At 73.2% G+C, this 56435-nt stretch carries 46 protein-coding genes (1 of these 46 running past the window's edge); 32 read left to right on the top strand and 14 right to left on the bottom strand.

The genetic code is table 11. The features are described from left to right. A protein-coding gene (glyS, locus tag AAC134_RS13660) for a glycine--tRNA ligase subunit beta (RefSeq protein ID WP_339949653.1) crosses the window boundary here: on the top strand, window positions 1–2028 show its 3' portion. 72 nt of this gene lie to the left of the window's left edge; the window shows 2028 of its 2100 coding nt (coding positions 73–2100); the start codon falls outside the window, past its left edge; the stop codon is at window positions 2026–2028. A gap of 205 nt (window positions 2029–2233) precedes the next feature. Here glyS and AAC134_RS13655 read toward each other — a convergent pair whose 3' ends face one another. Then, window positions 2234–2950 carry an arylesterase gene (locus tag AAC134_RS13655; RefSeq protein ID WP_339949652.1) on the bottom strand — a complete coding sequence of 239 codons (717 nt, stop codon included), beginning with the start codon at window positions 2948–2950 and terminating at the stop codon, window positions 2234–2236. On the opposite strand from AAC134_RS13655, the gene AAC134_RS13650 reads away from it, so the two are divergent. The 3 genes from AAC134_RS13650 (at window position 2949) to AAC134_RS13640 (ending at window position 7305) form a co-directional block, all read left to right on the top strand. Continuing rightward, window positions 2949–3707 (top strand): ATP-binding cassette domain-containing protein, encoded by a 759-nt coding sequence (locus tag AAC134_RS13650; RefSeq protein ID WP_339949651.1) that lies wholly within the window; start codon window positions 2949–2951, stop codon window positions 3705–3707. The genes AAC134_RS13655 and AAC134_RS13650 overlap by 2 nt on opposite strands. After that, window positions 3704–6292 carry an FtsX-like permease family protein gene (locus AAC134_RS13645; RefSeq protein ID WP_339949650.1) on the top strand — a complete coding sequence of 863 codons (2589 nt, stop codon included), beginning with the start codon at window positions 3704–3706 and terminating at the stop codon, window positions 6290–6292. Before AAC134_RS13650 ends, AAC134_RS13645 begins: the two co-directional genes overlap by 4 nt. Before the next feature lie 248 nt (window positions 6293–6540). After that, window positions 6541–7305 carry a Bax inhibitor-1/YccA family protein gene (locus tag AAC134_RS13640; RefSeq protein ID WP_339949649.1) on the top strand — a complete coding sequence of 255 codons (765 nt, stop codon included), beginning with the start codon at window positions 6541–6543 and terminating at the stop codon, window positions 7303–7305. Window positions 7306–7712: 407 nt separating this feature from the next. Here AAC134_RS13640 and rpmG read toward each other — a convergent pair whose 3' ends face one another. From rpmG to AAC134_RS13625, 3 genes are all read right to left on the bottom strand, one after another. Beyond that, window positions 7713–7880: a 50S ribosomal protein L33 gene (gene rpmG / locus AAC134_RS13635; RefSeq protein ID WP_339949648.1), complete on the bottom strand. Its 168-nt coding sequence runs from the start codon at window positions 7878–7880 to the stop codon at window positions 7713–7715. A 138-nt stretch (window positions 7881–8018) separates the two neighbouring features. Then, window positions 8019–8792 carry a DNA mismatch repair protein MutT gene (locus AAC134_RS13630; RefSeq protein ID WP_339949647.1) on the bottom strand — a complete coding sequence of 258 codons (774 nt, stop codon included), beginning with the start codon at window positions 8790–8792 and terminating at the stop codon, window positions 8019–8021. 197 nt (window positions 8793–8989) lie between these two features. After that, window positions 8990–9451, bottom strand: a complete 462-nt coding sequence (locus AAC134_RS13625) for a DUF983 domain-containing protein (RefSeq protein WP_339949646.1) — start codon at window positions 9449–9451, stop codon at window positions 8990–8992. A gap of 326 nt (window positions 9452–9777) precedes the next feature. On the opposite strand from AAC134_RS13625, the gene AAC134_RS13620 reads away from it, so the two are divergent. The 4 genes from AAC134_RS13620 to AAC134_RS13605 all read left to right on the top strand — a co-directional run bounded on the left by AAC134_RS13620 (window position 9778) and on the right by AAC134_RS13605 (window position 12663). Next, the gene (locus AAC134_RS13620) at window positions 9778–10476 is read left to right on the top strand and encodes an EF-hand domain-containing protein (protein ID WP_339949645.1); all 699 of its coding nucleotides are present in this window, start codon (window positions 9778–9780) and stop codon (window positions 10474–10476) included. Window positions 10477–10488: 12 nt separating this feature from the next. Then, complete coding sequence (locus AAC134_RS13615; protein WP_339949644.1) at window positions 10489–11199, top strand: RNA polymerase sigma factor; 711 nt, start codon at window positions 10489–10491, stop codon at window positions 11197–11199. A 199-nt stretch (window positions 11200–11398) separates the two neighbouring features. Then, on the top strand, window positions 11399–12088 hold the full coding sequence (locus AAC134_RS13610; protein WP_339949643.1) for a hypothetical protein: 690 nt from the start codon (window positions 11399–11401) through the stop codon (window positions 12086–12088). Next, window positions 12085–12663 carry a periplasmic heavy metal sensor gene (locus tag AAC134_RS13605; RefSeq protein WP_339949642.1) on the top strand — a complete coding sequence of 193 codons (579 nt, stop codon included), beginning with the start codon at window positions 12085–12087 and terminating at the stop codon, window positions 12661–12663. The genes AAC134_RS13610 and AAC134_RS13605 overlap by 4 nt, the downstream gene beginning before the upstream one ends. 420 nt (window positions 12664–13083) lie before the next feature. Here the strand turns inward: AAC134_RS13605 and AAC134_RS13600 are convergent, their stop codons facing one another. Continuing rightward, window positions 13084–14694: a diguanylate cyclase gene (locus AAC134_RS13600; RefSeq protein WP_339949641.1), complete on the bottom strand. Its 1611-nt coding sequence runs from the start codon at window positions 14692–14694 to the stop codon at window positions 13084–13086. 176 nt (window positions 14695–14870) lie between these two features. On the opposite strand from AAC134_RS13600, the gene AAC134_RS13595 reads away from it, so the two are divergent. The 11 genes from AAC134_RS13595 (at window position 14871) to AAC134_RS13545 (ending at window position 27984) form a co-directional block, all read left to right on the top strand. Continuing rightward, window positions 14871–15149, top strand: coding sequence for a DUF3572 domain-containing protein (locus AAC134_RS13595; protein ID WP_339949640.1), 279 nt, complete (start codon window positions 14871–14873; stop codon window positions 15147–15149). A 145-nt stretch (window positions 15150–15294) separates the two neighbouring features. Further along, entirely contained in the window at window positions 15295–17550 is a 2256-nt protein-coding gene (gene dnaG, locus AAC134_RS13590; protein WP_339949639.1) for a DNA primase, read from the top strand. A gap of 116 nt (window positions 17551–17666) precedes the next feature. Further along, on the top strand, window positions 17667–19688 hold the full coding sequence (gene rpoD / locus AAC134_RS13585) for an RNA polymerase sigma factor RpoD (protein WP_339949638.1): 2022 nt from the start codon (window positions 17667–17669) through the stop codon (window positions 19686–19688). A gap of 354 nt (window positions 19689–20042) precedes the next feature. Continuing rightward, window positions 20043–21161 carry a hypothetical protein gene (locus AAC134_RS13580; protein ID WP_339949637.1) on the top strand — a complete coding sequence of 373 codons (1119 nt, stop codon included), beginning with the start codon at window positions 20043–20045 and terminating at the stop codon, window positions 21159–21161. Between the two features lie 271 nt (window positions 21162–21432). Beyond that, a complete protein-coding gene (locus AAC134_RS13575; RefSeq protein WP_339949636.1) occupies window positions 21433–22170 on the top strand; it encodes a hypothetical protein in 738 nt (245 codons plus the stop codon). 62 nt (window positions 22171–22232) lie between these two features. Continuing rightward, on the top strand, window positions 22233–23462 hold the full coding sequence (locus AAC134_RS13570) for a crosslink repair DNA glycosylase YcaQ family protein (protein ID WP_339949635.1): 1230 nt from the start codon (window positions 22233–22235) through the stop codon (window positions 23460–23462). A 128-nt stretch (window positions 23463–23590) separates the two neighbouring features. Beyond that, window positions 23591–23914 (top strand): TraR/DksA family transcriptional regulator, encoded by a 324-nt coding sequence (locus AAC134_RS13565; protein WP_339949634.1) that lies wholly within the window; start codon window positions 23591–23593, stop codon window positions 23912–23914. Between the two features lie 84 nt (window positions 23915–23998). Beyond that, window positions 23999–25135, top strand: a complete 1137-nt coding sequence (locus AAC134_RS13560; RefSeq protein WP_339949633.1) for a PA0069 family radical SAM protein — start codon at window positions 23999–24001, stop codon at window positions 25133–25135. Window positions 25136–25291: 156 nt separating this feature from the next. Further along, entirely contained in the window at window positions 25292–25936 is a 645-nt protein-coding gene (locus AAC134_RS13555; protein ID WP_339949632.1) for a ribonuclease HII, read from the top strand. An 80-nt stretch (window positions 25937–26016) separates the two neighbouring features. After that, on the top strand, window positions 26017–27204 hold the full coding sequence (locus AAC134_RS13550; protein WP_339949631.1) for a site-specific DNA-methyltransferase: 1188 nt from the start codon (window positions 26017–26019) through the stop codon (window positions 27202–27204). A 378-nt stretch (window positions 27205–27582) separates the two neighbouring features. Beyond that, window positions 27583–27984: a DUF805 domain-containing protein gene (locus tag AAC134_RS13545; protein ID WP_339949630.1), complete on the top strand. Its 402-nt coding sequence runs from the start codon at window positions 27583–27585 to the stop codon at window positions 27982–27984. A gap of 61 nt (window positions 27985–28045) precedes the next feature. On the opposite strand, the gene mutY is transcribed toward AAC134_RS13545, so the two are convergent. After that, window positions 28046–29119, bottom strand: coding sequence for an A/G-specific adenine glycosylase (gene mutY, locus AAC134_RS13540; protein WP_339949629.1), 1074 nt, complete (start codon window positions 29117–29119; stop codon window positions 28046–28048). 351 nt (window positions 29120–29470) lie between these two features. On the opposite strand from mutY, the gene AAC134_RS13535 reads away from it, so the two are divergent. The 6 genes from AAC134_RS13535 to pgeF all read left to right on the top strand — a co-directional run bounded on the left by AAC134_RS13535 (window position 29471) and on the right by pgeF (window position 37832). Next, window positions 29471–30178, top strand: a complete 708-nt coding sequence (locus AAC134_RS13535; protein WP_339949628.1) for a DUF721 domain-containing protein — start codon at window positions 29471–29473, stop codon at window positions 30176–30178. Between the two features lie 186 nt (window positions 30179–30364). Next, window positions 30365–30982, top strand: coding sequence for a DsbA family protein (locus AAC134_RS13530; RefSeq protein WP_339949627.1), 618 nt, complete (start codon window positions 30365–30367; stop codon window positions 30980–30982). A gap of 245 nt (window positions 30983–31227) precedes the next feature. Beyond that, a complete protein-coding gene (locus tag AAC134_RS13525) occupies window positions 31228–34686 on the top strand; it encodes an AAA family ATPase (RefSeq protein ID WP_339949626.1) in 3459 nt (1152 codons plus the stop codon). 185 nt (window positions 34687–34871) lie between these two features. Further along, window positions 34872–35744, top strand: coding sequence for a prolipoprotein diacylglyceryl transferase (gene lgt / locus AAC134_RS13520; RefSeq protein WP_339949625.1), 873 nt, complete (start codon window positions 34872–34874; stop codon window positions 35742–35744). A gap of 56 nt (window positions 35745–35800) precedes the next feature. Then, the gene (locus AAC134_RS13515) at window positions 35801–36886 is read left to right on the top strand and encodes an SAM-dependent methyltransferase (RefSeq protein WP_339949656.1); all 1086 of its coding nucleotides are present in this window, start codon (window positions 35801–35803) and stop codon (window positions 36884–36886) included. 160 nt (window positions 36887–37046) lie between these two features. Next, window positions 37047–37832: a peptidoglycan editing factor PgeF gene (gene pgeF / locus AAC134_RS13510; protein ID WP_339949624.1), complete on the top strand. Its 786-nt coding sequence runs from the start codon at window positions 37047–37049 to the stop codon at window positions 37830–37832. On the opposite strand, the gene AAC134_RS13505 is transcribed toward pgeF, so the two are convergent. Together AAC134_RS13505 and AAC134_RS13500 are read right to left on the bottom strand one after the other, a co-directional pair. After that, a complete protein-coding gene (locus AAC134_RS13505) occupies window positions 37813–38595 on the bottom strand; it encodes a metallophosphoesterase family protein (protein WP_339949623.1) in 783 nt (260 codons plus the stop codon). The two genes, pgeF and AAC134_RS13505, sit on opposite strands and share 20 nt — an antisense overlap. Window positions 38596–38656: 61 nt before the next feature. After that, on the bottom strand, window positions 38657–39151 hold the full coding sequence (locus AAC134_RS13500; RefSeq protein WP_339949622.1) for an Lrp/AsnC family transcriptional regulator: 495 nt from the start codon (window positions 39149–39151) through the stop codon (window positions 38657–38659). Window positions 39152–39332: 181 nt separating this feature from the next. On the opposite strand from AAC134_RS13500, the gene AAC134_RS13495 reads away from it, so the two are divergent. After that, a complete protein-coding gene (locus AAC134_RS13495; protein WP_339949621.1) occupies window positions 39333–40319 on the top strand; it encodes a mitochondrial fission ELM1 family protein in 987 nt (328 codons plus the stop codon). A 128-nt stretch (window positions 40320–40447) separates the two neighbouring features. Beyond that, the gene (gene trxB, locus AAC134_RS13490) at window positions 40448–41410 is read left to right on the top strand and encodes a thioredoxin-disulfide reductase (protein ID WP_339949620.1); all 963 of its coding nucleotides are present in this window, start codon (window positions 40448–40450) and stop codon (window positions 41408–41410) included. Between the two features lie 78 nt (window positions 41411–41488). Here trxB and phaC read toward each other — a convergent pair whose 3' ends face one another. Continuing rightward, window positions 41489–43306, bottom strand: coding sequence for a class I poly(R)-hydroxyalkanoic acid synthase (gene phaC, locus AAC134_RS13485; protein ID WP_339949619.1), 1818 nt, complete (start codon window positions 43304–43306; stop codon window positions 41489–41491). A gap of 185 nt (window positions 43307–43491) precedes the next feature. Between phaC and AAC134_RS13480 the strand changes: the two genes are divergently transcribed. After that, on the top strand, window positions 43492–43803 hold the full coding sequence (locus AAC134_RS13480) for a hypothetical protein (protein WP_339949618.1): 312 nt from the start codon (window positions 43492–43494) through the stop codon (window positions 43801–43803). 87 nt (window positions 43804–43890) lie between these two features. Here the strand turns inward: AAC134_RS13480 and AAC134_RS13475 are convergent, their stop codons facing one another. Together AAC134_RS13475 and AAC134_RS13470 are read right to left on the bottom strand one after the other, a co-directional pair. After that, window positions 43891–45312 (bottom strand): MATE family efflux transporter, encoded by a 1422-nt coding sequence (locus AAC134_RS13475; protein ID WP_339949617.1) that lies wholly within the window; start codon window positions 45310–45312, stop codon window positions 43891–43893. A gap of 1 nt (window position 45313) precedes the next feature. After that, window positions 45314–45844 carry a PaaI family thioesterase gene (locus tag AAC134_RS13470; RefSeq protein ID WP_339949616.1) on the bottom strand — a complete coding sequence of 177 codons (531 nt, stop codon included), beginning with the start codon at window positions 45842–45844 and terminating at the stop codon, window positions 45314–45316. Between the two features lie 155 nt (window positions 45845–45999). Here AAC134_RS13470 and AAC134_RS13465 point away from each other — a divergent pair, with 155 nt between their 5' ends. Next, window positions 46000–46419 (top strand): helix-turn-helix domain-containing protein, encoded by a 420-nt coding sequence (locus AAC134_RS13465; RefSeq protein WP_339949615.1) that lies wholly within the window; start codon window positions 46000–46002, stop codon window positions 46417–46419. A 7-nt stretch (window positions 46420–46426) separates the two neighbouring features. Here AAC134_RS13465 and AAC134_RS13460 read toward each other — a convergent pair whose 3' ends face one another. Beyond that, window positions 46427–47197 (bottom strand): GntR family transcriptional regulator, encoded by a 771-nt coding sequence (locus AAC134_RS13460; RefSeq protein WP_339949614.1) that lies wholly within the window; start codon window positions 47195–47197, stop codon window positions 46427–46429. Window positions 47198–47835: 638 nt separating this feature from the next. Then, window positions 47836–49419 carry a hypothetical protein gene (locus AAC134_RS13455; protein WP_339949613.1) on the bottom strand — a complete coding sequence of 528 codons (1584 nt, stop codon included), beginning with the start codon at window positions 49417–49419 and terminating at the stop codon, window positions 47836–47838. Window positions 49420–49636: 217 nt separating this feature from the next. On the opposite strand from AAC134_RS13455, the gene AAC134_RS13450 reads away from it, so the two are divergent. After that, entirely contained in the window at window positions 49637–50986 is a 1350-nt protein-coding gene (locus AAC134_RS13450) for a malonyl-CoA decarboxylase (RefSeq protein ID WP_339949612.1), read from the top strand. A gap of 157 nt (window positions 50987–51143) precedes the next feature. On the opposite strand, the gene AAC134_RS13445 is transcribed toward AAC134_RS13450, so the two are convergent. After that, entirely contained in the window at window positions 51144–51920 is a 777-nt protein-coding gene (locus AAC134_RS13445; RefSeq protein WP_339949611.1) for a DNA helicase, read from the bottom strand. Window positions 51921–52562: 642 nt separating this feature from the next. On the opposite strand from AAC134_RS13445, the gene AAC134_RS13440 reads away from it, so the two are divergent. Continuing rightward, window positions 52563–54173 carry an AMP-binding protein gene (locus AAC134_RS13440; RefSeq protein ID WP_339949610.1) on the top strand — a complete coding sequence of 537 codons (1611 nt, stop codon included), beginning with the start codon at window positions 52563–52565 and terminating at the stop codon, window positions 54171–54173. A gap of 459 nt (window positions 54174–54632) precedes the next feature. After that, window positions 54633–56348: an FMN-binding glutamate synthase family protein gene (locus AAC134_RS13435; RefSeq protein ID WP_339949609.1), complete on the top strand. Its 1716-nt coding sequence runs from the start codon at window positions 54633–54635 to the stop codon at window positions 56346–56348. Window positions 56349–56435: the final 87 nt, after the last annotated feature.

The raw sequence follows: 56435 nt of genomic DNA, 5'->3' as shown, positions 1-56435 counted from the left end.
CTGCGGCGCCTGATGACCGACGCGATGGTCGAGGCCGGCCTGACCTATGCGGCCGCCGCCGCCTTCGCGACGCCCCGCCGCCTGACGCTTGCCGTGCAGGACATCCCCAGGGCCACCCGCGCCACGCGGGAGGAGCGCAAGGGCCCCCGCGCCGACGCGCCCGAGAAGGCGGTCGAGGGCTTCCTGCGCTCGACCGGCCTGACCCGCGATCAGCTGGAGGTGCGCGCCGACAAGAAGGGCGAGGTCCTCTTCGCGGTGATCGAGAAGCCGGGCCGCGAGGCGGCCGAGGTGATCGCCGAGGCGCTCGAGACCGCGATCCGCAGTTTCCCCTGGCCCAAGTCGATGCGCTGGGGCGCGGGCAGCCTGCGCTGGGTGCGTCCGCTGCACTCGATCCTCGCGATCCTGCATGACGAGAGCGGCGCCTCGGTCGTGCCGCTCGAGGTCGAGGGCATCGTGGCCGGCGACCGCACGCGCGGCCACCGCTTCATGGCGCCGGGGTCCTTCGCGGTGACCTCGTTCGAGGACTACGCGGCCAGGCTGCTGGCCGCGAAAGTGGTGCTCGACCCCGCCGAGCGGGCCGAGCGGATCTGGCACGACGCCACCCAGATGGCCTTCGCCCAGGGGCTCGATGTGGTCGAGGACAAGGGCCTGCTGGCCGAAGTCGCGGGCCTGGTCGAGTGGCCGGTCGTGCTGATGGGCCCGATCGGCGAGAAGTTCCTGGCTCTGCCGCCCGAGGTTCTGCAGACCTCGATGAAGGCGCACCAGAAGTTCTTCTCGGTGCGCAATCCCGCCACCGGGCGGATCGAGAATTTCGTGACCGTGGCCAACCGCGAGACGGCCGATCACGGGGCCACGATCCTGGCGGGCAACGGCCGGGTGCTGGCCGCGCGCCTCTCGGACGCGCTGTTCTTCTGGGAGAACGACCTGCGGACGGTGAAAGCCGGGGGGATGGAGGCGATGGCGGGCCCGCTCGCCAACGTCACCTTCCACAACAAGCTCGGCTCCCAGGCCGAGCGGATCGGGCGCATCGCGAAGCTCGCCCGCGAGATCGCCCCTGACCTCGGCGCCGATCCCGGCCAGGCCGAGCAGGCGGCGCGCGTGGCCAAGGCCGACCTCGCCTCGGAAATGGTCTACGAGTTCCCCGAGCTTCAGGGGGTGATGGGCGCCTACTACGCCCGCGCCGCCGGCCTGCCCGAGCCGGTCGCCGCCGCCTGCAGGGCGCACTACGCGCCGCTGGGCCCCTCGGACGCCGTGCCGACCGAGCCGGTGGCCATCGCCGTGGCGCTGGCCGACAAGATCGACATGCTGACCGGCTTCTGGGCGATCGACGAGAAGCCCACCGGCTCCAAGGACCCGTTCGCGCTGCGCCGCGCCGCGCTGGGGGTGATCCGCATCGTGCTCGAGAACGGCCTGCGCCTGGCCCTGACCCGTCCCATCGCCGAGGGCGCCAAGGCCAACCATGTCGAGGCCGCAGACCACGCCGGCCCGATGGAACTGCTGGTCCCCGACCTGCTGGGCTTCCTCGCCGACCGCCTGAAGGTGCACCTGCGCGCCGAGGGCGTGCGTCACGACGTGATCGAGGGCTGCTTCGCCCTCGGCGGCCAGGACGACCTGGCGATGCTGGTCGCCCGCGTGCGCGCGCTGCAGGCGTTCGTGGACTCCGAGGACGGCGCGAACCTGCTGGCGGGCTACCGCCGCGCGGTCAATATCCTCGAGGCCGAGGAGAAGAAGGACGGGATCGAGTATTCCCTCGACCCCGACGTTCAGTTCGCCGAGGCGGATGCGGAAAAGGCGCTGTTCGCCGCGCTCGACGCCGCCGACCCCGCCATCGGCAAGGCGCTGGGGGCCGAGGATTTCTCGGCCGCGATGTCGGCGCTGGCGGGTCTGCGCGCGCCCATCGACGCCTTCTTCGAGGATGTGGTCGTGAACGCCCAGAACGCCATCATCCGCCGCAACCGGCTGTGCCTTTTGAACCGCATCCGCACGGTGATGCTGCGCGTGGCCGCCTTCGGCGCGCTCGAGGGCTGAGGCCCCGCGCGAGCGCAGCCGGGCGCCGCGACGCGGGTTCCGCCTGTCGCAGGCGCCTCGCCCGCGGCGCGTTTCCACCGCTCGCCGCCTGGCGGCGGTCGCACCCCGGCGCGCGGCTCGCCCGGCGCCGCGGGCGGACGCGGCGCGCCGGCGAGACCGTGGCGCGGCGCCTCCGGCCGCGGAGCCGGGCGTCGCGCCCGGCGCCTCAGTCCTGCGGCCGAGCCCTGGCGATCAGCTCCTCGACCTTCGGGCCGATGCCCTCGACCACCTTCTGCACGCCCTGCGCGTTGGGGTGGATGCCGTCGCTCTGCATCAGCGCGCGCCCGGCCTCGCGGTCCTCGAGCCCGCCGATCCCGGCCAGGAAGTTGGGGTAGAGCAGCGCGTCGTGCGTCTCGGCGAGGTCGGGATACATGGCGTCGAAGGCCTGCTGCCACTCTGCGCCGTAGTTGCCCGGCGCCGGCAGGCCGGTCAGCAGGGCGGGCAGCCCCTTCTCGTCGAGCGCCGTCAGGATGGCGTCGAGGTTGGCCTTGCTCGCGGCCGGGTCGATCCCGCGCAGCAGGTCGTTGCCCCCCAGCTCGACGATCACCGCGTCGACCTCGGGATTGAGCGACCACTCGAGCCGCGACAGGCCCCCGCGGGTGGTGTCGCCCGAGACGCCGGCGTTGATCACGTCCACGTCATGGCCGCGCGCCTGCAGCCAGGCCTCGAGCTGGGGAACGAAGCCCTCCTCCTGCGCCAGGCCGTAGCCGTGGGTCAGGCTGTCGCCCAGCGCCAGCAGCGTGATCTCGGCCGCCGCAACGGAACCAGCGGACGCGAACGTGAGACACAGGGCGGCCGCCGCCGCCTTGAGCCGCCGTCCGCGGGCCCCATATGCCCGGGGACCCGCATCCATGATGCGCCGCAGCAGGGGACCTGACCGCATGACCGAGACCGCCGGCGAGCCGCCCGTGATCGAACTGGACCGGGCGGAACTGACGCTCGTCTCCCGCGCGGGGCGGGTCGAGATCCTCAGGGGCGTCGACCTCTCGGTCGCGCGGGGGCAGACGGTGGGGATCGTCGGGCCTTCGGGCTCGGGCAAGTCGTCGCTCCTCATGCTGATGGGCGGGCTGGAACGGGCCACGGGCGGTCGGGTCGCGGCGCTTGGGCAGGACCTGACCCGGATGGACGAGGATGCGCTGGCGCGCTTCCGTCGGGACCATATGGGGGTGGTCTTCCAGTCCTTCCACCTGATTCCGACGATGACCGCGCTGGAGAACGTCGCCACCCCCCTCGAACTCGCCGGAAACCGCGACGCGTTCGAGCGGGCGGAGGAGGAGCTGACCAACGTCGGCCTCGGCAAGCGGCTCGACCACTACCCCGCCCAGCTTTCGGGGGGCGAGCAGCAGCGCGTGGCGCTGGCCCGCGCCGCCGCGCCGCGCCCCCAGATCCTGCTGGCCGACGAGCCGACTGGCAATCTCGACGGCGCCACCGGCGACGCGATCATGGACCTGCTGTTCGGCCTGCGCGACCGCCACGGCTCGACGCTGGTGATGGTCACCCATGCGCCGGAGCTCGCCGCCCGCTGCGACCGGGTGATCCGCGTCGCCGACGGGCTGATCGAGGGCGAGAGCCCGGGGGAGGCCGCCGCCTCCCCGCATGCCCCCGGCGCCGGCTCGCGCGCCTCGGAGGCGGCGGAATGAGCGCGGCGGAGGGTCCGTCCGTCCGCCGCCGCCGCGCCTCGTCCCTCGGTCCCGCCTTCGCCATCGCCCGACGCGAGCTGCGCGGCGGGCTGAAGGGGTTCGGCGTGTTCCTCGCCTGCCTCGCGCTCGGGGTCGCCGCGATCGCGGCCGTGGGCTCGGTCCGCTCGGCGATCTCCGAGGGGCTCTCGCGGGAGGGCAGGGCGATCCTGGGCGGCGACGCCGAGGTCGAATTCACCTACCGCTTCGCCAGCCCCGAAGAGCTCTCCTGGATGCAGGACCGCGCCGAGCAGGTCTCGGAGACCGTCGAGTTCCGCTCGATGGTGGCAGCCCCGGCCGAGGACGGCGAACTGGATCGCGCCCTGACCCAGGTGAAGGGCGTCGACGGGGCCTATCCGCTGTATGGGGAGGCGATCCTCTCCGACGGCCTGACGCTCGACGAGGCGCTGGAGAACCGCGACGGGACCTGGGGCGTGGTCATGGCCAGGGCGCTGGTCGACCGCCTGGCCCTGGCCCCCGGCGACACGGTGCGCCTCGGCTCGGCCGAATACCAGCTTCGCGCGGTGCTGGAGCGCGAGCCCGACGAGGCCGCCGCCGGCATGGCCCTGGGTCCCCGCACCCTGATGCGGGTCGCGGCGCTGGAGCCCTCGGGCCTGATCGCGCCCGGCACGCTCTACGAGACCGACTACCGGATGCGCCTCGCGCCCGAGACCGACCTCGAGGCGATGTCCACCGCGATGACCGCGGCTTTCCCGGAATCCGGTCTGCGCTGGCGCGACCGGCGCAACGGGGCGCCGGGCGTGCAGACCTTCGTGAACCGCATCGGCGCCTTCCTGGTGCTGGTGGGGCTGGCGGCGCTGGCGATGGGGGGGGTGGGCGTCTCGGCCGCCGTGCGCAGCTACATGGAGCGCAAGACCGACACCATCGCGACCCTCAAGACGCTGGGGGCCGAGGGCCGCACGATCTTCGTCATCTATCTCGCCCAGGTGGGCGCGCTGGCGGTGCTCGGGGTCGGCATCGGGCTGGCCGTGGGCGCGCTGATCCCGGCGCTCGCCGGCCCGCTGCTCGAGGACCGGCTGCCGGTCCCCGCGCTGTTCGCCGTCTACGCCCAGCCCTTGTGGGAGGCGGGGACCTACGGCCTGCTCGCGGCCCTGATCTTCGCGCTGTGGCCGCTGGCGCGCGCCCGCGACGTGCGCGCCGCCGCGCTCTATCGCGAGGCCGGCGAGGGCGCGCGCGCCTGGCCGCGGCCGGTCTATCTCGCCCTGATCGCCGCGCTGACCGCGCTGCTGGTGGGGGCGGCGGTGTTCTTTTCGGGCATCTGGCAGGTGGCGCTGGGCTTTGCGGGCGGCGTGGCCGGGGCGCTGGCCGCGCTGTGGCTGGCCGCGATGGGCGTGCAGGCGCTGGCGCGGCGGTTGGCGCGGGGCCGCGCCCTGCGCGGGCGCCCGGCCGCGCGGCTGGCGCTGGGCGCGGTCGGCGGCACGACGGGCGAGACGGCGGGCGTGATCCTGTCGCTGGGCCTGGGGCTGGCGGTGCTGGCCGCCGTCGGCCAGATCGACTGGAACCTGCGCCACGTGATCGACGCCGACCTGCCCGAGCGGGCGCCGGCCTATTTCTTCGTGGACGTGCAGAACGACCAGCTCGACGGCTTTCTCGAGCGCGCGCGGGCCTATCCCGGCGTCGAGGACATCGAGACCGCGCCGATGCTGCGCGGCATCATCACCCGCCTGAACGACACGCCCGCGCGTGAGGCGCGGGTCCCCGAGGACTACCAGTGGGTCCTGCGCGGCGACCGCGGCGTGACCTACTCGGCCGAGCAGCCGCAGGGGACCGAGATCACGGAAGGCGCGTGGTGGCCCGCCGACTATGTCGGCGAGCCGCTGGTCTCCTTCTCCGAGGAGCACGGCAAGGGCCTGGGGCTGAAGATCGGCGACACGGTCACCATCTCGATCCTGGGGCGCGAGATCACCGCGCGGGTGGCGAACTTCCGGGTGGTGAACTTCCGCGACATGGGCATCAACTTCCTGATGGCGATGAGCCCGGGCGTGCTGGCCGGCGCCCCTCACACCCATATCGCCACGGTCTACGCCGAGGAGGCGGCCGAGGCGGGGCTGCTGCGCGAGCTCGCCAACGCCTATCCCAACATCACCGCGATCCGGGTGCGCGACGCCATCGACCGGGTGTCGGAGGCGCTGGGGCAGCTTGCCGAGGCCACCCGCTGGGGCGCCTCGGTGACGCTGCTCACGGGGCTCGTGGTGCTGATCGGCGCGGCCGCGGCCGGAGAGCGGCGGCGCGTCTACGAGGCCGCCGTGCTCAAGACCGTGGGCGCGGCCCGCGGGCTGATCCTGCGCAGCTTCGCCCTGCGCTCGGCCCTGCTGGGGGCGGCGGCGGGCGGTGTGGCGCTGATTGCGGGCGTGGCGGCCGCCTGGGCGGTGATGGTCTTCGTGATGGACGCGCCCTACCGCTTCGAGCCGGTCTCGGCGCTGGTCATCGTGGTGGGCGGCGCGGCCGCGAGCCTGGTCGCGGGCCTCGCCTTCGCGGTGCGCCCGCTGGCCGCCCGCCCCGCCCAGGTGCTGCGCGCGCGGGAGTGAGCGCAGCCGCGCGAAACCTCTGCGCGGACGGCTGAAACAGGCCGCGCGGGGGGGCCTGCCGGAGGGGCGCGGGGCACGGATTTCGGGGGCCTCCGCGGCCGCGGCGAGACGCCCGCGCGGACGTGATCGTTTCGGCTCGAGAAAAGCTTGAACGTTGCTGCGTGAATCACGATATCCTGACGGAACTCGGCGACCTCCAATGGGGGTCGTCCTTGGGCACGAACGCAGAGTTGAACAGGGAAACGCACATGCAGCAGTACGACGCCGTTCGCCGGGCCGGCACACGCTCGGCCGCGATCGACGAAGGTCTGCGCGGGTATATGAACCGCGTCTATGGCCTGATGGCGGTCGCCATGGTCATTTCGGGCGTGGTCGCGTACGTCTTCGGCATGGATCTGAAGGCGATGGTGCAGGGTCAGCCGACCACCATCATCCCCGAGCAGGTTCTGGTCTCGATGTACTCGGGCCCGATCCGGTGGGTGATCATGCTCGCGCCGCTGGGCATGGTGTTCCTCTTCGGCGCCGCGATGCGCAAGATGTCCGACTCCGGCGCGCAGATGTTCTTCTGGGCCTTTGCGGCCCTGATGGGCCTGTCGATCGCCTCGATCTTCGCGGTCTACACCGGCATCTCGATCGCGCAGACCTTCTTTGCCACGGCCATCGCCTTCGGCGGCCTCAGCTTCTACGGCTACACCACCAAGAAGGACCTGTCCGGCATGGGCACGTTCCTGCTGATGGGCGTGATCGGGCTGGTGGTCGCGTCCGTGATCAACATCTTCATCGCCTCCTCGGCGCTGCAGTTCGCGATCTCGGTGGTGGGCGTGCTGGTGTTCGCGGGCCTCACCGCCTACGACACCCAGCAGATCAAGAACGAGTATCTGGACCTGCGCGCCATGGGCCCGCAGGGCGAGGCCTACGTGAGCAAGTCCGCCATCGGCGGGGCGCTGCGCCTGTACCTCGACTTCCTGAACATGTTCATGTTCCTGCTGCAGTTCATGGGCAACCGCGAGTAACCGCGCGCGCCACGGATTGCGAAAGGGCCGGGGATCTCCCCGGCCCTTTTTCGTGGCGCCTGGCGGCGGGCCGGGGAAGCGCCGCGACGGCGGTTGCGCCGGTGCGGGGGGCCCGCCCGCGGCGCGTTGCGGACCGGTCGCGGCGTGGCGCGGGCCGCCAGTTGCGATGTCGTGGGGACGCGCCGCGGGCGCGCAGGTGGCGACCGGCGAGGCGGCCGACGCGGCGCCTTGCCGGCCAGGCGCGGCCCGGCGCCGCCGCTCCTGGCGGCGGGATCGATCGAGGCTCTGCGCGCAAGCGAACGAGGCTCCCCGCGCAAGCGAAAAGGGCGGACCGGCGACGGTCCGCCCTTTCGGGTGCCTTGGATCCAGGCTCGATCAGCGCCGCGGCCCCGGGCGGGGCCGCCGGATCACTTGATCTTGCCTTCCTTGTACTCGACATGCTTGCGCACGACGGGATCGTACTTCTTGACCGCCATCTTGTCGGTCATCGTCCGGCTGTTCTTCTTCGTCACGTAGAAGTGCCCGGTGCCCGCGGTCGAGTTCAGGCGGATCTTAACGGTGGTCGGCTTGGCCATCTCGGACTCTCCGGTCGCCTATCGGCTCGGCTGCGCCCCGGCGTCCGGAGCGGCGTGGATTGAATTCTGAGCGCGCTGTCTACCGCACGCACCGCCCAAGTCAAGCCTTGCGGCAAGTCCCGGGCGCGCGGCCCGCGCTCAGAGCGCGTCGTAGAAGCTGCGCTCCTTCTCGTGGTGGAAGAACGGCGCGGGACGGTCCGCCGGCAGCTCGCCCACGGGGGTCTGGGCCAGGATCTCCTCGACCTCGGCCAGAACCACCTCGGTGATCAGCGGCAGGTCAAGATCGCGCGCCTCGCGGATGGTCAGCCAGGTGAGGTGGCTGAGCTCGCCCGAGGCGCGGCTCAGGTCCTCGGGGTCCGAGGCGAGCTGGTCGGCGTCCACCAGGAAGAAGCGCGCGTCGAATCGCTTCGGCCGGTAGGGCGGGGTGATGGCGCGGAAGATGAAGGTCAGCCGGTCGCAGGCGGGCATGTGCCCCGAGGCCAGGAAGTCCCGCCAGGAGGGATCGGTCATGGTCTCGGCGAGCTCGGCCGCGCGGGGGTCGGGACGGCCCAGGATCAGCCCGGTCTCCTCGAAGGTCTCGCGCACCGCGGCGCGCGACAGCGGGCCCGCCATGCCGGGGGCCGAGGCTTTCTCGAGCCGCGCCACGCAGGCGGGGCGCAGGGGAGAGGACTCGGGCGCGTCATGATCCTCGGGGTCCAGCGCCCCGCCGGGGAACACGAACTTCGAGGGCATGAAGCTCGCCCCCTTGCCGCGCTGACCCATCAGGATGCGCGGGTGGTCGCCGTCGCGTCGCGCGATCACGGCGGTGGCGGCGTCACGCGGAGGGGGACCGGGGGCCTTGGCGGCGGCGGGTTCCGTCTGGGAAGAGGGGGAGGCGGCGGCCGCCTCCGGCGTCTCGGGCATGGGGGACATTCGTGGCTCCTTCTGAAGGACAATCTGCCTGTCGCGAAATCCGCTGTCCAGCCGGCCGGTCGAATCGGCGGCAATCCGAAACGCCCGCGTCCCGACGCCCGGCACGGGCGCCGGGGTCCGGCGGAGACAGAAGCGAAGCGGGGCCGGCCCGTAGGCGGATCGGCGGCGGAGCCCGTGGGGGGGACCCGCGCCCGAGTTCAGCGCCGGGGCGCGAAGCCGGCCATGCGCTTGGCCCATTGCAGGCCCACGACCAGGCCCTTGAATCGCGGCAGCAGCACCAGCGACAGCAGCAGCGCCGCCGGCGGCCACAGCACCCAGTGCACCCACATCGGCGGGTTCCAGAGGTCCCACACCGTCAGCATGGCCGGCGCGATCAGGTGGCCGACCACCAGGATGGTCATCCAGGTCGGCAGGTCGTCGGCGCGGTGCAGGTCCAGCCGCTCGGAACAGGCGGGGCAATGCTCGCGCACGGTCAGGTAACCGTCGAACAGCGGACCGCCCCCGCAGGCCGGGCAGGTGCGCCGCCAGCCGCGGCGCAGCGCGCGACGAAGATCGCGCTCGGTCTCCGGGGTCTCGCCGACGTCGTCGCGGCGCAGGGCGCCCCCGTCGGCCGTAGCGGCGCCCGAGGCGTCGAGCCCGATATGCTGTTCGTGTCTCATGGCCCGCGAGCCTACCCGCCGCGCCCCGCGGTGCCAGTGCGCCAGTCGTCTTGCGTCAGCGTGTCGCCTCCCGATCCTGCAAGCCCTTAGCGGCGTTGGGAGAGGCCGAAATCGCGTGCGCTGCAGCATGATCGCCGCGCCTGGAAGCCGGGGCGCAGCTCCCCTCTGCGAGGCGCCGGAGTCCGCCGGGCCGGGAAAAAATGCGTCCCCTCGCGACGGAAGCGCGCGGCCCTCGCGTTGAAGCCGAGACACCCGGGGGGAGAGACGCCCCGGCGGACCCGGCCCCAGGCGGCCCGGACGCCGGACGACCTTGAAAGGATCGAGCGATGACGAGACCGAACAACGCCCTCGCCCGCGCGGCCGCTGCGGCGGCGCTCGCGGCCGGCCTGGCCGCCGCCCTGGCGCCCGCCGCGACGCTGGCCGAATCCTCCCCGCGGGGCGCCCGCCTGTTCGAGAAGCTCGACGCCGATGGCAACGGCGGCGTCACCCGCGCCGAGATCGAGGCCGCCGCCAGGGCCCGCTTCGACCAGATGGACGCGAACGGCGACGGCAAGGTGGCCCGCGCCGAGATGACCGCGATGCTCGACAAGCGCGACGACCGACGCGAGGCCCGCGCCGGGAAGCGCGCCGACAAGATCGTCGAGCGCGCCGACGCGAACGGCGACGGCGTGCTCGACAAGGCCGAGTTCGAGGCCGCGGCCGAGAAGATGCGCCGCTTCCGTAACTCCGACGCGCCGGGCTTTGCGCGGCTGGACGCCAACTCCGACGGACGTCTGACCGCGACCGAGCTGGCCAACGCGGCCGGCGGCGGCGGCGGCGACCGGGCGCTGAAGCGCTTCGAGTCGGCCGACGCCAACAACGACGGCGCGGTGACCCGGGCGGAGTTCGCCTCGTCGGGGATGCTCGCCCGGCTCGACCGCGTGGTCGAGCGGGCCGACGCGAACGGCGACGGCGCGATCAGCCGCGAGGAGGCCTCGTCCTTCGGGCGCAAGGGCGCCGGCCGGCGCATGGAAGACGCGGACTGAGCGGCCCGGCCGATGGGGCTTGCCCCTCGGCTGAAGCCTGCGCATGACAAGGGCCCGGCGGCGCGGCGCCGCCGGGCGCCCTCCGCCGCGGCTCGCAGAGGGGAGGCGCGAGTGCCCTGGGACGCCGCCGGGCCTGGGTCGAGGATGGATGACGACGACGCGCTGATGGCCCGGGCCGCCGCCGGGGAGCAGGCCGCGTCCCGGGCGCTGATCGCGCGCCACGGGCCGCGGGCGCTCGGGCTGGCGATCTCGATGCTGTCCGACCGGGCCGAAGCCGAGGACGTCGCCCAGGAGGCGATGCTGCGTCTGTGGAAACAGGCGCCCAAGTGGCGTCCGGGCGAGGCGCAGGTCGGCACCTGGCTGCACCGGGTGGTGCAGAATCTGGCCATCGACCGCCTGCGCCGGCGGCGCCGCTGGAGCCAGGAGGACCCGCCCGAGCGTCCCGACGGCGCCCCCAGCGTCGAGGCGCGCCTGGCCGAGGCCGACCGCGCCGCCGCCCTGCGCGCCGCGGTGGCCGCGCTTCCCGACCGCCAGCGCGCCGCCCTGACGCTTCGCCATTTCGCGGAGCTGTCGAACCCCGAGATCGCCGAGCGCCTGGACCTGAGCGTCGAGGCGGTCGAGAGCCTGCTGTCCCGCGCGCGCCGCGGCCTGGCGGCGGCGCTCAAGCACCGGCGGGACTCGCTGGGGCTGGAGGTCGGGCTGGACCCGGCCGCCGACGCATGAGGCGCGGCGGGGAGAAGTCCAGGCGGCCGCGCCCGGCCGCTAGCTCTTTCGGGCGGCCGCGCCCGGCCGCTAGCTCTTTCAGGCGGCCGCGCCCGGCTGCGAGCCTTTTCGGACGGCCGCGAGCGACGGAAGACGCGCCCTGGCGCGTGCAACGGATGAACGACGCCGAGGGGTCTCCCCGGCCAAGGAGGACGGCGCGATGACGCGCAAGGATGTGGACAGCACCAACGGCGGCCCGGCGGGCCCGGCGACAGCGCCCGGGCTCGGGATGACGGGAGCGCGCGCGGCGCCCCTGTCGGCGGAGGCGTTCCGCGATCTGGCCTTGACCCACGGCCCGGACCTCGGCGCCTGGCCGGCCGCGCTGCGCCCCGCCGCCCGCGCCTGCGCCGAGGCCGATCCCGAGGGCGCCGCGCTCGCGCGGGCCGAGGCCGCGGCGCTCGACGATGCGCTCGAGGCCTGGGCGGCGCAGACGCCGGACCTGTCGGCGGACCTCTTCGCCCGCATGGCCGGCGACGCGGATGCGGCGCTGCCGGGGGGCGCTGCCGCTTTGGCGCTTTCGGCCACGCCTGCCGCACGCCCGTCCGCGTCGGTCCGGGCCGCTTCGGCCCCGCCCTCTGTCGTGGCCGAGCCGCGCCGAGGCCGGCCGGGCGGGCGCGATTCCTCGCGCGTCGGGCGCGGCCGCAGCCCGCTGATGCGCTTTGGCGCCTCGGCGGCCTTCGCGGCCTCTGCGGCGCTGGGGGTGGTGCTGGGCTATGTGGGCGACGATCCCGTCTCGCAGGGGTTCGCGGCGCTGGCGATGGACAGCTATGACCAGGCCTACGAACTGTCGCTGCTCGACGCCGACCTGCTCAGCGACGACGCCTTCCCCGATGCGGAGACCGTGCGATGAGCGCCGTGGACGTCGACGCGCCCGGCGGACGCCCGCCCCCGAGCCCGCCGCCCGCGCCGCTTCGCCGGCGGCGCTGGGTGTTCTGGGCGCTGGCGGTCTCGGTGTGCGTGAACCTGCTGCTGATGGGCGCGGCCGGCGGCGCGTTCCTGCGCCACGGCGGGCCGCCGGCCGGCGAGATGCCCGCGGGCTTCGACCGGGTGACCCTGTGGCGGATGTTCCGCGCGCTGCCCGAGGAGGCGCGCGACGACGCCCGCGAGCGCATCGACGAGCGGCGCGCCGAGATGCGCGACCTCGCCCGCTCCCGGGACGCCGCGCGCGCGCGCATCGCGGTGGCGATGGAGGCGCAGCCCTTCGAGGCCGCCGCCCTCTCGTCCGCGCTGGACGAGGCGCGCGCGGCCGAGCGGCGCAGCCGCGACGTGGCCGACGCGCTGCTGGTCGACGTCGCCTCCGGCCTGTCTCTCGACACCCGTGCGGAGATCGCCGAGGCCCTGCGCGAACGCCGTCGCAAAGGGTTCCATGGCCGCTGGGGCAAGGATGGCGAGAAGAACGGCGAGCGGGAGCGGCCCGCCGAGTGACCGGGGCCCGGATCGAACCCGGGCGCCGCGCAGGGGTTTTCGGCCGGGCCGCACCCGCCAGACCCGCACCCGCCAGACCCGCCCCCGACCGCCCGCCTCTGATCCCCCGCTTCTGATCCGGGGCATCGGAGGCCAATCCCCGATCGCTCCGGCACAGACGCGACGACGGCGTCCCGACGTTCGCGACCGGGGCCGCCTTCACGAGGCTTCAGCCACGTCGGCGCAGGCGACTTCCTGAGAGGCGCCCGTGCGGGTGGCCGCACGCGGGGTCGCCCGCGCGCTCGGGGGCCCGAGGCGCCCGCTCGGCCAGGCCGCGACCCTCCTCAAGCTCCTACCGATCAGACACGCTTCTGGACACACTCCGGCCGAGTGGGCGCTCCCTTTTCCCCGTCGCAGGCGGCGCTCAGCCTCGCGTCCGGCTCAGGACGGCGCAAAGGAGACACGGTCCCGGCCCTGGCTCTTGCTGCGGTAGAGGGCGGCGTCGGCGAGCGCCATCAGTTTCGAGGAGCCGGCCTCGCCCGGTCGTTCCTCGACGCTCGGCGCGGCGGCTGCGACGGCGGCGGTCAGGGCGCGGGCGGACGGGGCGCGGGCGGACGGGGCCGGGGCGGGCGCGCCGCGCGCGAAGGCGGCGGGCGGCTCGGCCATGCCGGCGACCAGAGAGGTCGGTGCGCGTGAGCGGCCGGGAGGGGCCGGCGCCTCGGTCGTCTCGATCCGCGAGGCGGCGTGGGCGCAGAGGGCGCGAGGCTCGGCCACCGCGACGCCGATCGAGACGGTGACGGCGACGTCGCCGCCCTCGGGCGCCGGGAAGGGGGCGGCTGCGACGGCGGCGCGGACGCGCTCGGCCACGCCGCGGGCCTCGGCCTCGTCGGCGCCGGGCAGGGCGACGCAGAACTCCTCCCCCCCGATGCGGGCGACCAGGTCGACCCCGCGCACCGCGGCGCGAAGGCGGGCCGCGAATCCGCGCAGCACCGCGTCGCCCGCGGGGTGGCCGTGGCAATCGTTGATCTGCTTGAAGCGGTCGAGGTCGAGCAGCATCAGCGACAGCGGCTGCCGGGCGGCGGCGCATTGCGCGACCATGGCCGCGAGATGCGTCTCGGCGTAGCGGCGGTTGAACAGGCCGGTCAGCGGGTCGGTCACCGCCAGCTCCAGTCCCTGGCGCACCGCGTCGCGCAGCCGGTCCGAGCAGCGCTTGCGCCGCAACTGGGTGCGCAGGCGGGCGCCGAGTTCGGCGAGGTCGGTGGAGGCGGCCACGCAGTCGCTGGCGCCGAGGTCGAGGGCGGTCGCGGCCGACCCCTCGGGCAGGGCGGCGAGCACGCCGGCGTCGCGCGCGGCGGGGCGGGCGCGCAGGGCGGCGACCAGGCGAAGCGCGGCCTCGACGGCGCCGGGCGCCTCGGGATCGGGCTCGATCAGCACCAGCTCGGGCGGGGCGTCGTCCACCAGCTCCAGCGCCTCGCGCCCGTCGGCGGCGCGGCGCACGCTCAGGCCCAGCGCGGTCGAAAGCTGCGCCGCCCGCCGCCGCGCGCCGGCGTCCGACCGCACCAGCAGCAGGTCGCCCGGCGGCTCGACGAGGTCGGGGGCGAGCGGCCCGCTGGCGGGCGTCCAGGCGACGAGGCCAAGCGAGCGGGCGGTGCGGTCGCGGGCCCGAAGCTCGTCGATCATGGCCTTCACCCGCAGCAGGTTGCGCAGGCGCGCCAGCAACGGCGCGTCGGCGATCGGCAGGGAGAGAAAGTCGTCGGCCCCGGCCTCGAGCGTGGCGAGGCGGTCGCGCGGGGCGACGTCGACGCCCGCGATCAGCAGCGGCACGTGCAGCAGCGCCGCATGCGCCTTCAGAGCCCGGCACAGGGCAAGCCCCGAAATGCCGCCCGCGCGGACGTCGGCGATCACCAGGTCCGGTTCGCTCGCCAGCGCATGATCGAGCGCGTCGCGCCCGTCAGGCGCGGCGTGCACCGCCAGGAAGGCGTCGGCCAGGCGGTCGGCCAGTCGGTGGGCGTCCACCGAGGGACCGCCGGCAATCAGGATGCGTCCGGGCATTTCGGTCTTCCGTGACCAGGAACGGGGGGCGTCGGCGCGCCACGGCTTGCGCGGCGGGAGGCCGCGCGCCAGAAGTCTGGTTGAGAAGCGTTAACGGAACCTTGCCGAGGCCCCGACGTCATGAAGATCTGTCACCAGAATTCCTCCCGGGACCGCGCCGCGGGCGGTCGCGCCTCGTGACGCCCGAGGCCGCCGAGCAGCTGGCGCTGGCCGCGCTGGGCTTCCTGGCCGGTCGGCCGGAGGAGCTGACGGTGTTCATGGCCGCCGCCGGCCTGTCGCCCGAGGAGCTGCGCAGCCGCGCCGCGGAGCCCGAGTTCCTGGGATTCGTGCTCGATTTCCTGTTGCAGGACGAGACGCTGCTGATCGACTTCTGCCAGGAGCGGGCGCTGCCCTTCGACCGGCCGATGCGCGCGCGGGCCGCGCTGCCGGGCGGCGACGCGCCGAACTGGACCTGAGGGGCGGTCGGGACGGGACTCGGCTCCCCTTCGGGGCGCCTTCGCCCGCCCGGCCGCCCGCCTGCGACGCTCGTGACGCGCGCAGGCGGGGGGAGGGGGCGCGGGGGCGCTTGTCGACTCGGGGCGGGGGGCCGAGAATGGGGGCATGTCACTCCCGCCCGGATTCCTCGACGAGCTGCGCGACCGCGTCAGCCTGGCCTCGCTGGTCGGGCGCAAGGTGTCGTGGGAGCGGGGCAAGACCAATGCCGCCAAGGGCGACTACTGGGCGCCGTGCCCGTTCCACCAGGAGAAGACCGCCTCGTTCCACGTGAAGGACCGCGAGGGGTTCTACTACTGCTTCGGCTGCCAGGCGAAGGGCGACCACATCACCTTCCTGCGCGAGGCGGAGAACCTCGGGTTCATGGAGGCGGTCGAGGCGCTGGCCCAGATGGCCGGCATGCAGATGCCCGCCCGCGACCCGGCCGAGGCCAGGCGGGCGGAGGCCAAGCGGGGCCTCGCCGAGGTGATGGAGCAATGCGTCCAGCACTTCCGCCTGCAGCTGCGCACCCACAAGGCCGAGGCGGCGCGCGCCTACCTCTCGGGCCGGGGCCTCGACGCCGCGGCGCAGGCGCGCTTCGAGATCGGCTTTGCGCCCGACGAGAGGGGCGGGCTGCTGGAGGCGATGGCCGCCAAGGGCGTGGACGCGGACATGCTGGTGCGCGCGGGCATGCTGATCCGCCCCGAGGAGGGCGACCGCGGCGGCGGCCGGCCGTTCGACCGGTTCCGCGGCCGCATCATGTTCCCGATCCGCGACGCCCGCGGGCGCTGCATCAGCTTCGGCGGCCGCGCGCTGAGCCCCGAGGCCCGCGCGAAATACCTCAACGGGCCGGAGACGGAGCTGTTCGACAAGGGCCGCTCGCTCTTCAACCACGGCCCCGCGCGGGAGGCGGCGGGCAAGGGCGCCGATCTGATCGCCGCCGAGGGCTACATGGACGTGATCGCGCTGGTGGCGGGCGGGTTCGAGGGCGCGGTGGCGCCGCTGGGCACCGCGGTGACCGCCGATCAGCTGCAGATGCTGTGGAAGATGGCCGACGAGCCGGTGGTGGCGCTCGATGGCGACACGGCCGGGCTGCGCGCGGCGCGGCGTCTGGCCGACCTCGCGCTGCCGCTGATCGGCCCCGGGCGCAGCCTGCGCTTCGCCCTGCTGCCGCCGGGCAAGGACCCCGACGACCTGATCCGCGCGCAGGGCGCGCCGGCCATGCAGAAGGTGATCGACGCGGCCCTGCCGCTGGTCGAGATGCTGTGGCGGGCCGCCTCCGAGGGGCGCGATCTGTCGAGCCCGGAGCGGCGCTCGGCGCTCGACCGCGATCTCGGCCAGCTGCTGCGCCGGATCGAGGACCGCAACCTGCGCCGTCACTACGCCGAGGCGATGCGCGAGCGGCGCGACGCCCTGTTCGGGCGCCCCACAGCCCCCGCGCCGCGGTCCGCGGCCGATCCTGGCTACGGCGCCGATCCCCGCGGCGAGTCGCGGCCCGAATACGGCTCCCCCACCGGACCGGATTTCGGGGGACCTGACTTCGGACCGGATTTCGAACCCGACTATGCGGCGGCCTTCGCCTCGGACCCCGGCCCCGAATTTTCCGCGCCTGCGGGACCCGAGTATTCCTCCGGCGGCAGGGGCGGCTATCCCGAGCACGGCCGCCCGGGCCGCGGCTTCCAGGGCGGCTTCCAGGGCGGGGGCCGGCCGGGCGGCGGGCGCACCTTCCCCCGGCGCGGCCGGCAGGGCGGCTTCGCGGCGGGCTTCGCCGAGGGGCCCACCCCCGAGGCGCGGGGCAGCGCGCTGGTCGCCTCGCCCCAGGCGCAGACCCGGATCCGAGAGAGCGTGATCCTGTGGGGCGTCCTCAACCACCCCCAGGCCGCCGAGCGCCACGAGGACGCCCTGCGCGAGATGCCGTTCTCGGATCCGGCGCTGGCGAGCCTGCGCGACGCGCTGCTCGACGCGCTGGCCGACGCGCTCGACGCCGAAGACCCCCGCGCCGTGCTGTCGCGGGCGCTGGAGGCGAAGATGAACGGCGACCCGCGTTCGGCCCTCTCGGCCGGGCCGCTGGTGCTGACGCGCGCGCTGGGACCCGACGCGCCGCCCGACCTTGCGGCCGCCGCCCTGACCGAGGCGCTGACCCACCATGCGGGACACCTCTCCGCCAGGGAGGAGGGAAAGGCGGCGATCGAGGAGATTTCCCTCGACACGGTCGATGAAATCGCCCATCGCCTCGCCTACATCATCCGCGAGCGGGAAGAAGCCCTGCGCCGAGGTCTCGGCGGAGAGGGCGGTTCCGCCGAGGGGGACGATCAGCTGTCCCAGCGGTTGCGCGCGTTCATCGACCGCGAGCCGTGGCGAAAAGGGCCCAGGCGGCGAAACTAGCGCCGGGCATGGTGATTCGGGGGCCGAATCGCCTATATCGGATCGGAGCAGGACGGCACGGGTGCGTCCAATGGTGATTCGCCCGAGGGCTGGGGGCGACGCCCTGGAGGATTTGAATGGCTGCGAAAGACGTCGACGACTCCAAGGAAGAGGAACAGGCCGAAAGCGCGGGGCCGATGCTCGACATGAGCCAGGCCGCGGTCAAGAAGATGATCGCCGCCGCCAAGGCCAAGGGCTTCATCACTTACGAGGAGCTCAACCGCGTTCTTCCGCCTGAGCAGGTCAGTTCGGAACAGATCGAAGACGTGATGTCCCTTCTCTCGGAGATGGGGGTCAATGTCGTCGAGGAGGAGGAGACCGAGGCCGAAGAGGCCAAGGAGGAATCCAAGGAGGTCGTTCCGGCCCAGACCCAGAGCGAGAGCCTCGACCGCACCGACGACCCGGTGCGCATGTACCTGCGTGAGATGGGCTCGGTCGAGCTGCTCTCGCGCGAGGGCGAGATCGCCATCGCCAAGCGCATCGAGGCCGGCCGCGGCACGATGATCTCGGGCCTGTGCGAAAGCCCGCTGACCTTCCAGGCGATCACCATCTGGCGGGACGAGCTGGTCGAGGAGCGGATCATGCTCCGCGACGTCATCGACCTCGAGACCACCTTCGGCGCCTCGATGGACGAGGAAGCCGAGGAGGTGATCGCCGAGGCCGAGGGCGAGGAAGTGGTCGCCGAGGTCCAGGCCGGCCCCGAGGCCGCCGCCCAGGCCGGCGCGCCCGAAGCCGCCAAGTCGGTCTCGGACACCGACGACGAGGAGGAGGACACCGAGTCCTCCCCGCGCGGCGGCGACGATGACGACGACGAGGAGGAGCAGGCGAACCTGTCGCTCGCCGCGATGGAAGCGGCGCTGAAGCCCGACGTGCTCGCCAAGCTCGACCGCATCGCCGAGGACTACGTGCGCCTGCGCGAGATGCAGACCTCGCGCATCGGCGCCGCGCTCTCGGAGACCAAGCACTTCTCGGCCCACGAGGAGCTGGAGTACCAGCGCCTGCGCTCCGAGATCGTGATCCTGGTCAACGAGCTGCACTTCCACAACAACCGCATCGAGGCGCTGGTCGACCAGCTCTACGGCATCAACCGCCGCCTGATGACGCTGGAAGGCCAGCTGGTGAAGATGGCCGACCTCGCGCGGGTCGACCGGCGCGAGTTCATCCAGGAATACCGCGACAGCGAGCTCGACCCGATGTGGGTCGAGCGCGTGGGCAAGCTCAAGGGCAAGGGCTGGGCGGCGTTCTCCGAGAAATACGGCGTGCGCGTCGAGGAAGTGCGCGGCGAGATCGGTCAGATCGGCCAGCACGTCGGCGTCGACATCCCCGAGTTCCGCCGCATCGTCCAGACCGTCCAGAAGGGCGAGAAGGAAGCGCGGCAGGCCAAGAAGGAGATGGTCGAGGCGAACCTGCGTCTCGTGATCTCCATCGCCAAGAAGTACACGAACCGCGGCCTGCAGTTCCTGGACCTGATCCAGGAGGGCAACATCGGCCTGATGAAGGCGGTGGACAAGTTCGAGTACCGGCGCGGCTACAAGTTCTCGACCTACGCCACCTGGTGGATCCGCCAGGCGATCACCCGCTCGATCGCCGACCAGGCGCGCACCATCCGCATCCCCGTGCACATGATCGAGACCATCAACAAGCTGGTCCGCACGGGTCGCCAGATGCTCCACGAGATCGGCCGCGAGCCGACCCCCGAGGAGCTGGCGGCGAAACTCCAGATGCCGCTGGAGAAGGTGCGCAAGGTGATGAAGATCGCCAAGGAGCCGATCTCCCTCGAGACGCCGATCGGCGACGAGGAAGACAGCCAGCTCGGCGATTTCATCGAGGACAAGAACGCGGTCCTGCCGCTCGACAGCGCGATCCAGGCGAACCTCAAGGACACCACCACCCGGGTCCTGGCGAGCCTCACCCCGCGCGAGGAGCGCGTGCTGCGCATGCGCTTCGGCATCGGCATGAACACCGACCACACCCTCGAAGAGGTCGGCCAGCAGTTCTCGGTCACCCGCGAGCGCATCCGCCAGATCGAGGCGAAGGCGCTGCGCAAGCTCAAGCATCCCAGCCGCTCGCGCCGGCTGCGCAGCTTCCTCGACAGCTGATCCTCGTCCCCCGGGGCGACGACAGGGGCCGGCGGATCCTTCCGCCGGCCCTTTGCGTTGCGCCGCGGCCGCGCCCCGCAGGGCTTCCAACCTGTGGCGACGCCTTGTTTTGCGCACGCCCATGAACCCGGTTTGACGGCCATGTCCGGTTTGCTTGACGCGACGTCTTTCCGGGCGCGACGATCTCCTCCTGAGGAAACGCCCGCGCCGGTGTGGCGATGCGGATGAGCCCGGGCGCATGTCCGGGCCCGCCTGCGCGCCTGCGCGCGTTCATGGGGAAGGGGCCCGCGCCGACGTCGTCTCGGCCGCGAGGCCAGCCGTTCGCGCGTGCGGGCGGCGGGGTGGAGAAGACCGATGGCTTTCATTCTGGCGACCAACACGACCGTGCAGATCACGCTGTCCGACAACGACCGGCTCTATGTTCCGCGCGACGTCACGGTCGCGGTGGGGACGCAGGCGGCGGTGGTCGGCGACCTGATCGACGACAACGCTCACGAAGTGATGGTCGACGGCGCCCTCGTCTCGGGCGGCGGCAACGCGATCATCCTGGGCGACGATGGCGCGGGGCTCGGCAGCAACCGCCTGGTGATCGGCGAGACGGGCGTGGTCCGCTCGCTCAACGTGCCGGGAAACTCCGCGATCTACATGATCGGGACGGACTCGATCCTGCAGAACGCAGGCGAGGTCACCGGGACCTGGGGCGCCTATCTCCAGGACTGGGACGACGGCGCGATCCTCAACACCGGCCTCCTGCAGGGCATGCAGCAGGAGGGGCTGGCGGCCATCAACGCGCTGAACCTCAACCTGACCAACACCGGCCAGATCCTCGGCGCCGATGACGCGCTCTCGGGCAATGAGGCGGACTTCGACCGGCTGTTCAACACCGGCGAGATCCTGGGCGGCGCCGAGGGCGTCGGGATCTCGATCTTCTCGACCGGGGAGGGCTCGCTGATCGTCAACCGGGGGCTGATCGCGGGTGGCGAGGCGGCGATGCAGCTCTCGGACCTCGACGACGTGGTGCGCAACCGCGGGGACATGGACGGCGACGTGCGGCTGGGCGACGGCGCGGACGTCTATAACGGCGGGCGGCGCAGCGAGGTCGACGGGCGCATCGAAGGCGAGGGCGGCGACGACGTGCTCAAGGGCGGCGCGGCCGACGAGCTGATCTTCGGCGGCGACGGCGCGGACGAGATCCACGGCCGCAAGGGCGACGACGAGATGATCGGGGGGGCCGAGGCCGACGTCTTCGTCATCTCGCTGCGCAACGGCGACGACCGGATCCGCGATCTGGCGCCGGGCGAGGACGAGGTCGACCTCTCGGCCTTCGACCTGAACTGGAAGCCGCTGAAGAAGAAGATGATGGAGGACACCGACCTCGGCATCCTGATCGACCTCGAGGACAAGCGCGGCGGCACGGTGCTGCTCGAGGGGCTCGAGATATCGGAGATATCGAAGGGCGACTTCATCCTCTGAGGGCGCAGGCCCCGCAGGCGCGCGCCCCGCCGCCCGGACACGGGCGACGGGGCGTCTTCATGTGCGCGACAGGCGTTCGGTGTTATGAACGTTACGTCAACTTTGGCAAGCCGAACTTCCGGTGGAGGCCGACATGAAGTTTTTTATCGCAATTTTCGCGACCCTTGGGCTGGCGCTGGCCGCCGCCGCGCAGACCCCGACCCCGACGCCAACCTGCCCGGACACGCACGTGCCCTGCGGCGGCGCTTGCTGCGCGAAGTGAGGGCGGACCATGCCCGGAACCTGGAGCGTCCGTCTCGCCCTGGTGGCGGCCTTGCTGGCGGGCGCGTATCTCTACCACGTCGTCACCAACATCTCGAAACCTGACATCATCGCCTATTTCGACCTCGATCGCGGCGCCTCGGGGGCCGCGTTCGCAGTGGCCGGCGACCTGGTGGCGGTGTCGCCCGACGGGCTGCGGGTCGAGTCGATCTGCGGGCTGGAGGTGACGCAGTCCCTGCGCCGCCAGGCCCGGATCGACGCGATCTATGTCAACGACCTGGGGCGGGAGCTGCCGACCTTCACCAAGTTCTGGACCTGGGTCGGCACCCTGGGCGCGGCGGAGGCGGAGCCCTCGCCCCCCGACCAGATCGCCTTCCGCGGCGCCTACGAAGAGCTGTCCTCGGCTTCGGCCATCGCGGGCTTCGTGACTCCGGCGTGCACCTGCGAGATGGCCGCGCGGATCAGCCGGCGGGAAAAGATCTGCACCACGCTCGCCACCCTGTCCGAGCGGCACGAGGGGGACGCGGACGCGCGGGTGATCGCGATCCGCTTCGCACGGGCGGCGAATTTCGTGCCCCAGTCGAGCTTCGAGGCCTGCGGGCTGGAATACACCGCCGCCGCCGCCTCGGCCGCGACCGCCACCTGCGAGGAGCAGGACCGTCTGCCCTGGGACGTGACCCTGCGCCGTCTGCTGCGGGTGATCGAGGAGCGGCCCAACGCGCGCGTCGCCGAGGCGGCCGCCGACTGATCGCAGGCCGGGGGCGCGGGTTTCGGGTTGACCGGGGCCCCCGGCGGCGGCTGGATGCGGCGATGACCGAGCCTGCCCGCCTGCGCCTGTCGAACCCCGACGCCCGCCGCCTGTTCCTGCATCGCCACGCCCTCTGCGACTCCGGGCCGGAGACGCCGGGCAAGGCCGGGCTGATGGCGCTGATCCGGCGTCTGGGCTTCGTGCAGGTGGACTCGATCGCCACCGTCGAACGGGCGCACCACATGATCCTGTCGGCGCGCCGCCGCTCCTACCGTCCCGCGCAGCTCGCGCCCCTGCTGGAGCGGGACCGGGCGCTGTTCGAGCACTGGACCCATGACGCCTCGCTGATCCCTTCGGAGTTCTTCCCCCACTGGCGTCCCCGCTTCGCGCGCGACCGCGAGCGTCTGGCCGGGGCCTATCGCAGCTGGCAGGGCGACTTCGCCCACCGTTTCGACGACGTGCTGGAGCATATCCGCCGCCACGGCCCCGCCCAGGCCCGCGAGATGGCGACCGAGGACGAGACGCGCACCGGCGAGATGTGGTCCTGGACCCCCTCCAAGACCGCCGTCGAGTTCCTGTGGCGCTGCGGCGAGCTGGCGGTCTGTTCGCGCTCGGGCTTCCAGAAGCGCTTCGATCTGGCCGAGCGGGTGATCCCGCCCGAGCATTTCGACCCCCACCCCAGCCGCGAGGACACCGTCGACTGGGCCTGCCGTGGGGCGCTGGATCGCTTGGGCTTCGCCACCTCGGGCGAGATCGCGGCCTTCTGGGCCACGGTGACCCCGACCGAGGCCAGGGACTGGTGCGCCGCCCGCCTGGCCGCAGGCGAGATCGAGGAGGTCGAGATCGAGGGCGTCGCCGGCCCGCCGCGGCGCGCCTACGCCTGGCCCGGCCTCGACGAGGCCGCCGCCGCGGCGCCGCCCGCTCCGGGACGGCTGCGGGTGCTCTCGCCCTTCGACCCGGCCCTGCGCGACCGCAAGCGGGCCGAGCGCCTGTTCGGCTTCTTCTACCGGATCGAGATCTACGTGCCCGCCCCGAAGCGCCGCTGGGGCTACTACGTGTTCCCGCTGCTCGAGGGGGACCGCCTGGTCGGGCGCATCGACATGAAACGCCGCGCGGGACGGCTGGAGGTCTCGGCCCTGTGGCCCGAGGCGGGCGTCGCCTTCGGCAAGGGCCGGCTGGCGCGGCTCGAGGCCGAACTGACCCGCGTCGCCCGGTTTTCGGGGTGCGAGGACGTGGCGTTTCTCGACGGCTGGCTGCGTCCGCCCGGACACCCTCCCGACCCGGCTGGCTGAGGCGTGGGCCGTGCGACGCGCTCGCGGCTTGACCCCGATCAAGGTCCTGCGCCCGAGATCGGCCTAGAAGCGCCGCAGGCCGGCCCTGCTTGGGGGAGGCGGCCTGGCAATCAGGGAGACCCCGCGCGATGATCGACGCGCCGCATTTCAAGAGCATGCTCGAGACGCGCCTCGCGGAGCTGGAGTCGCGGCTGCACAGGATCGAGGCCGATCTCGATGCGCCCGCGAATCCCGACCTGGAGGACCGCGCGAGCGAGCGGGGCGCCGACGAGGTGCTCGAGGGGCTCGGCGCCACGGGTCTCGCCGAGATCCGCCAGATCCGCGCGGCCCTCGACCGGATCGACCAGGGGACCTACGGCGAGTGCCTGACCTGCGGCGAAGAGATCGACGTTCGCCGCCTCGAGCTTGCGCCCCACGCCGCCCAGTGCATGGCCTGCGCCAGCCGGGCCTGAGCGCCGGGGCTGCGCTTCGCCCGATGATGTTCTTGTAATGTTCCGGGGTTCGCGCCATCCTGCCGGGCAGGAGGCGCGAGTCCCATGGAAGATCTCTTCGACCCGTTCGATGCAACCGACCGCGGCGGCTGCGGCTTTGCCGAGCGGGCGCCCGTGGACCCGGCCCGCCGGCGCGGCCGGGGCGCGGTCAGCAACCGCGTGGGCCGCTTTGAACGCGAGAGCCGCGCCCCGGCCGACGACGGCTGGGCGCGCGAGGACGAGGCGACGCCCCTGCGCACCGAGGTGCTGGTGGACCGCTCGCGCCGGGTGATCGCGCGCAACACCTCCCCCGATCTGCCCTTCGACCGCTCGATCAACCCCTACCGGGGCTGCGAGCATGGCTGCGTCTACTGCTTCGCCCGACCGACGCACGCCTATCTGGGGATGTCGCCGGGGCTGGATTTCGAGACCCGGATCATGATCAAGCCCGACGCGCCCGAGCGGCTGGCCGAGGAACTGCGCGCGCCCGGGTATGAGTGTCGGCCCATCGCCATGGGGACCAACACCGACCCCTACCAGCCGCTCGAGGGGGACAAGCGCGTGACGCGGCGCATCCTTGAAGTGCTGCGCGCCCATCGCCACCCGGTGACCATCGTGACCAAGGGCGCAGGCGTGACGCGGGATCTCGACATCCTGGGCGAGATGGGGCGGCAGGGGCTTGCGCGGGTGCATCTGTCGGTGACCACGCTCGACCATCGCCTCAGCCGCTCGCTCGAGCCGCGGGCGGCGAGCCCCCAGGCCCGGCTGCGCGCGGTCGCGGCGCTGGCGAAGGCGGGGGTGCCGACGGGGGTGATGGCGGCCCCCGTGATCCCGGCGCTGACCGACCACGAGCTGGAGCGGATCCTGGAGGCCGCGGCGCGCGCCGGGGCGCGCTCGGCCAGCTACATCGTGCTGCGGCTGCCCGCGGAGGTGCGGGACCTGTTCGTGGAGTGGCTCGAGGAGCATCGCCCCGACGCCGCCGAGCGGGTGATGGGCCGGGTGCGGGAGATCCATGGCGGGCGCGACTATGACTCGGCCTTCGGGCGGCGGATGACGGGGCAGGGAGTCTGGGCCGACCTCCTGCGTCGACGCTTCGGGGGGGCGGCGCGGCGCCTGGGCCTCGATCGGGAGATGCCGGCCCTGCGCTGCGACCTGTTCCGCAGGCCCGAGCGCCCGGGGGATCAGCTGGCGCTCGACGTCTGAGGCGGGCTCCGCCGCCGCGCGCCCCGCCGGCAGGTCGGCCCCACCCGCCCACCCTGCCGCCCTGCCGGCGGGCCGCGCGGCGGCGGGGCGTGGCGCCGGGGGGTGACCTCGCCGGCGTCGGGGGGCATTGTCCGCGCTCACCGCCGCGGAGGAGCCATGCCCAGGATCATCGCCGACCACAGTTTCGAGACGGCCGCGCGGGCGCGCCTGGGTCCCGCCGCCCGGGTCTGCGGGGTGGACGAGGCGGGGCGCGGGCCCTGGGCGGGGCCGGTGCATGCGGGGGCGGTGATCCTCGATCCCGCCGCGATCCCGCCGGGCCTGGCCGATTCCAAGGCGCTGAGCGCGAAACGGCGGGAGGCGCTGTCTGCGGCCTTGTTGGGGTGCGCCGTCTGCGGGGTCGGCGTCGCCTCGGTCGCCGAGATCGACGCGCTGGGCCTGGGACCGGCGGCGGATCTGGCGATGACCCGGGCGATCGCGGCGCTGGGGGTGGCGCCGGACTGGGCGATCGTCGACGGGCGGCGCCTGCCGCGGGGCCTGGTCCCGCCCGGCGAGTGGCTGGTGAAGGGCGACGCGCGCTGCCTGTCGGTCGCCGCGGCCTCGATCCTGGCCAAGGTGGCGCGGGACGCGGAAATGGACCGCCTGGCCCTCGATCACCCCGGATACGGGTGGGAGACGAACCGCGGATATGGGACCGCGGGGCACCTGGGCGCCCTCAAGCGCTTGGGGGTGACCCCACATCATCGGCGTTCCTTCAGGCCGATACACAACATCTTGCTTGAAGAGTCGCGCACAACCTCCTGATTCAAAAGAATATTGACCCCGATTCGCGTTTCCCGCATACCTGATTCGCACCAAGGGTACGAAACAGAGGGGGTCGCGCGATGTCGGCCGAGACCAGCCAGACCGCCGCGCCGAGCCGCGCGAAGATCGTCCGCACCGCCGCCGCCGCGGCCCGCCCGCGCAAGGCGCCGCGCGCCCGCGTGGTGGGCGCCCAGTCGCTGCCGCTGAACCAGATCCTGTCGGGCGACTGCGTCGAGCGGATGAACGCCATGCCCGAGGGCTCGGTCGACATGATCTTCGCCGATCCGCCCTACAACCTGCAGCTTCGCGGCGACCTGCACCGGCCCGACAACTCGAAGGTCGACGCGGTCGACGACGCCTGGGACCGGTTCGACGGGTTCGCGGCCTACGACCGCTTCTCGCGCGCCTGGCTGAAGGCCGCGCGCCGGGTGCTGAAGCCGGGCGGGACGATGTGGGTGATCGGCAGCTATCACAACATCTTCCGCGTCGGCGCCGCGCTGCAGGACGAAGGGTTCTGGGTGCTGAACGACATCATCTGGCGCAAGTCGAACCCGATGCCCAACTTCCGCGGCCGGCGCTTCACCAACGCCCACGAGACGCTGATCTGGGCGGCGCGCGACGAGGGCGGCAAGTACACCTTCAACTACGAGGCGCTGAAGTCGCTCAACGATGGCGTGCAGATGCGCTCGGACTGGGTGCTGCCGATCTGCTCCGGGGGCGAGCGGCTGAAGGACGACGCCGGACGCAAGGCGCACCCGACCCAGAAGCCCGAGGCGCTGCTGCACCGCATCATCCTGGGCGCCAGCCAGCCGGGCGACGTGATCCTGGATCCGTTCTTCGGCTCTGGCACCACCGGGGCCGCCGCGCGACGGCTGGGCCGCGCCTGGATCGGGATCGAGCGCGAGGAGGCCTATCGCACGGCCGCCGCCAAGCGCATCGCCGCGGTGCAGCCCTATGACATGGAGGCGCTGCAGACCGCGCGCTCGCGTCGCGCCGCCCCGCGGATCCCCTTCGGCCAGGTGGTCGAGCGGGGGATGCTGCGTCCGGGCCAGGTGCTGAGCTCGGCCGACGGGCGCCGCCAGGCCAAGCTGCGCGCGGACGCGACGCTGTCGGCTGACGGGACCACCGGTTCGATCCACCAGGTCGGCGCCGCGGTGCAGGGGGCCCCAAGCTGCAACGGCTGGACCTTCTGGCACTTCGAGAAGGACGGCGCGTTGGTGCCGATCGACTGGCTGCGCCAGCAGATCCAGGCCGAAGCAGAAGGCTGAGGCCGCGCGCGAGGTCAGCCTCCGCCCGATTTTGACACAGGGCCCCGGGACGCGTTTCCGGGGCCCTGTTTCATGGGCTCGCGCGGGCGGGGCGTCGCGGGGCGGGCGACTCGTCCCTCTCGCCCCGAGGCCGGGCAGGGCCGCGCGCCAGGGGCGCCGGACCTCAGGGAGACGCTGCGCGTCGCCCGGCTGGCGACAACCGAACGGCGAAACTTCGTATCATCCGCAACCGCTGCAAGGCGTGACAATTCAACCGGTTAAGTTCTTGTTGCGGCGCCGCATCGAAATATGGCAAATTTCTGGCACGTAAGGTTGCCTCCCCCCGTCTCGCGTGTACCCGGGAGGCTTGTCCGCGTCGTCATCAATCGGTGCAACGTCATGAAGTTCTCCTACGCCGTCTCCAATGTGCTCGCCAACTTCGCCGAGTTCCGCGGCAGGGCCGGACTTGCGGAATTCTGGTGGTGGTGCCTGTTCGCGCTGCTCGTGCAGCTGGCCATGGTGGTGCTGGACAACACGCTCAGCGCGATGGTCCTGGGTTTCCCGATGTTCTCGCAGCGCTCGGGCCATCCGTTGACGCTGCTGGTCGGGCTGGTGCTGGCGCCTCCGACGCTCGCGGTCGCGGCCCGGCGGCTTCACGACGTGGGCCGCTCGGGCTGGCTGCTGCTGGTCGGCTTCGTGCCGGTGGTCGGCAACCTCTACCTGCTGTGGGCGCTGTCGCGCCCGACCTCGACGCGGTCCAACCGCTACGGCTCCTCGGTCCACGGGCTGCAGCGGACCTGATCGCCGCGGGGCGCGGGACGGGTCCCGACGCCCCGGCGAGAGCCGTCCGATCCTCCGCCGCTCAAGCCTCCAGCGCCGAGAGGCCGAGCAGGAGCGCCTTCTTCATCACGGTGGGCAGACGATCGGCCTGCGCGCGGGCCCGAGGGACAAAGGCCCCGCGCACAGGCCGGGACTCCTCCGCTGTCCTGGCCACCATGATGTCCAGGATCAGTTGGAAATGGGTGAAGACGTGGCGGGCCTGCGAGGGGATGCGTCTCCAATCTGCGGAAAGCGGCGCGGCCTCGGCGACCTCCCGATCGGAGGGCGGGGACTCGCCCGCTCCGCGAAGGTCCCAGCCGGTGCCGGGCAGGCCGGGCATGCCCCCCAGCAGCCCCGTCTCGGGCCGGGTCTCGAGCAACAGCGCGCCCGAGGGCGAGACCGCCACGAAGACCGTGCCGCGCCGCGTCGGCTTGGCGGCCTTGGGCGCCTTGCGGGGCAGGGTGTCGGCGATGCCGGCGGCCCGCGCGGCGCAGGGATCGCGCAGCGGGCACAGCACGCAGGCCGGCGAGCGGGGCGTGCAGATCGTGGCGCCGAGGTCCATCATCGCCTGGGCATGGTCGCCGGGACGCGTCATTGGCGTCAGCCGGGCGGTCAGGACGCGAAGCTCGGGCTTTGAGGCGGGCAGCGGCGTCTCGACGGCGAAAAGGCGCGAGACCACCCGCTCGACGTTGCCGTCCATCACCGCGGCGGGCCGGTCGAAGGCGATGGCCGCGACCGCCGCGGCGGTGTAGGGGCCGAGGCCCGGAAGCTCGCGCAGCGCATCCTCGCGATCGGGAAAGCGGCCGCCGTGGTCCTCGGCCACCGCGCGGGCGCAGCGCAACAGGTTGCGGGCGCGGGCGTAGTAGCCAAGCCCCGCCCAGGCCGCCATCACCTCCGCGTCCGGAGCGGCGGCGAGGTCCGCGACCGTCGGCCAGGTCTGGGTGAAGCGCAGGAAATAGGGCGCGGCGTGGGGGACGGTGGTCTGCTGGAGCATGATCTCCGACAGCCACACCCTGTAGGGATCGGGCAGGACGCCCGCCGCCCGCTGATCCGGCGGCACGCGCCAGGGCAGGGTGCGGGCGTGGCGGTCGTACCAGGCGAGCAAGGCGGCTGACATCGCCGCATCCTGCGGCGCCTGGGGACCGGGCGCGGGAGCCTCGGCCTTTGGCCGGCGGCCGCGGCGCGGCGCGGGCGCAGCCTCGGCCGGCGTCTCCGGGATCGCCCTCTTCGGCGTCGTCTTCGGGGCCATTTTCGGGGTCATTTTCTGGGCCGGATCCTCGGCGGGCGTTGTCTCGGCCGGCGTGGCGCGCGAGGGGCGGGCCGGGCGGCGGGGGCCCGCGGGACGGGCCGGCGCGGCGGGACGGCGCACGCCGCTCATCCCTCCCGCCCGGGGGGCGAGGCGACGCGGCCCCTAGGCAGGGCGCCGCGAAGCGGGCAGGCTGACGGGGACGGGGCAGGGAGCGTGGACATGGGCGACACCCTCGACAAGGACGGCGGCGGAGGCAAGCGGCCAGGGGCCGGCGGCCGCCGCGTGCGGCGTCCGGGCGCGCGCTCGGGCCCGATGGGCGGGGTGCGCCCTGCCGCGGCCGCGCCCGCCAAGGCGTCCGGCGCGGGTCAGGCGCCGGCCGATGCGCCGATCAAGGAGGCCGCCGCGCCCAAGGCCCGCAAGGCCCCCCCGCCCAAGCGGCGCGAAATGGGCTTCCTGCAGGTGGGCGCCCTGACCTCGGCCCCCGTGCGCGAGGTCTCGGCCCGCCGCGGCTTCGCCGAAACCAGGATCCTGACCGACTGGGTCGCCATCGCGGGCGAGTCGCTCTCGGCTCACTGCCGCCCGTTGAAGATCGGCTACTCCGGCGCCTCCTTCGGCGCGACCCTTTACCTCGAGGTCGAGGGCGCCCGCGCCGCCGAGGTCGAGATGCAGGGCCCCAAGATCATCGAGCGGGTGAACGCCCACTACGGCTACCGCGCCGTGTCGCGGGTGCGCATCCAGCAGGCCGGCCGCCTGTCCTCGGCCGCCCGCGACGCCCAGCCCGGCATGGCCGAGACCGGCGCCCCTTTTGCCCGCGCGCCCCACGGCCTCCCCCCGCCGGAAGTGGCCGAGGTCGAGGACGAGGGGCTGCGCGCCGCCCTCTCGCGTCTTGGCCAGCGGGTGCGGGCGGGGCCCGCCGGGAGGCGCTGAGCCCGGCCCCGGTCCGCCCCGCCGGCCCCATTTTCGAGCCCGCTTTCGAGCCCGCTTTCGAGATCGTGATTCCACGGCCTGCGCGGGGATTTGAGCCTGCGCCCCCGTCGCGCTATGACCTCCCCCAGTCCCTCCTCCGTCCCGAGGCGGGGGAGATGGTTCGAAGGTCGACAGGAAAGGCCGCCGATGAAACGCATCCTTCTCTCCGTCGCCGCTGCGGCGGCGCTCGCGCTCACCTCTCTCGCGACCTCCGCCCAGGCGCAGGACGACGTCGAGATCACCGAGGGCGGCGTGCTGCTGGGCGTGCAGATCGAGGGCGATCCCGACGCCCCGGTGCATGTGATCGAGTACGCCTCGCTGACCTGCCCCCACTGCGCGCAGTTCCAGACCGACATCTTCCCGGAGCTGAAGAAGGACTACATCGACACCGGCAAGATCACCTATGAGCTGCGCGAGGCCTATTTCGACCGCTTCGGCCTGATGGCCGCGATCGTGGCGCGCTGCGGCGGGCCGGACCGCTACTTCGGCTTCATCGACCTGTTCCTGTCGCGCCAGTCGCGCTGGGCGCGCGCCGACGACATCCCCGCCGAGCTCGCCAAGATGGGTCGCCAGGGCGGTCTGACCGAGGAGCAGGTCAACGCCTGCCTGAGCGACTCCACCGCCGAGCGCGCCCTGGTCGAGATGTATCGCGACTATCGCGAGGACCCGCGCTTCACCGGCACCCCGACGCTGATCGTGGGCGACGAGAAGGTCGAGAACCCGACCTGGGAGAACCTGAAGGCCGCGATCGACGCGGAGCTCTAATCGCAGGGGGCTGATCGCACGACCCTGAACGCCCGGCCCGAAGCCGCAGGCGAGACATCACGGCGGACGCCCGAACACGGCGTCCGCCATTCGCGTTCCGGATGAGGTCTTCCCATATCTAGGGGCGCTTTGGCTCGGCCCTCCCATATGCAGCGGTCCGCGGCTTGACCTTGAGGGCCACAGCCCGCAGGCTTCCACGGATCGGCCGGGCGCGACTCGGCGCCCTTCGGACCCCGACCGACCCAATGCACTTCACCCGGCTGCGCCTTCAGGGCTTCAAGAGCTTCGTGGACCCGACCGAGCTGGTCATCGCCCCCGGGCTGACCGGCGTGGTGGGGCCCAACGGCTGCGGCAAGTCCAACCTGCTCGAGGCGCTGCGCTGGGTGATGGGGGAGACCTCGGCCAAGGCGATGCGCGGCGGCGAGATGGAGGACGTGATCTTCGCCGGCGCCTCGACCCGCCCCGCGCGCAGCTACGCCGAGGTCGCGATCCGCATCGACAATGTCGAGCGCACCGCGCCCGCCGAGTTCAACCACGCCGACGACCTCGAGATCTCCCGCCGCATCACCCGCGACGCCGGCTCCGCCTATCGGCTGAACGGCAAGGAGCTGCGCGCCCGCGACGTGAAGATGCTGTTCGCGGATGCGTCCACCGGCGCGCATTCCCCCGCGCTGGTGCGCCAGGGCCGGATCTCGGAGCTGATCAACGCCAAGCCCACGGCCCGCCGCGCGATCCTCGAGGAGGCGGCGGGCATCGGCGGCCTCTACCAGCGCCGCCATGAGGCGGAGCTGAAGCTGCGCGCGGCCGAGGACAATCTCGCCCGCGTCTCCGACGTGCTCGACAAGCTGGGCGAGCAGCTTGGCCAGCTCCAGCGCCAGGCCCGGCAGGCCGCCCGCTACCGCGAGATCGCCGCCGACCTGCGCCGGGCCGAGGGGATGCTGCTGTGGCTGCGCTGGCGCGAGGCCGGGGACGAGGAAGCCGAGGCCCAGCGCCGGCTGGCCGAGGCGACCGGTCTCGCCGCCCGCGCCCAGACCGAGGCCGCGGCCCGCGCCGCCGCCCGCGCCGAGGCCGACGCGGCGCTGCCGGCCCTGCGCGAGGAAGACGCGGTGGCCGCCGCCATCCTGCAACGCGCGCTCGTGGAACGCGACCAGGTCGACGAGCGCCTGCGCCAGGCCGCCTCGGACATCGCGCGGCTGGAGGCCCGCGCCGTGCAGCTCAACCGCGACCTGGAGCGCGAGAGCTCGCTGGGCCGCGACGCGGACGAGAGCGTCGAGAAACTCGACTGGGAGGAAGCCCAGCTTCGCGAGCAGCAGGACGGCCAGGCAGACCGGCTGGCGGAGGCGGCGGAGGCCTCCCGCGCCTCGACCGTGGCGGTGGAGCACGAGGAAACCGAGCTCGACCGCCTGACCGGCGACGCCGCGCGCCTCGCGGCCCGCCACCAGTCCGCCGCCCGCCGGATGGAGGAGGCTCGCGGCCAGCGCGCCAAGGCCGAGGCCGAGCTGCTGCGCGCCGAGCAGGGGCTCGCCGCCGAGGCCGAGGCCGCCGCCCGCGCCGAGGAGGCGCTCGAGGCCGCCGGATCCGGCGCCGAGGCCGCCCGAGAGGCCGCCGAGGTTGCCGAGGAAGCCCTCGCCGCCGCCGAGACCGAGCGCGGCGAGGCCCAGCAGGCCGAGTCCGAAACCCGCGCCGCCGCCTCCTCCGCCCAGGCCGAGGCGGGCGCGGTGAAGGCCGAGGCCGACGCGCTCGACCGGCTGCTCGCGCGCGACAAGGGCGCCGAGGGCCAGATGCTCGACCGCGTCGAGGTGGCGCCCGGCTACGAACCGGCGCTTGGCGCGGCGCTCGGCGACGACCTGCGCGCGCCCGAGGTGGACGAAGCCGGCGCCGGCTGGCGCCCGCTGCCCGACTATGCGGGCGCCCCGGACCCGCTGCCCGAGGGCGCGACGCCGCTCGCCGCCCATGTCGCCGCGCCGGCCGCGCTGTCGCGCCGGATCGCGCGCATCGGCCTGGTGGCGGACCCGGCCGAGGGCCACCGCCTGCAGGCCTCGCTGCGCCCGGGCCAGCGGCTGGTCACCGCGCAGGGCGACCTGTGGCGCTGGGACGGCTACCGCGCCTCGGCCGCCGACGCGCCCTCGGCCGCCGCCCTGCGGCTGCAGCAGCGCAACCGGCTCGCCGCCCTGCGAGAGCAGCTGGAGGCGGCCGAGGAGGTCCTTGCCGCCGCCCGCGAGGCGCAGGAGGAGGCGCGCGCCCGCCTCGCCGCCGCCACCCAGGCCGACGCCGCCGCCCGCGCCGCCCGCCGCCAGGCCGACGGGGCGCTGGCCGAGGCCGAAAAGACCCTGACCCGCGCCGAGGGCGAGCTGGATCTGCGCCGCTCGCGCCACTCCGCGCTCGCCGACAGCCTGGAAGCCCGCCGCGCCGAGGCCGAATCCGCCCAGGAGGCTCTGGTCGAGGCCGAGGAGACGCAGGCGGAACTGGAGGACCTCGACGAGGCCCGCGCCGCCGCCGAGGCCGCCAAGACGGTCGTGGCCGACGCCCGCGCCGCGATGCTCGCCGCCCGCTCCGCCGAGCAGGAGCGCCGGCGGGAGGGCGAGGCCCGCGAGAAGCGCCTCGCCGACATCGGCAAGGAGCGCGCCGGCTGGCATCGCCGCAAGGAGACCGCCGGGCAGCGGATCTCGGAGCTGGAGATCCGCATCGAGGACACGGTCGACGAGCTGGGCCGCGCCCGCGAAACCCCCGGCGAACTTGAGCGGCGGCGCTTCGAGCTGATGGAGTCGATCTCGAAGGCCGAGATCCGCTGCAAGAATTCCGGCGACGCGCTCTCGACCGCCGAGGCCGCGCTGCGGGCCGCCGACGCCGCCCAGCGCGAGGCCGAGCGCGCCGCCTCCGAAGCCCGCGAGGCCCGGGCCCGGGTCGAGGCGCTGGCCGAGGCCGCCGCCGCGCGGGTCGCCGAGGCCGCCGAGCGCATCGAGGAGGAGACCGAGGCCCCTCCCGAGGCGCTGGCCGAGAAGCTGGAACTCGACGCCGAGACCTGCCCGCCCGCCGGCGACGTCGAGATCGACATCGTCAACCTGCGCCGCAAGCGCGACGCGCTGGGCGCGGTGAACCTGCGCGCCGAGGAGGACGCCAAGGAGCTGGCCGGCGAGAAGGACACGCTCGACGCCGAGAAGATCGACCTCGAGGAGGCCATCGCCAAGCTGCGCCAGGGCGTCGCCAGCCTGAATTCGGAGGGGCGCAAGCGCCTGCTGGCGGCCTTCGAGGAGGTGAACGAGAACTTCACCCAGCTATTCACCCGCCTGTTTGGCGGCGGCACGGCCAACCTGGTGTTGGTGGAATCGGACGATCCGCTGGACGCGGGGCTCGAGATCATGTGCATGCCGCCGGGCAAGAAGCTCTCGACCCTGTCGCTGCTCTCGGGCGGGGAGCAGACGCTGACGGCGCTGTCGCTGATCTTCGCGGTGTTCCTGGCCAACCCCTCGCCGATCTGCGTGCTCGACGAGGTGGACGCGCCGCTGGACGACGCGAACGTGACGCGCTTCTGCGATCTGCTCGACGAGATGCGCCAGCGCACCGCCACGCGCTTCCTGTGCATCACCCACCACGCGGTGACCATGGCCCGCATGGACCGCCTGTTCGGCGTGACCATGGCCGAGCAGGGCGTCAGCCAGCTGGTCTCGGTCGATCTCGAGCGGGCCGAGGCGCTGGTCGGCTGAGGGTTTTCGCGCGGGTTGCGCCGGCGCGCGGGGCCGTGATGGCGGGCCTGGCGAGAACCGCGCGTGGCGAGGGGGAAGCGCCAGGGGCAGGGCGCTCGCGCCGGCGCGAGCCGCGCAGGCTGGCCATCCCGCCTCCCCTTTGCCAGAAAGGCGCCGCGGGCGACTCCCGGCCCGTCGGAGGTTCCATGCTCGCCATCCCGTTCCCCAACATCGACCCGGCGATCTTCACCCTGTCGCTGGGCGATTTCAGCTTCTCGCTGCGCTGGTACGCGCTGGCCTACATCGTGGGGCTGGTGCTGGGCTGGCGCTACGTGGCCTGGATGATGAAGCGGCCGGCCCTGTGGCGGGGAGAGCCGCCGATGGCGCCGGCCGAGGCCGAGGAGCTGCTGACCTGGATGGTCGTGGGCGTGATCCTGGGCGGGCGGCTGGGCTTCGTGCTGTTCTACCAGCCGGGCTACTACCTCGCGAACCCGGCCCAGATCCCCGCGATCTGGAACGGGGGCATGTCCTTCCACGGCGGCTTCGTGGGCGTGATCGCGGGGATCGTGGCCTGGAGCCGCGCGCGCGGGCGCCCGATGATGGAGGTCGGCGACGCGGTGGCCTGCGCCGCGCCCATCGGCCTGCTGCTGGGGCGGGTCGCCAACTTCATCAACGCCGAGCTCTGGGGCCGGACCTCGGACCTGCCCTGGGCGGTGATCTTTCCCAATGGCGGGCCCGAGCCGCGCCACCCCTCGCAGCTCTATGAGGCGGCGCTGGAGGGGGCTCTGCTGTTCGTCGTGATGTGGGCGCTGGCGACGCGGCGCGGCTGGCTGAAGACGCCGGGCGCGATGATCGGCGTGTTCCTGGTGGGCTACGGGCTTGCGCGCTGCCTCGTCGAGCTTGTGCGCCAGCCCGACGCCTTCCTGCAGACCGAGGCCAATCCGCTGGGCCTCGCCTGGCAATGGGGCGCGACCTCGGGGCTGACCATGGGGCAGATCCTGTCGGTCCCGATGATCGCGATCGGGATTGCGGTGCTGGCGGCCGCGCGCCGTGGCCGCTGGGCGCGCGAGGCGGCGTGAGCGGCGAGAGCCCCCTCGCCCCGATCCTGCGCCGGCGCATCGTCCAGGGCGGGCCGATGCCGCTGGCGGAGTACATGGCGCTGTGCCTCGCCCACCCGCGGCACGGCTACTACACCACCCGCGATCCGCTGGGGGCGGGCGGGGATTTCACCACCGCGCCCGAGATCAGCCAGATGTTCGGCGAGCTGCTGGGCCTGTGGATCGCCCAGGCCTGGGTCGACATGGGCGCGCCTCGCGGCGCGGTGCTGGCCGAGCTGGGCCCTGGGCGCGGCACGCTGATGGCCGACGCGCTGCGCGCCGCGGGCAGGGCGCCGGGCTTCGCCGAGGCGGTCTCGCCCTGGCTGGTCGAGATCTCGCCGACCCTTCGCGCGCGTCAGGCGCGCGCGCTGGAGGGGCGCGGCGCGCAGTGGGCCGAGCGGGTCGAGGATCTCCCCGAGGGCCCGCTGCTGCTGCTGGCCAACGAGTTCTTCGACGCGCTGCCGATCCGCCAGCTGGTTCGCGCCGGCGGGCGCTGGCGGGAACGGGCGGTGCGGCTCGACGGGCAGGGGCGCCTTGTCTTCGGCCTCGGCGCCGTCGTGCCGTGGCAGGCCGACGAGCCCGACGGCGCGGTGGTCGAGACCTGCCCGGCGGGCGAGGCGGTCGCGGCCTGGATCGGCGCGCGGCTCGCCGCGCAGGGGGGCGCGGCGCTGATCGTCGACTATGGCTATGCTGCCCGGGCCCCGGGCGGCGCGGACACCTTCCAGGCCATGCGCGGGCATGCCTATGCCGATCCGCTGGCCGCGCCGGGGCAGGCGGACCTGACCGCGCATGTCGACTTTGCGGCGCTGGCGCGCGCGGCGGAGGCGGCGGGGGCCGCGGCCTGGCCGGTGGCGGGGCAGGGGCTGTTCCTCGAGCAACTGGGGATCACGGCGCGCGCGCAGACGCTGGCCCGCGCCGCCGCGCGCCCCGCCCCGGCCGGCGGTTCCCGCCCACCCACCCCACCGCCGACCGAGACGGGGCGCGCGGCGGCGGTGACGGCCGAAGACCCGGTCGAGGCCATCGTCTCCGCCCATCGTCGCCTCACCCACCCCGAGGAGATGGGGACGCTGTTCAAGGTCCTCGCGCTGACCGGGCCGGGCCAGCCGCGGCCGCCGGGGGTGTGAGGGGCGCCTCCGCTCCGCCCTCCCGGCCAGCGCCCGCGCCCCGGGCCGGCGGCGGCGGGGCGGGCGGGTGGGGCCGACGCCGGCGCGGGGCGCGGGCGCGGTTGACCGGCGGACGGGAATCGCGGCGCTTGGGCCGAGACGACGAAACGGGAGACAGGCCATGGATGGCATCGAGACGCTGACCAGCCGCGACCTCGGCGACGTGCGCCATGGCTTCTTCACCCGGCGCGGCGGCGCCTCGGGCGGCATCTACGGGGGCGAGCCGCAGGGCGGGTTGAACGCCGGCGCAGGCTCGAAGGACGACGCGGCTGCGGTCGCCGAGAACAAGGCCCGCATCGCCGCGGCCATGGGCGTCGCGCCCGACCGGCTCCTGTTCCTGCACCAGGTCCACTCCGACCGCGCCCTGTCCGTCACCGGCCCCTGGGCCGAGGCCGACGACCGCCGCGCCGACGCCATGGCCACGGCCGAGCCGGACCTGGCGCTCGCGGTCCTCTCGGCCGACTGCGCCCCGGTCCTGTTTCACGACCCGGAGGCCCGCGTCATCGGCGCCGCGCACGCCGGCTGGCGCGGCGCGCTGGGCGGCGTTCTGGAAGCGACCCTCGAGGCCATGGAAACCCTGGGCGCCGCACGCGCGCGCATCCGCGCCGCCGTGGGCCCCTGCATCTCCCAGGCCGCCTATGAGGTCGGGCCCGAGTTCCTCGACGCGTTCACCATCGACGACCCCGAGGCGCAGCGCTTCTTCTCGGGCGGGCCCAACGGACGCCCGATGTTCGACCTGCCCGGCTACGCCCTGCGGCGCCTGCGCGAGGCCGGCGTGGCCGAGGCCGCCTGGACCGGCCACTGCACGTATCGCGACGAGGCGCGCTTCTACTCCAACCGGCGCGCGGTGCACCGGGGGGAGGGGGACTACGGCCGCCTCGCCTCGGTCATCGTGCTGACGGGCTGAGGGGCGCGCCGCGCAGCCAGCCCGTCGCCACCGCCCGCGCCCAGCCCTCGCGTCCCGCGGCGCGCGCGATCCCGGCCATGCGGGCGGGATCGTAGGGAACCTGGCGGAAGCTCGTCGCCCAGGCCTCTCCCCGACGCTCGGCCACCGCGTAGCTCGCCAGCGGCGTGCCGGTCTGGACCACGTGGGGAAAAGGCTCGACATCCTCGTAGCCGGGGCAGCCGACCGAGCCGGGGTTCACGATCACCCGCCCGTCGGGCAGATCCACCCGGCGGGGCAGGTGAGTATGCGCGCACAGCGCCAGCCCCGCATCGACCCCGAGCGCGGCCCGCGCGATCCCGGCCAGGCCCCGGAACGCGACGTCGCCGGCGGGCGTCACCGTCTCGAGCCAGTATTCCAGGTCGTCGCGCGGCGTGCCGTGGCAGGCGAACACGTCCCCGACGCGGCGGGTGGCGGGCAGCGCGGTCAGCCAGGCCAGCTGCGCGTCAGTCAGATCCTCGCGCGCGAACCGGTCCGAGGGGTTCATGTTCTCGCCCCCCGCCGCGACCCAGCGGTCATGGTTGCCCCGGATCGAGACCATGCCCGCGCGCGCCATCGTCAGCTCCAGCGTCTCGCGCGGGGCCATCGGGCCGCTGACATGGTCGCCCAGGTTGAAGATCGAGCGCAGGCCCAGCGCGTCGATATCGGCCAGCACCGCGGCCAGCGCGTCGGCATTGCCGTGCACATCCGCGATCACGGCGAAGCGGTCGAGGTCGAAGTCGGTCATCGCGAGCGCCCGGGCGCGCGGGCGAGGGACAGGACGCGAGGGCGCCCGGAACGGAGCCGGCTCAATCCTCGGCCCGCGCTTCCATCACGTCGAAGGGCACGCCCGGCTCCCACTTGGTCTCGCGGATCACCAGCGAGGTCTTCACCGAGGCCACGTTGGGCGCCGAGACCAGGTCGCCGGTCAGGAACCTCTGGAAGGTCGACAGATCCGGCGCCACGCACTTCAGGATGAAGTCGATTTCGCCGTTCAGCATGTGACATTCGCGCACAAGCGGCCACGAACGCACGCGTTCTTCAAATTCGTTCAGGTCCCGTTCCGCCTGGTTGCGCAGGGATATCATTGCGAATACCGCGACTTCGAACCCCAGCGCCCGAGAATCGACCCGCGCATGATAGCCTTCGATGAACCCCGTCTCCTCCAGCGCCCGGACCCTGCGCAGGCAGGGCGGGGCCGAGATGCCGACCCGGCGCGAGAGCTCGACGTTGGTCATGCGGCCGTCGCCCTGAAGCTCTGCGAGGATCTTGCGGTCGATCGGGTCCAGCTTTGCGGGGGGCATTCGGGTTCCTGGGCGACGGGGCGCGCGGCGCGGGACGCGGCCGGACGCGGGAATCAAGGCGCCGGCGAACCGGCTTCGACGCCGGATTGCTCCGGTCGGGCGGGACAATGCAATGATGTTGCGCGAAAGCGCAAGATTCGGAAAGGGAGCGCCCTCACGGCATGATGGACAGCACGGTTTGATGCAGGGCAGCAACCTGCGCGACGTCTGGGTGGTGACCGACGGTCGCCCCGGCAACGAGGGGCCCGCGCTGGCGCTCGCGCGCGCGCTCGAGGCCCACGGCTGGGCCCCGGCCGAGATCCGCCGCGCCACGCCGCGGCCGGGTCCCGCGCGCCTGCCGGCCATGGCCTGGGCGGCGATGCCCGCGCGCGAGGGCGGCTGGCCCTTCGCCGCGCTCGAGGACGGCGGCGCGGCGCTGGCCCGTCCCTGGCCAGAGCTGGTGATCTCGGCCGGCCGCCGCTCGGCCCCCGTCGCCGCCGCGCTGCGCCGGCTGTCGGGCGGGGCCACGAAGGCGGTGCAGATCCTCAACCCCGGCATGCGCCTCTCGGCCTTCGACGCGGTGGTGGTTCCCCGCCACGACCGCCTGTCGGGACGCAACGTGATCGAGACGCTCGGCTCCCTCTCCCGCGTCACGCCCGAACTCGCGGCGGCCGAGGCGAGCCTGTGGTCGGCCGCCCTCTCCCGCCTGCCCGAGCCGCGGCTCGCGGTGCTGGTGGGCGGGCCCAGCCGCTCGGCCCGCTGGTCGCCCACCCTGACCATGCGCCTCGTGGAGGCGCTCGAGACGGCGACCGCCGCCGGCTGGGGGATCATGGCCACGCTCTCGCGCCGCTCGCCCGAGGGGCTGAGCCTGGCGCTGCGCCGCGCCGCCCCGCGCGCCTTCCTGTGGGACGGAGCGGGGGCGAACCCCTATCCGGGGATCCTCGGGCTGGCCTCGGCGGCGCTGGTGACGGCGGATTCGGTCAACATGGCCTCCGAGGCGGCCTCCGCGGGGGTGCCGGTGCATGTGCTGGGCCTCGACGGGCTTTCGGCCAAGCTCGCGCGGTTCCACGAAAGCCTCGCCCGCGCCGGCGCCTCGCGCGAATGGGACGGCCGGCTGCTGACCTGGGACGCGACGCCCCTGGCCCAGGCCGAGGCGGCGGCGGCCGAGCTCGCCCTGCGGCTGGGCTGAGGCGGCCGGGCCGCGGGGCCTGCGCGCCTCGCATGCCGGCTGTGCGCGCGGAACCGGGCGGGGCGGGGTTTCGGCGGCGGCCTGCCTTGTCTATATGGATCGCTCATCTCAAGACGGCGGAGGCGAACATGGGCGACGTTCGGCGCGTGAAGGTTCTGATCATCGGCTCCGGCCCTGCGGGCTACACCGCGGCGGTCTACGCCTCCCGCGCGATGCTCGAGCCGGTGCTGGTCCAGGGCATCCAGCCCGGCGGCCAGCTGACCATCACCACCGAGGTCGAGAACTGGCCCGGCGACGCGGAGGTCATGGGCCCCGCGCTGATGGAGCGGATGGAGGCCCACGCCCGCGCCGTGGGGACCGAGATCGTCTCCGACCTCGTGGCCCGTCTCGACCTCGCGCAGCGCCCGTTCCGGGCCGAGCTCGACGGCGGCGAGGTGATCCTGGCCGACGCGGTGATCCTGGCGACCGGCGCCCAGGCGCGCTGGCTGGGGCTCGAGTCCGAGGAGAAGTTCAAGGGCTTCGGCGTCTCCGCCTGCGCCACCTGCGACGGGTTCTTCTATCGCGGCAAGGAGGTGATGGTGATCGGCGGCGGCAACACCGCCGTCGAGGAGGCGCTGTTCCTTACCAACTTCGCCTCCAGGGTGACGCTTGTGCACCGGCGCGACTCCCTGCGCTCGGAGAAGATCCTGCAGGACCGCCTGTTCAAGAACCCCAAGGTCGAAGTGATCTGGGACCACCTCCTCGACGAGGTGATCGGCGAGAGCGACCCGCTGGGCGTCACCGGCGTGCGCCTGCGCCACGTCCAGACGGGCGCCGAGCAGACGCGCGAGGTCGCCGGCGTCTTCGTCGCCATCGGCCACTCGCCGTCCTCGGAGCTGGTCGCGGGCCAGCTCGAGCTGCACCACGGCGGCTATGTGAAGGTGACTCCGGGCACGACGGCGACCTCGATCCCCGGCGTCTTCGCGGCCGGCGACGTGACCGACCACGTCTACCGCCAGGCCGTGACCTCGGCCGGCATGGGCTGCATGGCGGCCCTGGAGGCGGAGCGGTTCATCGCCGCGCACGAGGAAGAGGCCGTCGCGGCCGAATAGGCCGCCGCCCCGCGGTCGACACGACAAGGCCCGCGCCTCGGCGCGGGCCTTTCGCGTTCACGGGCCGGCCGATCGCCGTCAGCCGTCGTCGAAGCGCCGCTTCACATAGGCGCCGGGCGCGGGTTCGATCGCGCCGAGCACGGCGCCCGGCTCCCGCGCCGCCACCATGCGGCCGGACTTCTTGGCGAGCCACGCCGCCCAGTCGGGCCACCAGGAGCCAGGACGCTCCTCGGCGGTGGCGAGGTAGCCGGCGACGTCCTCGGCGTCCATGTCGCCCTCGACCCAGTGCTGGTACTTCTTCATCGCCGGCGGGTTCACCACGCCCGCGATGTGGCCCGAGCCCGCCACCACGAAGCGCATCTCCTTCACCCCCGTCATCAGTCGGGCGCCGCGGTAGACCGCCGCCGCGGGGGCGATGTGATCCTCCTTCGAGGCGACGTGGTAGACCGGGACCGACACGTCCGAGAGCGCCACGGGCATGTTCAGCACCCGCAGGTCGCCCTTGGCCAGCGCGTTGCCGTGGTAGAACTTCTCGAGGTAATAGTGGTGAACCTTGGCCGGCATCGCGGTGGAATCCGCGTTCCAGTAGAGAAGATCGAAGGGGAACGGCTCCTTCCCGAGATAGTAGTTCGAGACGACGTAGTTCCAGATCAGGTCCGAGGCGCGCAGCATGTTGAAGGTGGTCGCCATCGACTCGGCGGGCAGGTAGCCCTTGCTCATCTGCTCGTCGACCACGCGCAGGGTGTTCTCGTCGACGAAGACCTGCAGGTCGCCCGCATCCTCGAAATCGGTCAGCGCGGTGAAGAAGGTGCAGGACTTCACCCGCTTGTCGCCGGTCTTCTTCATGTAGGCGAGCATGGTCGCGGCCAGCGTGCCCCCGATGCAGTAGGCGGTGAGGTTCAGCGTCTTCTGTCCGGTCTCCTCCAGCACCTTGTCGATCGCGGTCAGGGCGCCCTTCTCGAGGTAGCTGTCCCAGGTCTCGTCCTTCTGGCGCTCGTCCGGGTTGACCCAGGAGATCAGGAAGACGGTGAACCCCTGTTCGGTCATCCACTTGACCATCGACTTTTGGGTGTTGAGGTCGAGGATGTAATACTTGTTGATCCAGGGGGGCATGAACAGCACGGGCGTCGCGTGGACCTGTTCGGTCGTCGGCGCGTACTGGATCAGCTGCATCACCTCGTTCTGGAACACCACCTGGCCGTCGGTGACGGCCATGTCGCGGCCGACCTTGAAGGCGTCCATGTCGGTCTGACGGATGATCAGGCTGCCTTTGCCGCGCTCGAGATCCTCGGCCATCATCTTCAGGCCGCGCACCAGGTTCTCGCCCTTCTGCTCGACCGTCGCCTCCAGCACCTCGGGGTTCATGGCGGCGAAGTTGGTCGGGCTCATCGCCTCGACGAACTGCTTGGTGAGGAAGGCGACCTTCTTGCGGTCGCGCACGTCCATCTCCTCGCCCACGTCGTCGGCGACATGCTCGAGGTATTCGGCGGTCAGCAGGTAGGACTGCTTGATGTAGTCGAAGATCCGGTCGTCGGTCCACCGGTCGTGCTTGAAGCGCTTGTCGCCGCGGGCGGGCTGGGCGACGGGGCGCGGCGGCTCGGTCCCGAACCATTGGGCGGTGGCGCGGCGCATCAGCTCGGCCTGCGCCATCCACAGCTGCAGGCTGCGCTCGGCCACCTGGTGGGGGTGGTTGAGGAAAGCCTGCTGCAGCTCGGCCATCGCGGGCAGGGCGTTCAGCGGGTCGGCGTGGATCGGGCGGTCATCCCTGGCCTGCGCCTGCATCAGGCGCATCCAGATCCCCTGGCTCTGCTCCATCACCTTGGCCATGTTCCCGGCGAAGGCGGTGTAGTCCGCGGCGACATCCGCGGCCTGGGATGCGAGGTCGCGTTCTTCCATCTGGTCGTCCTCCGGGTCGAGCCCCGGCTCTTTCAGACGGCCGGAGCTTCGCGTCGCTCTGGTCTGGCCAGCCGACGGTCGTTATGATCCCCCACATAATGCATCCAATCGAGCAGGCGAACAAACCCGTGCGAACCACTGCGTCATTGTGCAGCGCAGCAATAATGTTGCTTTGCGGGATCTCCTTGAGCGGATGCGGAGTCGACGACCTGCTGACCGGCCCGCGCGGCGCGTTCGCAGGCCTGGACCTGCCCGAGACGCCGGCGCCCGAGACCGACGCCTGGCCGCGACTGGCCGATGTGCCCGACATGCCGCCGCCCGGCGAGGTCGGCCCCGGCGCGCCGGACCCCGCCGACGGGCGCGCGGTCGCCGAGTCGCTGAAGCTCGAGGCCGCGGTCGCCGCGGTCCGGGCCGAGACGCTGGGCGCCCCGGTGATCTCTCCGGCCGAGGCGGCGCGGCTGACCTCGGCGGGGCGGGAGGCGACCGCCGCCCGGTAGCCGGGCGGGCGACATCGCGCCGGCCGACGGGCGGACGCGAAAAAGGCGCCGCCCGAAGGCGGCACCGAGGCGGGGGTCAGGGGGCCCTCAGGGTCGGCCCCAGGCCCCCATTCGAATGGCCGTCGCCGTCATCACGCCGTAGATCAGCATCCCCAGCGCCACCGCGCCGAAGACTCCGCTCAGCCCGAGGTTCAGCGTCTCGATCGCCAGCAGCCCGCCGCCCACGGCGACGAACAGGCGCGCGAACCCCGCCAGCACAGGCCACAGCACCTTCCCCGCGCCCTGCGAGGCGAAATACAGCGCCAGCCCCAGCGCGAAGAAGCCGTAGAACGGACCGACGAGGCCGAAGTAGGCCCGTCCGGCGGCGCGCGAGGCCTCGGCCTCGGGCGGCAGGAACAGGTTCAGCCACAGGTCGGGGGCAAAGGCGCAGACCAGCCCCACCCCGCCCACGATCACCCCGGCGGCAAGCGAGCCGGTCCAGGCCACTCGCTGCGCACGCGCGAGGTCGCCCGCCCCCACGCAGGCCCCGACCATGGCGGTCATCGCGGCGCCGATCCCGAAGACCACCGGGACCATCAGGAACTCGAGCCGCGCGCCCAGGCCATAGCCCGCCAGCGCCGGCTCGCCGAAGCGGCCGACCAGCCCGACCATCGCCACGATGGTCGCCACCGTCTGGATCGCCGACAGCGAGGCCACCAGCCCCACCCGCAGGATGTCGGCGAACAGCGCCCCCGACAGCGGCGCGATCGCCCCGCGCAGGCTGAGACCCGAGCGACCCGAGACCCACACCGCCAGTCCCGCCAGCGAGCCGATGGAATAGGCGATCACCTGGCCGGCCGCGAGCCCGGCCATCCCCAGCTCCGAGAACGGCCCCCAGCCCAGCGCCAGCGCCCCCGCCGCCGGGATCGAGCCGAGCGCCGAGAGCAGCAGGATCAGCGAGGGCGTGGCCATGTCCCCCGTCCCCCGCACCGCCGAAAGCATGGCGTTGCACAGCCAGTGCGCAAAGCAGCCCGGGAAGAACACCGCCGCATAGGCGAGCGCGGCGGCGATGGCGCCTCCGCCGGCCTCGCCCCGCGCGCCGGCCAGCAGGGTGAACAGCGGCCGGCCGAAGCTCGCCATCAGCACCGCCGAGAGGGCGGCGGCGACCAGCGCGATGACGCAGGCATGCAGGGCCAGCCGCTCGGCCCGGCGCAGGTCACCCGCGCCGAGCGCGCGCGCCACGGCCGCCGAGATCGCGCCCCCGAAGGCGCCCCCCGAGAGCATCTGGGTCAGCATCACGAAGGGGAACACCATCGCCAGCCCGGCCAGCGCCGAGACGCCCAGCCGCCCGGCGAACCCCGCCTCGGCGATCGAGACGGCGGCGGTGACGCTCATTGCCAGCACGTTCGGCGCCGCCATGCGCGCCAGCGTGGGGCCGATGGGGCCCGAAAGCAGACGGCGGGTGCGCGCGGCGCGGGCGGCGACCCGCAGCTCGGCCGGGGTGGACGCGGGGCCTGAGGCGAGGGCCACCTCAGGCGGCCCTGGCAAGCGGCATGACGAACAGCGTCGCCGAGCCATGGGCGTAGAGCTTGCCGTCCGCCTTGCCGACCAGCCGCGCCTCGGTCGTCACCATCCGCCGGCCGGCGTGGATCACCGTGCCGGTGCAGGTCAGCGTGCCGGTCGTGGGCAGGATCGCGCGGGTGTAGTTCACCTTCAGCTCGGCGGTGGTGTAGCCATGCGCGGCCGGCAGCACCGTGTGCGCCGCCACCCCCAGCGCCGAATCCAGCACCGTCGCCGCGAACCCGCCGTGCACCGTGCCCAGCGGGTTCAACACGAAGTCCGACGGCTCGGCGTCGAACCGCACCGAGCCGGGCTCGATGTCATAGGGGATCCCCATGCCGATGGTCGCCCCGATCGAGGGACGCGAGCCGATCTCGCCGGCCACCAGCGCGCGCATGTAGTCGATCCCGCTCAGCCGCATCGCGGCCGAGGGATCGAAGCTCGCGACTTCGTACTCGTAGGTCCGGCTGCGGACGGTCTGGGCGGGCGTGGCGTCTGTCATCGGAGGCTCCTCGGGGGTCGTGTCGTCGGCGACCCACGGCAAGGTGGGTTCTGTTTTGGAATGCACCCTGAGAGTGCGTTCCCTTTCGGAACCTGTCAACCCGTGCTATATCCCGGTTCATGCGCTGGAACGAACTGAACGAAGAGAGTTGTCCCGTGGCCCGGGCCCTGTCGGTGATCGGGGACCGCTGGACCCTGCTGATCCTGCGGGACTGCTTCCGCGGCGCCCGTCGGTTCGAGCGGTTCCAGGAGAGCCTCGGCGTCACCCGCCACGTGCTCGTCGACCGTCTGCGCAAGCTGGAGGCGGCCGGCGTGCTCGAACGCGTGCAGTATCAGGAGCGTCCGCCCCGCCACGAATACCGCCTGACGGATCGGGGCCTCGACCTGCAGCCGGTGTTGATGAGCCTGGTGGGCTGGGCCGACGCGCACCTGCCGCTCGCGGACGGCCCGCCGCTGGTCTACGAGTTTCGCGACAGCGGCGAGCCGGTCGAGCCGGTGCTGAGCGACGCGCGCTCGGGCCGCCGGATAACGCCGCGCAACATCCGGGCGAGGATGCGCCGGACCGACGCCGTCTGAGCGGAGTTCAGCGCGAGGCGCGCGCGGCGAGGAAGCGGCGGGCGACGACGGCGCCGGCGGCGGTCAGGGCTGCGGCCTCGCGATCCAGCCGATCCTCGATCGCGGCCGCCGCGCCCTCCGCGTCGCGGGCGCGCAGCGCGGCGATCAGCGCCTCGGGCCAGCCGGTCCCGGCCGCGTCGGGCACGGCGGCCGGGGCATCGACCAGCTCTCCCAGCATCCGGGCGAGGAAGCCGCAGGCGAAGCGCAGCAACGGGTTTGTCGCGCCGGCCGCCAGCGCCTCGTCGAAGGCGAGGGCGGCGGCGCGTCGGGCCTCGGGGTCCTTCGAGTTGGCGAGGGGGGCCGCGGTTCCGGCCAGCGCCTCGATGTCGGCGGGCTCGAGCGTCTGCGCCAGCGCGGCGGCCAGCGCGGGCATCAGTGCGCGGCGCATCTGCAGCAGGTCGGCGAGCTCGGGGCGCTCGAAGAAGAACAGGTTGGCCAGAAGCAGCGCCGCGTGGTCGCCGTCGACCGGGGTGATGAAGGCGCCGCCGCCGGGGCCGGTGCGGGTCCGGATCAGCCCCTGCGTCTCGAGCACCCGCAGCGCCTCGCGCACCGTGCCCTTCGAGGCGCCCAGCACCGTGATCAGCTGCGCCTCCTGGGGCAGGCGATCGCCGGGGGCGAGGTCCTGCTCGACGATCCAGTCCTTCAGGGTCTCGGCGATCGCCTGCGGTCGGCTCAGGCCGCGCGCGACGGCGCGCCGGCGGGCAGGGGATCGGCGGGACGGGGCGGAAGGTGACGTCATGGCGGCGTTCGGGGACCTGAATCGGGCCAGCGTCACGGTCTCGCGCCCGGACCGGGAGCGCGGGTCCGGGGCGGCAGAGATGGACACGCCGGTCGACCCGTTCGAGGCCAACCGTTCGTGAATGTATAGTGAGGACATCATGACTTGAAAATATCTATCAGCATTCTGTCGCAATGTTCAGGTGCGGCGCGTTCGCGTGTCGGAAATTCACGCTTTCCGAAACGAGAGGCCTCGATTGCTTCAGTAATTCGCATGATGATTTGCGGGGTGTCGCGCGCGCGACGGGCGGATCGGGACGCGCCCCCGCGGCGCCGCCCGCGACCCAGCGGGCGGCCGGCCCATGAAACAGCAGGCGGCCGGCCCCTTGAGCGGCAAGCCGCCGCGCCAGCCGCGCCATGGGCGGGCTGACGCAAAGAGGGCGTGGCATAGCCCGGCAGGAAACGTTTCCGGACGCCGAGCGGCAGGAGGGGCTGCGCAGCAGGCCAGGCGCCTGCCAAATCCCCGCCGCCGACCTCAGGGGGCCGACCTCGGGGACCGGCCTGCGGGGCCGCAGGGGCGCGGGGCCCCGGGCATCGCGCCCGATGTCGTGCCGCGGCTGGCGGGCGCGCTTCGGCCCGCCGCAGCCCGTCGCCTGGCGATCAGAACGCCAGATCGAGCGACAGTCGGGCGCCGGTGTCGCCGGTATCGGTGGCGAGCGCCGAGAGGCGGGCCGCCGCAACCTCGCCAAGGCCGGGCTCGACGCGCCGCCAGGTGACCGCGGCCTCCCAGCTCTGCTCGATGTAGAGGGAGTCGCCGGTGAAGCGCGTCTCCGACACTTCGAGGCCGAGCAGGTTGATCGGACGGATGCCGTCGGGCTCGGAGATCGGGCGCTCGGCCGCCACGGCGTTGCGCATCGCGAGGTTCGACAGATCGTAATCGACGCGCCGCCCGGCGTATTCGAAGGGCAGGGTGGTCAGGCTGGAGACGCTGTTCATGAAGCTTACCGAGACGCCGCCGCCGCCGCCGTCGAGCGTGTAGCGCGAGGCGACCGAACCGCCCGCGAGCCAGGCCGCGCCCGCATCCGTCTGCGCGCCGATGCCGCCCTGGGCCATCATCCCCAGCGTCCAGTCCGGCGCAACTTCGGCCAGAAGCCCGAGGCTCGCCGCGCCGTTCAGCCGGTGGGCGCCGCCGGTCGCGGCCCACGCGACCGGCGCCGAGAACACCAGCTGCGCCCGGTTGCCCAGACCCAGCGGCGCCGCCGCCGTGGCCGTGCCCGAGAAGCCGGTCGACGCGCCGCCGCGCACGGGCCCCGAGCTCGGCAGGCCGCCGGCCGACCCGAGGTCGCCGCGGTAGGCCACGCCTCTGCCGGGCAGACCCGTGGCGTCGATCGTCGCGCCGTCCGTCGCGCCCGGGCCGCGCATCATCATCACCATCGGCCGCCCGCCGGACTCGGCCAGGGTCGAGGTGTAGAAGAAGGAATCGATGCCGCCGGTGGCCATCATGGTCATCGTCGACCAGGGATTGCCCGCCACCGGATCCCTGGAATTGTGGGCCGCAGACCACTTCAGGTAGGCGGTCTCGATCGTCGAGCGATGCTTGCGCCACAGGCGGCGGAAGATCCGCTCCGCGTCGCGGCCGGTCTCGGCCTGGTAGTCGCGGTCAAGGCCCAGCAGCGGCGCGGTCAGGCTCAGCAGGCCGGCGTCGGAGTCGTAGCGCGCCGTCGCCCAGGTCCCGGCCACGTCGATCCGCGCCTTGCCGTCGGGCAGCTGCAGCGTGCGCAGGGTCGAAGCGAGGGACTGCGGAGACAGGTCCCGCGGCAGTTCGAAACCGGACGTGTCGCCCGAAACGGTCAGCTGCGCCTTGGGAAGCCGGTCGGGCAGGCCGAAGGGCAGGGCGCCGTAATAGGCGCCCGAGACCGAGCGGTCGGGCGTGGTCACCGTAAGCTCGGCCGCGGGCGCGAGGAAGATCGGCCGCCCGATCGGCGTCGGCTCGGGGAACATCCAGACCGTGTCGCGGCGGCGCAGGTCGCGCGCCTCGCTCGGCAGGCGCGGGCCCCAGCGGCGCGGCGGCTTGGCGACGGTGCTGCAGCAGGCCCCCCCGCTCCAGGCCGGATCCCAGCCCGACGAGATCGAGGGCGCCGCCGAGGGCTCCGCGCTCGCCGGCGCCACGGTCGCGGCCAGGGCGGCCGCCGACACGGCGGCCACGACGAATGGTGTCCTGCGGAGCATCTGATCTCGACTCATAATCACGGCGTTTCCTCTCAGGAAAGAAAGGCCTCAGCCGTCCCGGTTCGTCAACCTGATACGGCGCCTTTCCGCCATCTTTTGCCCCTCAGGTGATTATCATTCGATTAATCCCGCCGCCCCCCGCGCCCGCGTTTCGCCGCGAAGCTTCCTTCGACCGGCCGAGCCGAGTCGGTTAGGATCGCGCCTCATTCCGATCCGCGCAGGAGGTCCGCCGATGCCCAGCATCAACATCGATTTCGTCCAGGACCTGCTGTCCGCCCTGCGCCTCAACGACCGCCCCTGGGCCGGCGCCGGCGCCGGCGCCCCCGAGCGCCAGCTGGAGGAAGCCTGCGCCCGGCTGATGAAACCCGGGGGCGAGGCCTCGCGCATCGCCGCGGCGGCCGAGGCGCTGGAGGCCTGGCAGCGCCTCGAGGCCCCCCAGCGCGCGGCCTTCTTCCGCCGCCTGCTCGACGACTACGGGCCCGACGTCGACACGCTGCGCGCCGCCTATGCGGCGTGGGAGGCCGCCATGGCCGCCGCGGAGCCCGCCGAGGACGCGCCCGACGCCGCCTTCGCAAACCTCTTCCAGGCCGTCGAGCCGCGCCGCCAGTCGCTGCTGCGGGCGCTGAACCTGTGCCCGGGCGGCACCATCGCGCTGGTCCGCATGCGCGAGGACCTGCTGGCCGCGGCGAAGGCCGACCCCTCGCTGAAGCCGCTCGACGTCGACTTCGCGCATCTCTTCGCCTCGTGGTTCAACCGCGGGTTCCTGGTGCTGCGCGAGATCGACTGGAACACGCCCGCCGCGATCCTCGAGAAGATCGTCGCCTACGAGGCGGTGCATGAGATCCGCGACTGGGACGACCTGCGCCGCCGGCTGGACCCGGCCGACCGGCGCTGCTTCGCCTTCTTCCACCCCGCCACCGGCGACGAGCCGCTGGTTTTCGTCGAGGTGGCGCTGACCGACGGCGTGCCCGGCGCGATCCGTCCGGTGCTCGAGGGGGGCGGCGCGATCCAGCCGCGCGATGCGGACACGGCCGTGTTCTACTCGATCTCCAACTGCCAGGCGGGGCTGAAGGGGGTCACCTTCGGCTCGTTCCTGATCAAGCAGGTGGTGCAGGAGCTGTCGCGCGAGCTGCCGAACCTGAAGACCTTCGTGACCCTCTCGCCGGCGCCGGGCTTCGCCGCGTGGATCGAGCGCACGGCCGAGGCCGATCCCCTGGCCGCCGATCTGCGCGAGCGGCTGGCCGAGGGCCGCTGGCGCGAGGACGAGGCCGAGCGCAAGGCGCTGGCGCCGCGGATGGAGCGGCGCGTGGCGCAGTATCTGCTGGAGGGCAAGCGCCCCGACGGCCGTCCGCTGGACCCCGTCGCCCGCTTCCATCTGGGCAACGGCGCCATGCTGGCGGACGTGCACTGGCCGGCCGATCTCTCCGACAGCGGCCTCGCGCGCAGCGGCGGGGCGATGGTCAACTACCTCTACGACCTCGACCGGATCGAGGCCCGCCACGAGGCCTTCGCCAAGGACGGCGCCGTGTCCGCCGCGACCGGCGTGAAGCGGCTGCTGAAGTCGCAGGAAAAGGCGGCCTGAGCCCGGCCGGCAGGCGACCCCCGCCCTGAGCTGAGCGGGGCCCTGCGAAAGCGTCGGCGCCCGGACGGCGACCGCGACCCTTGCCGGGGTCGAGAGGCCCCGGGTCACGCCCGGGGCCGTCCTTTTCCGCGGCGGCGCGGCCCCCTGCGCGGCGCGCTCAGGGAAGGTCGTGGAAGCGCATCGCCCCGCCGTGGATGAAACAGGCGTGCGAAAACGCCTCGACCGGGAACGGGTTGGGGCGGCGAAGGTGGGCAAGCGAGGGGGTGGGCGCGCTCTCGGGCCGCCAGGCGCGGTCGATCTGGGACAGGAACGCCAGGATCGCGCCCGAGCGGCGGGCGAACGCCGCCAGCGCGCTCACCTGCGCTTCGAGCGGCGGCGTGCTGCGCCGCTGGTCCAGCAGTTGCAGGTAGTCGATCGCGGCCACCGCGCCCCGCGGGCCGGCGGCGAGATCCGCCTCGATCCGCTCTGCGTCGATGTCGTCGCAGGCCATGATCTCGGGCGCCTCGGCGAGCCCCGCGTCGGGGCCGGCGAGGGCGTGCAGGCGGGCGCGGGTCTCGGCCTGGGTCCAGTCGAGCGTGTAGAACGTCGCGCGCCGCCCCTCCCGCGCGGCGTCGAGCAGAAGGCGCAGTCCGATCAGCGTCTTGCCCTGGCCGGGACGGCCGGCGAGCAGCAGGCGGTCGCCCGCCGACAGGCGCGGAAACACCGCCTGGTCGAGCGGCGGCGGGACCGCGTTTGCGAGAGGGCCGGCCGCATCAGCCCCCGGAGCGTCTCCGGCCGCGCGGGCGGCGAGCAGGCTCCAGCGGGCAAAGCCCTCGGCCTGCGCGAGGCGGTCGAGCGCGGCGTGGAGGGGGATCCCCTCGGCGCGCGACAGCCGGCGGGCGCGGCGCTTCAGGGCGGGCAGGTTCGCTCGGGAACCGGGGACGGTCTGGGACATCTCGGAGCCTCCATCGCGAGCGGGAACCGCAACCCCTCCTCATGCGCGCGCTCGAACGGTGGATCCGACGGGGGAGACGCCCTGCATCCGCGATGCTTCCCCGGGTGGGAGGGAGGGCGGCGCGGGCTGCGCCGTGCGGGCCAGACTACGGACCGGGAGGGGGGCGGGCAAGCCTCGACGCGCGTGGCCGGGCGGGCGGGGAAGCGGACGGGCACGCGGGCGGGCGGGGAAAAGGCGGCGGGTCAGGCCGGGCTGCAGCGCGGGGGGCGGCAGGGGCCGCGCTCCCGGCGCCGTTCGGGCCGGGGGGAGCGGCGGCTGGGCCCGGCAGCGCCCCTGTCCTCCGCCGCCGGGTCGGGAGCGCGTGGGCTGCGCGCGGCGGGATCGACCACCCGCGGCGCCGCTCTCTCCGACCTTCAGGCGAGGCTCGCCTGCGGCGCCGCTTCCCTGCCGACCGGCTTGCGGCGGAGAGGCGAAGCCATCAGGATGCCTGCGCGTCTCCGCCCTCTCTGCGAGCCCGGCCGCCGGTCCCCCGGATCGCGCCCGGCCGCGCGGGTCTCGGGGGCGCGACGCAATGACAGGACGCGCCCTCCGCCCCACCCCGCGCGAGGGGCGCCCGCCTCGATAGGGAAGAGACGCACCGCAATGCCCGACACCGCCCCCCTGACCATCGAGCCGCTTCCGCTGCCCGAGCACGAGTTCCGCACCCTGCCGGGACGGATGCGACGCCACGCGGCCGAGCGGCCCGACCACCCCGCGATCCGCGAGGGCGAGCGGATGCTGACCTGGGCGCAGACCTGCGCGCTGGCCGAACGGGCGGCGAAGCTGATGATCGCCAGGGGGCTGACCCGGCGCTCGGTGGTCTCGATCGTGGCCGACACGCCGATGGACTATTGCGTGGCCTATCTGGCGGGCCTGGCGGCGGGGGGCTGCGTGGCGCCGATGCCGGTGACCGCCTCGGACGAGACGCTGGCCACGATGATCGCCGACGCGGGCGCGCCCTGCGTGGTCGCCTCGGCCTCGCAGAAGACGCGGGTGGAGGGGATCGTCGCCTCGACCCCGGGCCTGGCCAACGTCGCCAGGCTGGCCCTCGATTTCGAGGCCGAGGGCTGGACCAAGCTGCTCGACCCGGACCTGCCGGCCCCCGCCCCGGGCGAGCTGCCCGAGATCGAGCCCGAGGACCTGTTCAACATTATCTACTCGTCGGGCACGACCGGCATCCCCAAGGGGATCGTGCACACGCACCTGTTCCGCTCGCGCCAGATGCCGCGGTTCACCGCCAACGGCATCTCGGCCGACAGCCGCACGCTGCTGACCACGCCGCTCTATTCCAACACCACGCTGGTGGCGATGATCGCCACGCTCGCCGAGGGCGGCACGGTCACCTTCCTGCCCAAGTGGAACACCCTCGCCTGGCTGGAGACTGTCGCGCGCGAGAAGATCACCTGCTGCATGCTGGTGCCGGTGCTGGTGCAGCGCCTGTTCAAGGCGCCGGAGCTGGAGACCACCGACATCTCCTCGATGCAGCTGACGGTGTGCACCTCCTCGCCGCTGGCGGCCGCCACCAAGAACGAGATCATCGCCCGCTGGCCGGGGAACTTCATCGAGCTCTACGGGCTGACCGAGGGCGGGGTCTCGGCGATGCTGGACCTCAAGGCGTTCCCGCAGAAATCGGCCTCGGTCGGGCAGCCGGCGCTGGCCTCCGACCTGGTGATCCTGGACGACGACGACCGGCCCGTGCCGCAGGGCGAGGTCGGCGAGGTGGTCGGCCGCTCGCCTGCGATGATGGCGGGCTACCACGGGCGCGACGACCTGACCGAGAAGGCGCTGATGCGGCTCGACGACGGGCGGGTGGTGTTCCGCTCGGGCGACCTGGGGCGGATCGACGAGGACGGGTTCCTCTATATCGTGGGCCGCAAGAAGGACATGATCATCTCGGGCGGCTTCAACATCTACGCCACCGACCTCGAGGAGGCGCTGCACGCCCATCCCGACGTGCAGGAAGTGGGCGTGGTCGGCGCGCCGTCGGAGGAATGGGGAGAGACGCCGGTCGCGGGCGTGGTGCTGCGCGCGGGCGCGCGCGCGGACGCGCAGGCGATCCTCGACGAGGCGAACGGCAAGCTCGGCCGGACCCAGCGCGTCTCGGCCCTGCACGTGATGGAGGCGCTGCCGCGCAACGCGGTGGGCAAGGTGCTCAAGCCCGACCTGCTGGCGGCGGTGAAGGACCGGGCGCCGGACGCGAAGATGTCCCGCTGAGGGGCGGCCCTGCGGGGCGCCGCGTCGGGCCGCGCGCCCGTGGGCCGGTCCCGCCCGCGGCGCGCGGCGGGCGGGGGCGCGTGTGGGGGGCCTCGCGAGGCGGGGCTCGCTCGGCCTTGCGCGCCTGGCGGCGCGCGCGGGCTGGCGCCCGCGAAGGGGGCCTCGGGACTCGCCGAAGAACAAGCCGCGCCTGTTCTCCGCAGCCGTCCGTCGCCGACGATGCCTGAGCGACTCGCCCTCTCCGCTCAAGGACGAGCCGCGCGGAGCGCGGTCGCTTCGCGATCCTGGACCGCAGGGGCCGAGTCGCTCTGATCGGCATCCGCGACGGACGGCTCCGGAGCACAGGCGCTCCCGGCCCCGGGGCCGCCCGTGGGGTGCGCGGGGGGCGCGGCGTTAGGGTTGGGAAAAGCTCTCGCAGTCATGCTAGGGCAGGGGAACGTTCCCCCTCCGGAGGCATGAATGGAACGCTACAGCGTCTTCGCCCTCACCGCGGTTCTCGCCGTCGTCTTCGCGATCCTCGCGTCGCTCGCCCAGATCCTGGCCTGGCAGGTGATCCTGTGGATCGCCTCCGCCGCGATGCTGGCGCTGTTCGTGGTGGGGATCCGCGACCTGATCCAGTCGCGCCACTCGATCCTGCGCAACTATCCCGTCATCGGCCACATGCGCTGGCTGTTCGAGGGCATCCGCCCCGAGATCCGCCAGTATCTGATCGAATCCGACGAGGACGAGGAGCCGTTCTCGCGCGAGGCGCGCTCCCTCGTCTACCAGCGCTCGAAGAACGTCGAGGACAAGAAGCCCTTCGGCACCCATGAGCATGTCTACGATCCCGGCTACGCCTGGATGACCCACTCGGTCGCCACCAAGCACGTCGAGGACTGGGATTTCCGCGTCGAGGTCGGCGGGAGCGAGTGTCGGCAGCCCTACGACATCTCGCTCTACAACGTCTCGGCGATGTCGTTCGGGGCGCTGTCGGGCAACGCCATCACCGCGCTGAACACCGGCGCGCGGATGGGCGGCTTCGCCCATGACACCGGCGAGGGCGGGATCTCGCGCTATCACCGCGCGGGCGGGGGGGACCTGATCTTCCAGGTGGGCACCGGCTATTTCGGCTGCCGCGACAAGAACGGGAACTTCTCGCCCAAGCTCTTCCAGGAGCAGGCGGCCGACCCGCAGGTCAAGATGATCGAGCTGAAGCTGAGCCAGGGCGCCAAACCCGGGCACGGCGGCATGCTGCCCGCGGCCAAGATCACCCCCGAGATCGCCGAGGCGCGCCACGTGCCGATGGACGAGGACTGCATCTCGCCGCCCTCGCACTCGGCCTTCTCGACGCCGCTGGAGATGGTCGACTTCATCGGCCAGCTGCGCGAGCTGTCGGGGGGCAAGCCGGTCGGCTTCAAGCTGTGCATCGGTCACCGCCGCGAATTCATGTGCATCGTCAAGGCGATGCTCGAGACCGGGATCTATCCCGACTTCATCGTGGTGGACGGATCCGAGGGCGGCACCGGCGCGGCGCCGCTGGAATTCTCGAACCACATGGGCATGCCGCTGCAGGACGGGCTGGCCATCGTGCACAACACCCTGATCGGGGCGGGGGTGCGCGACCGGATCCGGATCGGAGCCTCGGGCAAGGTGGTCTCGGCCTTCGACATCTGCCGCACGCTGGCGATGGGGGCGGACTGGTGCAACTCGGCCCGCGGCTTCATGTTCGCGGTGGGCTGCATCCAGGCGCAGGCCTGCCACACCAATGAGTGTCCGGCCGGCGTCGCCACCCAGGACAAGCTGCGCCAGCGGGCGGTGAACGTGACCGACAAGTCGGTGCGGGTGGCGAATTTCCACCGCAACACGCTCAAGGCCGTGGCCCACATGATCGGGGCGGCGGGGCTGGAGTATCCGGGCGAGATCAGCCCCTATCACTTCAACTTCCGCCAGAAGATGGGCGAGACGATCGAGGGCGACCTGATCTTCAACCCGATCCCCGTGAACTCGCTGATCGACGGCACCTGCGAGGTCGAGGCCCTGATGTCGCGCTGGCGCCGCGCGCGGGCCGACAGCTTCGAGCGCCCCGAGCGCATCGCCGTCCATCGCCCCGGCCACAAGGTGCGGCGGGCGGTCGAGCGGCCCCCGGCCGAGCCCGCCGCCGGCGGAGGCGGCGACGCGGCCCAAGCGGACGCGTGAGCGGGCGGACGCCGGGCGCTCGCTCGGCGACGACGCCTGGCGTCGCCGTGTGAAACCGGCTCGCTGTCCTGTGCGGCCGGGGCTCGT

The organism is uncultured Albimonas sp., from assembly GCF_963977235.1.
Lineage (GTDB): Bacteria > Pseudomonadota > Alphaproteobacteria > Rhodobacterales > Rhodobacteraceae > Albimonas.
The sequence above is the reverse complement of the archived record's forward strand: the minus strand, read 5'-3'. Positions and strand labels throughout refer to the sequence as shown.

What these genes read in the sequence shown, in the direction of transcription:
- AAC134_RS13555 (WP_339949632.1), top strand. Translation starts at nt 25,292, where the DNA reads ATGCCCAGGATCATCGCCGACCACAGTTTCGAGACGGCCGCGCGGGCG.
- AAC134_RS13620 (WP_339949645.1), top strand. Translation starts at nt 9,778, where the DNA reads ATGACGAGACCGAACAACGCCCTCGCCCGCGCGGCCGCTGCGGCGGCG.
- pgeF (WP_339949624.1), top strand. Translation starts at nt 37,047, where the DNA reads ATGGATGGCATCGAGACGCTGACCAGCCGCGACCTCGGCGACGTGCGC.
- AAC134_RS13610 (WP_339949643.1), top strand. Translation starts at nt 11,399, where the DNA reads ATGACGCGCAAGGATGTGGACAGCACCAACGGCGGCCCGGCGGGCCCG.
- phaC (WP_339949619.1), bottom strand. Translation starts at nt 43,306, where the DNA reads ATGGAAGAACGCGACCTCGCATCCCAGGCCGCGGATGTCGCCGCGGAC.
- AAC134_RS13460 (WP_339949614.1), bottom strand. Translation starts at nt 47,197, where the DNA reads ATGACGTCACCTTCCGCCCCGTCCCGCCGATCCCCTGCCCGCCGGCGC.
- AAC134_RS13515 (WP_339949656.1), top strand. Translation starts at nt 35,801, where the DNA reads ATGCCGCTGGCGGAGTACATGGCGCTGTGCCTCGCCCACCCGCGGCAC.
- AAC134_RS13535 (WP_339949628.1), top strand. Translation starts at nt 29,471, where the DNA reads ATGGGCGACACCCTCGACAAGGACGGCGGCGGAGGCAAGCGGCCAGGG.
- AAC134_RS13450 (WP_339949612.1), top strand. Translation starts at nt 49,637, where the DNA reads ATGCCCAGCATCAACATCGATTTCGTCCAGGACCTGCTGTCCGCCCTG.
- AAC134_RS13630 (WP_339949647.1), bottom strand. Translation starts at nt 8,792, where the DNA reads ATGTCCCCCATGCCCGAGACGCCGGAGGCGGCCGCCGCCTCCCCCTCT.
- AAC134_RS13655 (WP_339949652.1), bottom strand. Translation starts at nt 2,950, where the DNA reads ATGCGGTCAGGTCCCCTGCTGCGGCGCATCATGGATGCGGGTCCCCGG.
- AAC134_RS13625 (WP_339949646.1), bottom strand. Translation starts at nt 9,451, where the DNA reads ATGAGACACGAACAGCATATCGGGCTCGACGCCTCGGGCGCCGCTACG.
- dnaG (WP_339949639.1), top strand. Translation starts at nt 15,295, where the DNA reads ATGTCACTCCCGCCCGGATTCCTCGACGAGCTGCGCGACCGCGTCAGC.
- rpmG (WP_339949648.1), bottom strand. Translation starts at nt 7,880, where the DNA reads ATGGCCAAGCCGACCACCGTTAAGATCCGCCTGAACTCGACCGCGGGC.
- AAC134_RS13550 (WP_339949631.1), top strand. Translation starts at nt 26,017, where the DNA reads ATGTCGGCCGAGACCAGCCAGACCGCCGCGCCGAGCCGCGCGAAGATC.
- AAC134_RS13580 (WP_339949637.1), top strand. Translation starts at nt 20,043, where the DNA reads ATGGCTTTCATTCTGGCGACCAACACGACCGTGCAGATCACGCTGTCC.
- AAC134_RS13600 (WP_339949641.1), bottom strand. Translation starts at nt 14,694, where the DNA reads ATGCCCGGACGCATCCTGATTGCCGGCGGTCCCTCGGTGGACGCCCAC.
- AAC134_RS13455 (WP_339949613.1), bottom strand. Translation starts at nt 49,419, where the DNA reads ATGAGTCGAGATCAGATGCTCCGCAGGACACCATTCGTCGTGGCCGCC.
- AAC134_RS13560 (WP_339949633.1), top strand. Translation starts at nt 23,999, where the DNA reads ATGGAAGATCTCTTCGACCCGTTCGATGCAACCGACCGCGGCGGCTGC.
- AAC134_RS13445 (WP_339949611.1), bottom strand. Translation starts at nt 51,920, where the DNA reads ATGTCCCAGACCGTCCCCGGTTCCCGAGCGAACCTGCCCGCCCTGAAG.
- AAC134_RS13650 (WP_339949651.1), top strand. Translation starts at nt 2,949, where the DNA reads ATGACCGAGACCGCCGGCGAGCCGCCCGTGATCGAACTGGACCGGGCG.
- AAC134_RS13565 (WP_339949634.1), top strand. Translation starts at nt 23,591, where the DNA reads ATGATCGACGCGCCGCATTTCAAGAGCATGCTCGAGACGCGCCTCGCG.
- rpoD (WP_339949638.1), top strand. Translation starts at nt 17,667, where the DNA reads ATGGCTGCGAAAGACGTCGACGACTCCAAGGAAGAGGAACAGGCCGAA.
- AAC134_RS13440 (WP_339949610.1), top strand. Translation starts at nt 52,563, where the DNA reads ATGCCCGACACCGCCCCCCTGACCATCGAGCCGCTTCCGCTGCCCGAG.
- AAC134_RS13530 (WP_339949627.1), top strand. Translation starts at nt 30,365, where the DNA reads ATGAAACGCATCCTTCTCTCCGTCGCCGCTGCGGCGGCGCTCGCGCTC.
- AAC134_RS13570 (WP_339949635.1), top strand. Translation starts at nt 22,233, where the DNA reads ATGACCGAGCCTGCCCGCCTGCGCCTGTCGAACCCCGACGCCCGCCGC.
- AAC134_RS13435 (WP_339949609.1), top strand. Translation starts at nt 54,633, where the DNA reads ATGGAACGCTACAGCGTCTTCGCCCTCACCGCGGTTCTCGCCGTCGTC.
- AAC134_RS13575 (WP_339949636.1), top strand. Translation starts at nt 21,433, where the DNA reads ATGCCCGGAACCTGGAGCGTCCGTCTCGCCCTGGTGGCGGCCTTGCTG.
- AAC134_RS13545 (WP_339949630.1), top strand. Translation starts at nt 27,583, where the DNA reads ATGAAGTTCTCCTACGCCGTCTCCAATGTGCTCGCCAACTTCGCCGAG.
- AAC134_RS13645 (WP_339949650.1), top strand. Translation starts at nt 3,704, where the DNA reads ATGAGCGCGGCGGAGGGTCCGTCCGTCCGCCGCCGCCGCGCCTCGTCC.
- AAC134_RS13640 (WP_339949649.1), top strand. Translation starts at nt 6,541, where the DNA reads ATGCAGCAGTACGACGCCGTTCGCCGGGCCGGCACACGCTCGGCCGCG.
- trxB (WP_339949620.1), top strand. Translation starts at nt 40,448, where the DNA reads ATGGGCGACGTTCGGCGCGTGAAGGTTCTGATCATCGGCTCCGGCCCT.
- AAC134_RS13525 (WP_339949626.1), top strand. Translation starts at nt 31,228, where the DNA reads ATGCACTTCACCCGGCTGCGCCTTCAGGGCTTCAAGAGCTTCGTGGAC.
- AAC134_RS13500 (WP_339949622.1), bottom strand. Translation starts at nt 39,151, where the DNA reads ATGCCCCCCGCAAAGCTGGACCCGATCGACCGCAAGATCCTCGCAGAG.
- AAC134_RS13615 (WP_339949644.1), top strand. Translation starts at nt 10,489, where the DNA reads ATGGGGCTTGCCCCTCGGCTGAAGCCTGCGCATGACAAGGGCCCGGCG.
- AAC134_RS13505 (WP_339949623.1), bottom strand. Translation starts at nt 38,595, where the DNA reads ATGACCGACTTCGACCTCGACCGCTTCGCCGTGATCGCGGATGTGCAC.
- mutY (WP_339949629.1), bottom strand. Translation starts at nt 29,119, where the DNA reads ATGTCAGCCGCCTTGCTCGCCTGGTACGACCGCCACGCCCGCACCCTG.
- AAC134_RS13605 (WP_339949642.1), top strand. Translation starts at nt 12,085, where the DNA reads ATGAGCGCCGTGGACGTCGACGCGCCCGGCGGACGCCCGCCCCCGAGC.
- lgt (WP_339949625.1), top strand. Translation starts at nt 34,872, where the DNA reads ATGCTCGCCATCCCGTTCCCCAACATCGACCCGGCGATCTTCACCCTG.
- AAC134_RS13470 (WP_339949616.1), bottom strand. Translation starts at nt 45,844, where the DNA reads ATGACAGACGCCACGCCCGCCCAGACCGTCCGCAGCCGGACCTACGAG.
- AAC134_RS13495 (WP_339949621.1), top strand. Translation starts at nt 39,333, where the DNA reads ATGCAGGGCAGCAACCTGCGCGACGTCTGGGTGGTGACCGACGGTCGC.